Origin of the sequence: Citrobacter sp. Cpo037 (assembly GCF_030332945.1) — a bacterium.
Classification (GTDB): Bacteria; Pseudomonadota; Gammaproteobacteria; order Enterobacterales; family Enterobacteriaceae; genus Citrobacter; species Citrobacter portucalensis.
This window is the reverse complement of sequence record NZ_JAOWGW010000021.1, coordinates 57,672-113,879: the sequence shown is the minus strand read 5'-3', so window position 1 is coordinate 113,879 and position 56,208 is coordinate 57,672. Positions and strand designations below refer to the sequence as shown.

At 52.3% G+C, this 56,208-nt stretch carries 59 protein-coding genes and 1 pseudogene (2 of these 60 running past the window's edge); 27 read left to right on the top strand and 33 right to left on the bottom strand.

Translation table 11 applies throughout. From position 1 onward, the window contains the following. Together polA and spfP are read left to right on the top strand one after the other, a co-directional pair. Positions 1-675: the 3' end of a DNA polymerase I gene (gene polA, locus OGX94_RS01590; RefSeq protein ID WP_257662359.1), read on the top strand. It extends 2,112 nt beyond the left edge of the window; only the last 675 of its 2,787 coding nucleotides appear in the window; its start codon lies beyond the left edge, outside the window; its stop codon occupies positions 673-675. Between the two features lie 166 nt (positions 676-841). Continuing rightward, positions 842-889, top strand: a complete 48-nt coding sequence (gene spfP, locus OGX94_RS24910; protein WP_071892919.1) for a small protein SpfP — start codon at positions 842-844, stop codon at positions 887-889. A gap of 119 nt (positions 890-1,008) precedes the next feature. On the opposite strand, the gene yihA is transcribed toward spfP, so the two are convergent. Next, positions 1,009-1,641: a ribosome biogenesis GTP-binding protein YihA/YsxC gene (yihA, locus tag OGX94_RS01585; RefSeq protein WP_063941722.1), complete on the bottom strand. Its 633-nt coding sequence runs from the start codon at positions 1,639-1,641 to the stop codon at positions 1,009-1,011. Positions 1,642-1,925: 284 nt separating this feature from the next. Between yihA and OGX94_RS01580 the strand changes: the two genes are divergently transcribed. The 3 genes from OGX94_RS01580 to hemN all read left to right on the top strand — a co-directional run bounded on the left by OGX94_RS01580 (position 1,926) and on the right by hemN (position 4,277). After that, positions 1,926-2,099, top strand: coding sequence for a hypothetical protein (locus OGX94_RS01580; RefSeq protein ID WP_122973887.1), 174 nt, complete (start codon positions 1,926-1,928; stop codon positions 2,097-2,099). Between the two features lie 106 nt (positions 2,100-2,205). After that, the gene (gene yihI / locus OGX94_RS01575; protein ID WP_003028627.1) at positions 2,206-2,715 is read left to right on the top strand and encodes a Der GTPase-activating protein YihI; all 510 of its coding nucleotides are present in this window, start codon (positions 2,206-2,208) and stop codon (positions 2,713-2,715) included. A gap of 188 nt (positions 2,716-2,903) precedes the next feature. Further along, a complete protein-coding gene (gene hemN / locus OGX94_RS01570) occupies positions 2,904-4,277 on the top strand; it encodes an oxygen-independent coproporphyrinogen III oxidase (protein WP_257662358.1) in 1,374 nt (457 codons plus the stop codon). Between the two features lie 87 nt (positions 4,278-4,364). On the opposite strand, the gene OGX94_RS01565 is transcribed toward hemN, so the two are convergent. The 4 genes from OGX94_RS01565 to glnA all read right to left on the bottom strand — a co-directional run bounded on the left by OGX94_RS01565 (position 4,365) and on the right by glnA (position 8,750). After that, complete coding sequence (locus OGX94_RS01565; protein WP_020996121.1) at positions 4,365-4,475, bottom strand: YshB family small membrane protein; 111 nt, start codon at positions 4,473-4,475, stop codon at positions 4,365-4,367. Between the two features lie 113 nt (positions 4,476-4,588). Further along, on the bottom strand, positions 4,589-5,998 hold the full coding sequence (glnG, locus tag OGX94_RS01560) for a nitrogen regulation protein NR(I) (protein ID WP_003825317.1): 1,410 nt from the start codon (positions 5,996-5,998) through the stop codon (positions 4,589-4,591). A 10-nt stretch (positions 5,999-6,008) separates the two neighbouring features. Further along, positions 6,009-7,058: a nitrogen regulation protein NR(II) gene (gene glnL / locus OGX94_RS01555; RefSeq protein WP_008786986.1), complete on the bottom strand. Its 1,050-nt coding sequence runs from the start codon at positions 7,056-7,058 to the stop codon at positions 6,009-6,011. A 282-nt stretch (positions 7,059-7,340) separates the two neighbouring features. Then, on the bottom strand, positions 7,341-8,750 hold the full coding sequence (glnA, locus tag OGX94_RS01550; RefSeq protein ID WP_003825314.1) for a glutamate--ammonia ligase: 1,410 nt from the start codon (positions 8,748-8,750) through the stop codon (positions 7,341-7,343). Between the two features lie 379 nt (positions 8,751-9,129). Between glnA and typA the strand changes: the two genes are divergently transcribed. Continuing rightward, complete coding sequence (typA, locus tag OGX94_RS01545) at positions 9,130-10,953, top strand: ribosome-dependent GTPase TypA (RefSeq protein WP_003028641.1); 1,824 nt, start codon at positions 9,130-9,132, stop codon at positions 10,951-10,953. Positions 10,954-11,022: 69 nt separating this feature from the next. Here typA and ompL read toward each other — a convergent pair whose 3' ends face one another. The 8 genes from ompL to yihU all read right to left on the bottom strand — a co-directional run bounded on the left by ompL (position 11,023) and on the right by yihU (position 20,660). Continuing rightward, complete coding sequence (gene ompL / locus OGX94_RS01540; RefSeq protein WP_003825311.1) at positions 11,023-11,715, bottom strand: porin OmpL; 693 nt, start codon at positions 11,713-11,715, stop codon at positions 11,023-11,025. 66 nt (positions 11,716-11,781) lie between these two features. Then, complete coding sequence (locus OGX94_RS01535; protein WP_286568530.1) at positions 11,782-13,203, bottom strand: MFS transporter; 1,422 nt, start codon at positions 13,201-13,203, stop codon at positions 11,782-11,784. A 46-nt stretch (positions 13,204-13,249) separates the two neighbouring features. Continuing rightward, complete coding sequence (locus OGX94_RS01530; protein ID WP_257662357.1) at positions 13,250-14,632, bottom strand: MFS transporter; 1,383 nt, start codon at positions 14,630-14,632, stop codon at positions 13,250-13,252. 45 nt (positions 14,633-14,677) lie between these two features. Continuing rightward, complete coding sequence (locus tag OGX94_RS01525) at positions 14,678-16,714, bottom strand: alpha-glucosidase (RefSeq protein WP_286568528.1); 2,037 nt, start codon at positions 16,712-16,714, stop codon at positions 14,678-14,680. Positions 16,715-16,762: 48 nt separating this feature from the next. Then, entirely contained in the window at positions 16,763-17,605 is an 843-nt protein-coding gene (locus OGX94_RS01520; RefSeq protein ID WP_003825305.1) for an aldose-1-epimerase, read from the bottom strand. A gap of 18 nt (positions 17,606-17,623) precedes the next feature. Next, complete coding sequence (gene yihS, locus OGX94_RS01515; RefSeq protein ID WP_126957459.1) at positions 17,624-18,865, bottom strand: sulfoquinovose isomerase; 1,242 nt, start codon at positions 18,863-18,865, stop codon at positions 17,624-17,626. Between the two features lie 12 nt (positions 18,866-18,877). After that, a complete protein-coding gene (yihT, locus tag OGX94_RS01510) occupies positions 18,878-19,753 on the bottom strand; it encodes a sulfofructosephosphate aldolase (RefSeq protein ID WP_003825301.1) in 876 nt (291 codons plus the stop codon). Between the two features lie 10 nt (positions 19,754-19,763). Then, positions 19,764-20,660 carry a sulfolactaldehyde 3-reductase gene (gene yihU, locus OGX94_RS01505; protein ID WP_048227546.1) on the bottom strand — a complete coding sequence of 299 codons (897 nt, stop codon included), beginning with the start codon at positions 20,658-20,660 and terminating at the stop codon, positions 19,764-19,766. Between the two features lie 166 nt (positions 20,661-20,826). Between yihU and OGX94_RS01500 the strand changes: the two genes are divergently transcribed. The 6 genes from OGX94_RS01500 (at position 20,827) to fabY (ending at position 25,551) form a co-directional block, all read left to right on the top strand. Then, positions 20,827-21,723, top strand: coding sequence for a sugar kinase (locus OGX94_RS01500; protein ID WP_148362611.1), 897 nt, complete (start codon positions 20,827-20,829; stop codon positions 21,721-21,723). 33 nt (positions 21,724-21,756) lie between these two features. Continuing rightward, positions 21,757-22,560, top strand: coding sequence for a DeoR/GlpR family DNA-binding transcription regulator (locus OGX94_RS01495; protein WP_191234387.1), 804 nt, complete (start codon positions 21,757-21,759; stop codon positions 22,558-22,560). A gap of 105 nt (positions 22,561-22,665) precedes the next feature. Then, positions 22,666-23,265: a glucose-1-phosphatase gene (gene yihX / locus OGX94_RS01490; protein ID WP_003825293.1), complete on the top strand. Its 600-nt coding sequence runs from the start codon at positions 22,666-22,668 to the stop codon at positions 23,263-23,265. After that, entirely contained in the window at positions 23,259-24,131 is an 873-nt protein-coding gene (locus OGX94_RS01485) for a virulence factor BrkB family protein (protein WP_008786998.1), read from the top strand. The genes yihX and OGX94_RS01485 overlap by 7 nt, the downstream gene beginning before the upstream one ends. Next, positions 24,128-24,565 carry a D-aminoacyl-tRNA deacylase gene (dtd, locus tag OGX94_RS01480; RefSeq protein WP_003825289.1) on the top strand — a complete coding sequence of 146 codons (438 nt, stop codon included), beginning with the start codon at positions 24,128-24,130 and terminating at the stop codon, positions 24,563-24,565. The genes OGX94_RS01485 and dtd overlap by 4 nt, the downstream gene beginning before the upstream one ends. A 44-nt stretch (positions 24,566-24,609) precedes the next feature. Further along, on the top strand, positions 24,610-25,551 hold the full coding sequence (gene fabY / locus OGX94_RS01475; RefSeq protein ID WP_003825286.1) for a fatty acid biosynthesis protein FabY: 942 nt from the start codon (positions 24,610-24,612) through the stop codon (positions 25,549-25,551). 5 nt (positions 25,552-25,556) lie between these two features. Here the strand turns inward: fabY and OGX94_RS01470 are convergent, their stop codons facing one another. The 3 genes from OGX94_RS01470 to OGX94_RS01460 all read right to left on the bottom strand — a co-directional run bounded on the left by OGX94_RS01470 (position 25,557) and on the right by OGX94_RS01460 (position 27,052). Further along, positions 25,557-25,844: a type II toxin-antitoxin system RelE/ParE family toxin gene (locus tag OGX94_RS01470; RefSeq protein ID WP_003825284.1), complete on the bottom strand. Its 288-nt coding sequence runs from the start codon at positions 25,842-25,844 to the stop codon at positions 25,557-25,559. Next, positions 25,837-26,079, bottom strand: a complete 243-nt coding sequence (locus OGX94_RS01465; protein ID WP_003825282.1) for a type II toxin-antitoxin system ParD family antitoxin — start codon at positions 26,077-26,079, stop codon at positions 25,837-25,839. The genes OGX94_RS01470 and OGX94_RS01465 overlap by 8 nt, the downstream gene beginning before the upstream one ends. A 64-nt stretch (positions 26,080-26,143) precedes the next feature. Then, positions 26,144-27,052, bottom strand: a complete 909-nt coding sequence (locus OGX94_RS01460; protein WP_003825281.1) for an alpha/beta hydrolase — start codon at positions 27,050-27,052, stop codon at positions 26,144-26,146. Positions 27,053-27,240: 188 nt separating this feature from the next. On the opposite strand from OGX94_RS01460, the pseudogene OGX94_RS01455 reads away from it, so the two are divergent. Together OGX94_RS01455 and nadS are read left to right on the top strand one after the other, a co-directional pair. After that, positions 27,241-27,369 (top strand): annotated as a pseudogene (locus OGX94_RS01455) (type II toxin-antitoxin system RelE/ParE family toxin); the annotation flags it as partial. Beyond that, on the top strand, positions 27,370-27,657 hold the full coding sequence (nadS, locus tag OGX94_RS01450; RefSeq protein WP_038635893.1) for a NadS family protein: 288 nt from the start codon (positions 27,370-27,372) through the stop codon (positions 27,655-27,657). Between the two features lie 43 nt (positions 27,658-27,700). Here the strand turns inward: nadS and fdhE are convergent, their stop codons facing one another. Genes fdhE through fdnG form a run of 4 tightly spaced genes read right to left on the bottom strand, consistent with a single transcriptional unit; the run spans position 27,701 to position 33,224 of the window. After that, positions 27,701-28,630: a formate dehydrogenase accessory protein FdhE gene (gene fdhE / locus OGX94_RS01445; RefSeq protein WP_003028685.1), complete on the bottom strand. Its 930-nt coding sequence runs from the start codon at positions 28,628-28,630 to the stop codon at positions 27,701-27,703. Then, positions 28,627-29,262: a formate dehydrogenase cytochrome b556 subunit gene (gene fdoI / locus OGX94_RS01440; protein WP_003028686.1), complete on the bottom strand. Its 636-nt coding sequence runs from the start codon at positions 29,260-29,262 to the stop codon at positions 28,627-28,629. The genes fdhE and fdoI overlap by 4 nt, the downstream gene beginning before the upstream one ends. Then, positions 29,259-30,161: a formate dehydrogenase O subunit beta gene (fdoH, locus tag OGX94_RS01435; RefSeq protein ID WP_003825273.1), complete on the bottom strand. Its 903-nt coding sequence runs from the start codon at positions 30,159-30,161 to the stop codon at positions 29,259-29,261. Before fdoH ends, fdoI begins: the two co-directional genes overlap by 4 nt. Before the next feature lie 12 nt (positions 30,162-30,173). Further along, on the bottom strand, positions 30,174-33,224 hold the full coding sequence (gene fdnG / locus OGX94_RS01430) for a formate dehydrogenase-N subunit alpha (protein ID WP_087052887.1): 3,051 nt from the start codon (positions 33,222-33,224) through the stop codon (positions 30,174-30,176). Positions 33,225-33,418: 194 nt separating this feature from the next. Between fdnG and fdhD the strand changes: the two genes are divergently transcribed. Next, a complete protein-coding gene (gene fdhD, locus OGX94_RS01425) occupies positions 33,419-34,255 on the top strand; it encodes a formate dehydrogenase accessory sulfurtransferase FdhD (RefSeq protein ID WP_257662354.1) in 837 nt (278 codons plus the stop codon). On the opposite strand, the gene OGX94_RS01420 is transcribed toward fdhD, so the two are convergent. Then, positions 34,222-34,728, bottom strand: a complete 507-nt coding sequence (locus OGX94_RS01420) for a YgjV family protein (protein WP_032945569.1) — start codon at positions 34,726-34,728, stop codon at positions 34,222-34,224. The genes fdhD and OGX94_RS01420 overlap by 34 nt on opposite strands. A gap of 58 nt (positions 34,729-34,786) precedes the next feature. Then, a complete protein-coding gene (locus OGX94_RS01415; RefSeq protein ID WP_003825264.1) occupies positions 34,787-35,308 on the bottom strand; it encodes a Crp/Fnr family transcriptional regulator in 522 nt (173 codons plus the stop codon). Positions 35,309-35,437: 129 nt separating this feature from the next. Between OGX94_RS01415 and OGX94_RS01410 the strand changes: the two genes are divergently transcribed. Beyond that, positions 35,438-35,650: a YdgH/BhsA/McbA family protein gene (locus OGX94_RS01410; protein ID WP_003825262.1), complete on the top strand. Its 213-nt coding sequence runs from the start codon at positions 35,438-35,440 to the stop codon at positions 35,648-35,650. Between the two features lie 42 nt (positions 35,651-35,692). Here the strand turns inward: OGX94_RS01410 and OGX94_RS01405 are convergent, their stop codons facing one another. Together OGX94_RS01405 and OGX94_RS01400 are read right to left on the bottom strand one after the other, a co-directional pair. Continuing rightward, the gene (locus tag OGX94_RS01405) at positions 35,693-36,016 is read right to left on the bottom strand and encodes an AzlD domain-containing protein (RefSeq protein ID WP_003825260.1); all 324 of its coding nucleotides are present in this window, start codon (positions 36,014-36,016) and stop codon (positions 35,693-35,695) included. Beyond that, positions 36,016-36,675 (bottom strand): AzlC family ABC transporter permease, encoded by a 660-nt coding sequence (locus OGX94_RS01400; protein WP_003825259.1) that lies wholly within the window; start codon positions 36,673-36,675, stop codon positions 36,016-36,018. The genes OGX94_RS01405 and OGX94_RS01400 overlap by 1 nt, the downstream gene beginning before the upstream one ends. Before the next feature lie 101 nt (positions 36,676-36,776). On the opposite strand from OGX94_RS01400, the gene OGX94_RS01395 reads away from it, so the two are divergent. Beyond that, positions 36,777-37,325, top strand: coding sequence for a helix-turn-helix domain-containing protein (locus OGX94_RS01395; protein WP_003825255.1), 549 nt, complete (start codon positions 36,777-36,779; stop codon positions 37,323-37,325). 83 nt (positions 37,326-37,408) lie between these two features. Here OGX94_RS01395 and rhaM read toward each other — a convergent pair whose 3' ends face one another. The 5 genes from rhaM to rhaB all read right to left on the bottom strand — a co-directional run bounded on the left by rhaM (position 37,409) and on the right by rhaB (position 42,639). Next, positions 37,409-37,723 carry an L-rhamnose mutarotase gene (gene rhaM / locus OGX94_RS01390; protein WP_003825253.1) on the bottom strand — a complete coding sequence of 105 codons (315 nt, stop codon included), beginning with the start codon at positions 37,721-37,723 and terminating at the stop codon, positions 37,409-37,411. After that, positions 37,720-38,868 (bottom strand): lactaldehyde reductase, encoded by a 1,149-nt coding sequence (gene fucO, locus OGX94_RS01385; RefSeq protein ID WP_126319630.1) that lies wholly within the window; start codon positions 38,866-38,868, stop codon positions 37,720-37,722. The genes rhaM and fucO overlap by 4 nt, the downstream gene beginning before the upstream one ends. Before the next feature lie 74 nt (positions 38,869-38,942). Continuing rightward, entirely contained in the window at positions 38,943-39,770 is an 828-nt protein-coding gene (gene rhaD, locus OGX94_RS01380) for a rhamnulose-1-phosphate aldolase (protein ID WP_257662353.1), read from the bottom strand. A gap of 143 nt (positions 39,771-39,913) precedes the next feature. After that, complete coding sequence (gene rhaA, locus OGX94_RS01375; RefSeq protein ID WP_149335644.1) at positions 39,914-41,173, bottom strand: L-rhamnose isomerase; 1,260 nt, start codon at positions 41,171-41,173, stop codon at positions 39,914-39,916. After that, entirely contained in the window at positions 41,170-42,639 is a 1,470-nt protein-coding gene (gene rhaB, locus OGX94_RS01370) for a rhamnulokinase (protein ID WP_257662352.1), read from the bottom strand. Before rhaB ends, rhaA begins: the two co-directional genes overlap by 4 nt. Before the next feature lie 303 nt (positions 42,640-42,942). Between rhaB and rhaS the strand changes: the two genes are divergently transcribed. Together rhaS and rhaR are read left to right on the top strand one after the other, a co-directional pair. Then, the gene (gene rhaS, locus OGX94_RS01365) at positions 42,943-43,791 is read left to right on the top strand and encodes an HTH-type transcriptional activator RhaS (RefSeq protein ID WP_008787013.1); all 849 of its coding nucleotides are present in this window, start codon (positions 42,943-42,945) and stop codon (positions 43,789-43,791) included. A gap of 152 nt (positions 43,792-43,943) precedes the next feature. After that, complete coding sequence (gene rhaR, locus OGX94_RS01360) at positions 43,944-44,792, top strand: HTH-type transcriptional activator RhaR (protein ID WP_126957439.1); 849 nt, start codon at positions 43,944-43,946, stop codon at positions 44,790-44,792. On the opposite strand, the gene rhaT is transcribed toward rhaR, so the two are convergent. Further along, positions 44,789-45,823 (bottom strand): L-rhamnose/proton symporter RhaT, encoded by a 1,035-nt coding sequence (gene rhaT, locus OGX94_RS01355; RefSeq protein WP_003825242.1) that lies wholly within the window; start codon positions 45,821-45,823, stop codon positions 44,789-44,791. The genes rhaR and rhaT overlap by 4 nt on opposite strands. Positions 45,824-46,112: 289 nt before the next feature. Here rhaT and sodA point away from each other — a divergent pair, with 289 nt between their 5' ends. Both sodA and kdgT read left to right on the top strand, forming a co-directional pair. After that, positions 46,113-46,733, top strand: coding sequence for a superoxide dismutase [Mn] (gene sodA, locus OGX94_RS01350; RefSeq protein WP_003825239.1), 621 nt, complete (start codon positions 46,113-46,115; stop codon positions 46,731-46,733). Positions 46,734-46,966: 233 nt separating this feature from the next. Then, on the top strand, positions 46,967-47,950 hold the full coding sequence (gene kdgT / locus OGX94_RS01345; protein WP_003825237.1) for a 2-keto-3-deoxygluconate transporter: 984 nt from the start codon (positions 46,967-46,969) through the stop codon (positions 47,948-47,950). Between the two features lie 41 nt (positions 47,951-47,991). Here kdgT and OGX94_RS01340 read toward each other — a convergent pair whose 3' ends face one another. Continuing rightward, complete coding sequence (locus OGX94_RS01340; RefSeq protein WP_003825235.1) at positions 47,992-48,888, bottom strand: dihydrodipicolinate synthase family protein; 897 nt, start codon at positions 48,886-48,888, stop codon at positions 47,992-47,994. 152 nt (positions 48,889-49,040) lie between these two features. On the opposite strand from OGX94_RS01340, the gene yiiM reads away from it, so the two are divergent. From yiiM to OGX94_RS01320, 4 genes are all read left to right on the top strand, one after another. Then, positions 49,041-49,715: a 6-hydroxyaminopurine reductase gene (gene yiiM, locus OGX94_RS01335; protein ID WP_003825233.1), complete on the top strand. Its 675-nt coding sequence runs from the start codon at positions 49,041-49,043 to the stop codon at positions 49,713-49,715. A gap of 227 nt (positions 49,716-49,942) precedes the next feature. Next, positions 49,943-50,647 (top strand): GntR family transcriptional regulator, encoded by a 705-nt coding sequence (locus OGX94_RS01330; RefSeq protein ID WP_003825231.1) that lies wholly within the window; start codon positions 49,943-49,945, stop codon positions 50,645-50,647. Positions 50,648-50,655: 8 nt separating this feature from the next. Continuing rightward, positions 50,656-51,609 carry a sugar phosphate isomerase/epimerase family protein gene (locus OGX94_RS01325; RefSeq protein WP_003825228.1) on the top strand — a complete coding sequence of 318 codons (954 nt, stop codon included), beginning with the start codon at positions 50,656-50,658 and terminating at the stop codon, positions 51,607-51,609. A gap of 122 nt (positions 51,610-51,731) precedes the next feature. Then, entirely contained in the window at positions 51,732-52,982 is a 1,251-nt protein-coding gene (locus OGX94_RS01320; protein WP_175310260.1) for an MFS transporter, read from the top strand. 40 nt (positions 52,983-53,022) lie between these two features. Here the strand turns inward: OGX94_RS01320 and cpxA are convergent, their stop codons facing one another. Together cpxA and cpxR are read right to left on the bottom strand one after the other, a co-directional pair. Continuing rightward, entirely contained in the window at positions 53,023-54,396 is a 1,374-nt protein-coding gene (cpxA, locus tag OGX94_RS01315; protein WP_003028758.1) for an envelope stress sensor histidine kinase CpxA, read from the bottom strand. Continuing rightward, complete coding sequence (cpxR, locus tag OGX94_RS01310; RefSeq protein WP_003028763.1) at positions 54,393-55,091, bottom strand: envelope stress response regulator transcription factor CpxR; 699 nt, start codon at positions 55,089-55,091, stop codon at positions 54,393-54,395. The genes cpxA and cpxR overlap by 4 nt, the downstream gene beginning before the upstream one ends. A 150-nt stretch (positions 55,092-55,241) precedes the next feature. On the opposite strand from cpxR, the gene cpxP reads away from it, so the two are divergent. Together cpxP and fieF are read left to right on the top strand one after the other, a co-directional pair. Next, entirely contained in the window at positions 55,242-55,742 is a 501-nt protein-coding gene (gene cpxP / locus OGX94_RS01305; RefSeq protein ID WP_008787022.1) for a cell-envelope stress modulator CpxP, read from the top strand. A 147-nt stretch (positions 55,743-55,889) separates the two neighbouring features. Next, positions 55,890-56,208 carry the 5' portion of a CDF family cation-efflux transporter FieF gene (gene fieF / locus OGX94_RS01300; protein ID WP_003825216.1) on the top strand. The gene runs 584 nt beyond the window's last position, so 319 of the gene's 903 nt are visible here — the first part of the coding sequence; the start codon lies at positions 55,890-55,892; the stop codon falls past the right edge of the window.

The window sequence follows — 56,208 nt, the reverse complement described above, 5'->3', positions numbered from 1 at the left end:
GACTACTCACAGATTGAACTGCGTATTATGGCGCACCTTTCACGTGATAAAGGTCTGCTTACCGCGTTTGCCGAAGGGAAAGATATTCACCGCGCAACGGCGGCAGAAGTTTTTGGTTTACCGCTTGATGCTGTGACCAGCGAGCAACGCCGCAGCGCGAAAGCCATCAACTTCGGTTTGATCTACGGGATGAGCGCCTTTGGTTTGGCGCGCCAGTTGAATATTCCGCGCAAAGAAGCACAGAAGTACATGGATCTCTACTTTGAACGCTACCCAGGTGTGTTGGAATACATGGAACGTACCCGCGCGCAGGCGAAAGAGCAAGGCTATGTAGAAACGCTGGAAGGTCGCCGTCTCTATTTACCGGATATTAAATCCAGTAATGGTGCTCGTCGCGCTGGTGCTGAACGTGCGGCCATTAACGCCCCGATGCAGGGAACTGCCGCAGATATTATCAAGCGAGCCATGATTGCTGTGGATGGATGGCTGCAAACCGAGCAACCGCGCGTGCGCATGATCATGCAGGTACACGATGAACTGGTGTTTGAAGTGCACAAAGATGATCTGGAAAGCGTCTCTAAAAAGATCCACCAACTGATGGAAAACGAGACCCAGATTGACGTGCCGTTGCTGGTGGAAGTCGGGAGTGGTGAAAACTGGGATCAGGCGCACTAAGGGTTTACTTAATAACGCCCCTTTTTCGTAACTAAGCAACATAAGAGAGAGCTTTTTGTGATGTCCATTAGAATTCCCTATGTAAGGAATGAAAAAAAATTACAAAAAGTGCTTTCTGAGCTGCTCAAAAAAGAGTAAAGTTATTCTCGTAGGGTACAGAGGTAAGATGTTCTATCTTTCAGACCTTTTACTTCACGTAATCGGATTTGGCTGAATATTTTAGCCGCCCCAGTCAGTAATGACTGGGGCGTTTTTTATTGTGCGAAAGAAAAGTTTTGCACATGCTGTAGGCCGGATAAAACGCGCTACGGCGCCATCCGGCATATCGGTGGGTTATTCCCCGTCCTGCTCCTCTTCAACCGGTGCCAGTTCACTAAACCAGCTATCCAGTTTTTGCCGCAGTTTGTCCACACCCAGTTTTTTCAGCGATGAAAATGCTTCTACCTGCACGTCACCGTTAAATGCCAGTACGGCTTCACGTACCATATTCAGCTGCGCTTTGCGTGCACCGCTGGCCAGCTTATCTGCTTTAGTCAGCAGTACCAGAACCTGAACGTTGCTCTCAACTGCCCACAGGATCATCTGTTGATCGAGATCTTTTAACGGGTGACGAATATCCATCAGCACTACCAGACCTTGCAGGCTCTGACGCTTTTCCAGATATTCAGCCAGCGCGCGCTGCCATTTACGCTTCATCTCTTCCGGAACTTCGGCATAACCGTATCCTGGTAAATCGACCAGGCGTTTGCCGTCAACGACTTCAAACAGGTTGATGAGCTGAGTACGACCCGGCGTTTTAGATGTACGCGCCAGACCTTTTTGATTCGTCAGGGTATTTAGCGCACTGGATTTGCCTGCGTTGGAACGGCCAGCAAAAGCCACTTCGATACCGGTATCGGAAGGTAAGTGGCGAATATCAGGCGCACTCATCACAAAGTGCGTCTGTTGATAATTCAAGTTAGTCAAAGCAGTCCTCTCCATCAATCAGGGCTTTGCAGCGATTATACCTGAACCCCAGCAAAAGGCTGGTTTTTCGACGAGTGGGCTGTGTAAGTAAAAACCCCGCGCTTTGTGAGACATTGCCGACAGTTTCTATACGAGATGACAGAGTAAAAAATGACAGAACTAAAATAAATCATATGGTTACATTTGGGCGCTATTCTTAAAATCAGAAATTGTTACCCAAGTTACTTGTACGTTTAAACCAAAACGGTAAAGTAGCGTCCATAGCGAGGAAGCTGAAAGGATAGATGACTCAGGATGAGGGTCAGGAGCGCCAGGAGGCGAAGACACAGGATTGTCAGGAAGACAAACGTCCGGAGACGTTAGTAAAAGGAAATGGAAACAACACGGAATGTTACAGGCTAAGGGAAAAACAGGGTGTGTTGATAGCCAACAGGGATTGTAGAGCCCGTAAGGGTTGAGAGTCAGGAAAAAAGGCGACAGATTACTCTGTCGCCTTTTTTCTTTATTTCTGCTAGATTCCGGCGCAATTATATACTGAATAAAAACAGCCAAAGACGAATCATGATGAAACCAACTTCTACACCACGCGGTAAAGGTCCTGCAAAAGCGCGTCGTAAAACACGCGAAGAAATTAACCAGGAAGCTCGCGACCGTAAGCGCCAGAAAAAACACCGTGGTCATGCGGCAGGTAGCCGTGCGTCCGGTAGCGAAGGCGCATCTGGTGGCGGAAACCAAAATAAGCAAAAAGATCCTCGTATTGGCAGCAAAACCCCCATTCCATTGGGCGTGACCGAAAAAGTCACCAAACAGCACAAACCGAAGAGTGAGAAACCTATGCTTTCACCACAGGCTGAGTTGGATTTACTGGAAACGGATGAGCGCCTGGATGCGCTGCTGGAGCGTCTTGAAGCAGGAGAAACCCTGAGCGCGGAAGATCAGTCCTGGGTTGATGCCAAGCTGGATCGCATCGATGAGCTGATGCAAAAGCTGGGTCTTTCTTACGATGACGAGGAAGAAGAGGAAGAAGAAGAAAAGCAGGAAGACATGATGCGCCTGCTGAAAGGCGGCAACTAACGGTTTTACACCGTGGGTCTTCCCGTCCTGCTTATAACCCTTCCGGTTATATGTTATCTGGTGTGGTTATTCGTTAAACTACAGCGGTTGTCGCGGCGACAGAAGTGGCTGCGCAACCGACTTATCACCCGTACTGGGGTTAAGTCGGTACGCCGTACCCGCCAGAGACGCCATCGGAAGGAGTAAGCATGTCAGAGCAGTTAATAGACTGGGACCTGGCCCTGATCCAGAAATATAACTATTCCGGGCCACGATATACCTCGTACCCGACCGCGCTGGAGTTTTCTGAAGACTACGGCACTGAGGCATTTCTAAAGGCCGTGGCGCGTTATCCTGAGCGTCCTCTCTCGCTGTACGTTCACATCCCGTTCTGCCACAAGCTGTGCTACTTCTGCGGCTGTAACAAGGTCGTGACTCGCCAGCAGCATAAAGCCGATCAATACCTCGATGTCTTAGAACAAGAAATTATTCATCGCGCACCGCTGTTCGCCGGACGCCATGTCAGTCAGCTGCACTGGGGCGGCGGCACGCCAACGTACCTGAATAAAGCGCAAATCAGCCGTTTGATGTCGCTGCTACGTGGCAACTTTAACTTTAACGACGACGCCGAAATTTCGATCGAAGTGGATCCGCGTGAAATTGAGCTGGATGTGCTCGATCATTTACGCGCTGAAGGTTTTAACCGCCTGAGCATGGGGGTGCAGGACTTCAATAAAGAAGTTCAGCGCCTGGTGAACCGTGAGCAGGATGAGGAGTTTATCTTTGCGCTGCTGAATCATGCGCGTGAGATTGGCTTTACCTCAACGAACATCGATCTGATTTATGGTTTGCCAAAACAGACGCCGGAAAGTTTCGCCTTCACCCTGAAACGCGTTGCTGAGCTGAATCCAGACCGACTGAGCGTCTTTAACTACGCGCACCTGCCGACGCTGTTTGCCGCTCAGCGCAAAATTAAAGATGCCGACCTGCCCAGCGCGCAGCAGAAGCTGGATATCCTGCAGGAAACCATCTCTTCACTGACCGAAACTGGCTATCAGTTCATTGGTATGGATCACTTTGCCCGCCCGGATGATGAGCTGGCGATTGCTCAACGCAAGGGTGTGCTGCATCGTAATTTCCAGGGTTATACCACCCAGGGTGATACCGATCTGCTGGGAATGGGCGTGTCAGCCATCAGTATGATTGGTGACAACTACGCGCAGAACCAGAAAGAGCTGAAGCGCTATTATCAGCAGGTAGACGAGCAGGGTGACGCGCTGTGGCGCGGAATTGCCCTGACCCGCGATGACTGCATTCGTCGTGATGTTATTAAGCTCCTGATCTGCAACTTCCGCCTCGACTATGCCTCTGTGGAACAGCAATGGGATCTGAACTTCGCTGACTATTTTGCCGAAGACCTGAAACTGCTGGCACCGCTGGCGAAGGATGGGCTGGTGGATGTCAATGAGAAGGGGATTCAGGTCACGCCGAAGGGCCGTCTGCTGATCCGTAATATTTGCATGTGCTTCGATGCGTATCTGCGCCAGAAAGCGCGGATGCAGCAATTCTCGCGGGTGATTTAACGCTTTTCCGGGTGGCGCTTCGCTTATCGTGCCTACGAAAATCTCAATACGTAGGTCGGGTAAGCGAAGCGCCACCCGGCGAACCCGCTAGCTGAAAAGCCCAACAAGCGCTGCGCACAATACTGCGGCGACCGCAGTTTGTGGCGTATGGCTTTCGACTGCACCGCTCGACAGCAGATTAATGATTGATTCCAGCATGATGACTTCCCCCCCGTTTTCCGGGCACGATCATACTTAACTCATCGGAACAGTAAAGCGCAAAATAGCAGCTATTTGCGCTCAATTATTAATCTTTACACAGTGACGATATGTCACTCCATTCCGAGTTCTTTTAGCTTACGCGTCAAGGTATTACGACCCCAGCCGAGCAAGCGTGCCGCTTCCTGTTTATGCCCCTGAGTATGACGGAGCGCGGTAGTCAACAGCGTGCGCTCCATCTCCGGTTGGGCCTCGGAAAGCAAGTTTTGATGGCCGGAGCGTAATGCCCGATCTGCCCACTGTGCCAATAGCGTTGCCCAACTATCCGGCTGCATATGGGACGGTGCGTCTGGCACGGAGGTTTCAAACAGCTCGGTTGGTAAGTCCTGAATCAGTACTTCCTGCCCGGCGGCCATTACGGTTAACCAGCGGCAGGTGTTCTCAAGCTGACGCACGTTACCTGGCCAGGCCAGACGGGTGAGCGCAGCCTCAGTTTCCGGGTGTAATTGTTTGGCTTCCACCCCCAGTTCGCGGGCGGCCTCCTGCAGGAAATGACGCGCCAGGCGGGGGATATCCTCCCGACGTTCACGCAGTGGTGGCAGATGTACCCGAATGACGTTCAGCCGATGGAATAAGTCCTCACGGAATTTGCCTTCCTGCACGCGTAGTTCAAGATTCTGGTGCGTGGCGGCGATAATGCGTACATCTACCTTTACGGGCGCGTAACCGCCAACGCGGTAAAACTGTCCATCGGCTAATACGCGCAATAAACGCGTTTGCACGTCCAGCGGCATATCGCCAATTTCATCGAGGAACAGCGTACCGCCGTCTGCCTGTTCAAAGCGCCCCTGACGAATGGTATTCGCCCCGGTAAACGCGCCTTTCTCGTGACCAAACAGCTCAGATTCGATCAAATCTTTCGGAATAGCCGCCATGTTCAGCGCGATAAACGGCGCTTTGACGCGCGGGCTATGACGGTGCAACGCATGGGCGACCAGCTCTTTACCGGTCCCTGACTCTCCGTTTATCAATACGCTGATTGACGATCGGGACAGGCGTCCAATAATGCGAAAGACATCCTGCATTGCCGGCGCTTCGCCGATGATGTCGGTTGTGGGGCCGTTAATCTGAACATTGCGCGGCTGCTGCTGTTCCTGATAATGGCTGATGGCGCGCTCGACCAGCGCCACGGCTTCATCAATATCAAAAGGTTTAGGCAGATAATCAAACGCCCCTTGCTGATAGGCGCTGACGGCGGCATCCAGATCGGAGTGCGCGGTCATTATGATGACCGGAAGCATCGGATGCCGCTGTTTAATCTGTTTTAACAGCGTCAGGCCGTCCATACCCGGCATACGGATATCCGACAACAGCACGTCCGGCGTTTTGCTGGCCAGCGCGTCCAGTACCTCTTTACCGCTTTCAAATGTGGTACAGCTTAGCCCTGCCCCTGCGAGCGCACGTTCAAGCACCCAACGGATGGAACTATCGTCATCAACGACCCAGACTATTCCTCGTTGCATAAACGTCACCTTATTTCCTGATAGGCAGGTAAACCGAGAACTCGGTATGACCCGGCCAACTGGTAAATTCAATTTTGCCGGAATGTTGATCAATCAAATTACGGGCGATAGATAATCCAAGGCCGGTACCACCTTCGCGACCGCTAACCATTGGGTAGAACAGCGTATCCTGCAAATGCGAGGGAATACCTGGACCGTTATCCTCTACATCAATTCGTGCCGCCAGACGGTAACGCATGCCGTGTAGCGTGAGCTGAAACGCGGTGCGGGTGCGCAGAATGATCTCGCCGCCTTCCGGTCCCAGCGCCTGCAAAGCATTGCGTACGATGTTCAGCAAAACCTGCTCGATCTGGTCCGGGTCGTGCAGTAACTCAGGCAGACTTGGGTCGTAATCCCGGATTAGCGTGACGTTTTCCGGCAGCTCCATCGAGACCAGCGCCACCACGCGTTCCGCCACTTTGTGAATACTTTCCGTGATGTGCATTCCCGGCTGTTGTGGCCCCAGCAGACGGTCGACCAGATTACGCAGGCGGTCCGCCTGTTCAATAATGACTTTGGTATATTCGGTCAGCGCCGGGTCCGGAAGTGCTTTGCTGAGAAGTTGCGCCGCGCCGCGTAATCCGCCCAGCGGGTTTTTAATTTCATGTGCCAGACCACGCACCAGATCGCGGGCGGCAATCTGCTGGGCGTGCTGGAGCTGTTCCTGACTCAGACGGCGCTGGTTATCCATAGGGGCCATCTCCAGCAAGATAAGGCCATCAGGCAGCCTCTGAGCGGTCACAGAGAGGATATGTGAGTGGCTGTCTATCACCAGCGTCACTTCGTTATCCGTAAAGCCCTGGCCTGCTTCCAGGCTCTCTCGCATCAGTCCGATGTTTAAGGAGAAATAACTCAACAGATCGGGAAGCGGTGTACCAAATAGTTTGCGGGAGCTTTGGGCGAGCAGCTGTTGCGCCGCAGGGTTGGCGTAATGTACAGCCAGCTCATCGTCGACAAGTAAGATGCTGTTGATTAAAGAATTGAGGATCTGCCCAGCATCGGGCAGCGTGCCGGTTGCCATTCAGCAGTCTCCTGAAAAGTGTTGCACCAATTTAGTGCATTATAGCGTTTTACATCAAAAAAGCGCGAAAAAGCAGGTTGTTAGTGGAGAAAAAAGCCCATCCTGGGATGGGCTACAGATGACTGGCAAACATAGATGCCGGATGGCGGTTTTGCCTTATCCGGCCTACAAGGTAATGTTACCCTCCAGGCCTGGTAAGATTGCGCCATCAGGCGTCCTATCATTCGCCATCGATCTCAAGCCTGCCTGAGCAGGCTAAAAGTTCCACGGCAACTCAAACGATTAAACGCTGTAGTACAGCTCAAACTCTACCGGGTGCGGAGTCATACGCACGCGGTCATCTTCTTCGCGACGCAGCGCAATGTACGCATCGATCGCTTCATTAGTGAACACGCCGCCTGCGGTCAGGAACTCGCGGTCCAGATCCAGTTCTTTCAGTGCTTCTTCCAGAGAACCAGCAACCTGTGGGATCTCTTTCGCTTCTTCCGGCGGCAGGTCGTACAGGTTTTTGTCCATTGCTTCGCCCGGGTGGATCTTGTTCTTAATACCGTCAAGACCAGCCATCAGCAGCGCTGCGAAGCACAGGTACGGGTTAGCAGCCGGGTCCGGGAAACGCACTTCGATACGACGAGCTTTCGGAGAAGCAACTACCGGGATACGGATAGACGCAGAACGGTTACGGGCAGAGTAAGCCAGCATGACCGGCGCTTCGTAACCCGGGACCAGACGCTTGTAGGAGTTGGTGGTCGGGTTAGCCAGGGCGTTGATCGCTTTAGCGTGTTTGATTACGCCACCGATGTAGTACAGCGCCTGCTCAGACAGACCTGCATATTTGTCACCGGAGAACAGGTTTACGCCGTTCTTGGACAGGGACATGTGGCAGTGCATGCCGGAACCGTTATCGCCAAACATTGGTTTTGGCATAAAGGTTGCGGTTTTACCGAAACGGTGAGCGACGTTGTGAACGACATATTTGTAGATCTGAATTTCGTCCGCTTTTTTGGTCATGGTGTTAAAGCGGGTCGCGATTTCGTTCTGACCAGCAGTCGCCACTTCGTGGTGATGCGCTTCAACAACCAGGCCCATCTCTTCCATGATCAGACACATGGTAGAACGGATATCCTGAGAAGAATCTACCGGAGGAACCGGGAAGTAACCGCCTTTCACGCCAGGACGATGACCTTTGTTACCACCTTCGTATTTGGTGGAGGAGTTCCATGCGCCTTCGATATCATCGATAGCCACGTGGGAACCGGAAATAGATGCGCCGAAACGGATGTCGTCAAACAGGAAGAACTCAGGCTCTGGCCCGAACAGAACGGTGTCTGCGATGCCGGTAGAACGCAGATATTCTTCAGCACGTTTAGCGATGGAGCGTGGGTCACGGTCGTAGCCCTGCAGCGTACCTGGTTCCAGGATATCGCAACGGATGATCAGGGTAGACTCTTCAAAGAACGGATCGATGAGAGCAGTAGACGCATCTGGCATCAGAACCATGTCTGATTCGTTAATGCCTTTCCAGCCACCGATTGAGGAGCCGTCAAACATTTTGCCTTCTTCAAAGAATTCGGCATTTACCTGATGAGCAGGAATAGTGACGTGCTGTTCTTTACCTTTGGTATCAGTGAAGCGTAAATCAACAAACTTCACTTCGTGTTCGTTCAGCATCGTCAAAACGTGTTCAGCGGACATACTTACTCTCCCGGATTGGTCATTGTCGTCGTGGTAACGAAGTCTTCAATTCTGCAAAAATTGGCCGTGTCGCCATAAAAAATATAAAGCGAAATCTGTGCCAACTTTTAAATTGCCCCTAAAAGGCGTTATCATGCGCACCATCGTGCAAAGGGGCTGCACCATGAAGGTTGTATTGCACCATTATAGTGCTTTAATGTGAACATTAAGCACCATATTGGTGCAAAGCATGTCAGATTACCCCTTTTAACGCTCCGTGAATGTGATCACAAAGAAACTCTGCAATACTTGTTTGCGGAGGATGTTTGTGATCCTGTTTTGTACTGCGATTAATCCGTGTACAATAACGCGCTATTTCTAAAATGCCTGAGGCAAAGTTGTGATCGAAAATTTGCGTAACATCGCCATCATCGCGCACGTAGACCATGGTAAAACGACCCTGGTAGACAAGCTGCTCCAACAATCCGGTACGTTCGATGCACGTGCTGAAACCCAAGAGCGCGTGATGGACTCCAACGATTTGGAGAAAGAGCGTGGGATTACCATCCTCGCTAAAAACACCGCTATCAAATGGAATGACTACCGTATCAACATCGTTGATACCCCGGGGCACGCCGACTTCGGTGGTGAAGTTGAACGTGTAATGTCCATGGTCGACTCCGTGCTGCTGGTGGTGGATGCAATGGACGGTCCGATGCCGCAGACGCGCTTCGTGACCAAAAAAGCCTTTGCCCATGGCCTGAAGCCAATTGTTGTTATCAACAAAGTTGACCGTCCTGGCGCGCGTCCTGACTGGGTTGTTGATCAGGTATTTGACCTGTTCGTTAACCTCGACGCTACCGACGAGCAGCTGGACTTCCCGATCGTTTACGCTTCTGCGCTGAACGGTATCGCGGGTCTGGATCACGAAGACATGGCTGAAGACATGACTCCGCTGTATCAGACTATCGTTGATCGTGTACCGGCTCCGAATGTAGATCTTGATGGCCCGCTGCAGATGCAAATCTCTCAGCTGGACTACAACAACTACGTTGGCGTAATCGGTATCGGCCGCATCAAACGCGGTAAAGTTAAACCGAACCAGCAGATCACTATCATTGATAGCGAAGGCAAAACCCGTAACGGTAAAGTCGGTAAAGTTCTGACCCATCTGGGTCTGGAACGTATCGAGAGTGATATTGCCGAAGCAGGCGATATCATCGCGATCACCGGTCTGGGCGAACTGAACATCTCCGACACCATCTGCGACCCGCAGAATGTTGAAGCGCTGCCAGCTCTGTCCGTTGATGAACCGACCGTTACCATGTTCTTCTGCGTAAACACCTCTCCGTTCTGCGGTAAAGAAGGTAAATATGTTACCTCTCGTCAGATCCTTGACCGCCTGAACAAAGAGCTGGTGCACAACGTTGCGCTGCGCGTTGAAGAAACCGAAGATGCGGATGCGTTCCGTGTATCCGGTCGTGGTGAGCTTCACCTGTCTGTTCTGATCGAAAACATGCGTCGTGAAGGTTTCGAAATGGCGGTTTCCCGTCCGAAAGTAATCTTCCGCGAAATCGACGGCCGTAAACAAGAGCCGTTCGAAAACGTAACGCTGGACGTTGAAGAGCAGCATCAGGGTTCTGTGATGCAGGCTCTGGGTGAGCGTAAAGGCGACCTGAAAAACATGAATCCAGATGGCAAAGGCCGCGTACGTCTTGACTACGTGATCCCAAGCCGTGGTCTGATCGGCTTCCGTTCAGAATTCATGACCATGACCTCCGGTACCGGTCTGCTGTACTCCACTTTCAGCCACTACGACGATGTTCGTGCGGGTGATGTGGGTCAGCGCCAGAACGGCGTTCTGATCTCCAACGGCCAGGGTAAAGCAGTTGCGTTTGCACTGTTCAGCCTGCAGGACCGCGGTAAGCTGTTCCTGGGTCACGGTGCTGAAGTTTACGAAGGCCAGATCATCGGTATTCACAGCCGCTCTAACGACCTGACTGTAAACTGCCTGACCGGTAAGAAACTGACCAACATGCGTGCGTCTGGTACTGACGAAGCAACGGTTCTGGTTCCGCCGGTTAAGATGACTCTGGAGCAGGCTCTGGAATTCATCGATGACGACGAACTGGTAGAAGTTACCCCAACCTCTATCCGTATCCGTAAGCGTCACCTGACTGAAAACGATCGTCGCCGTGCAATGCGTGGCGCGAAAGAAGAGTAATTAACACTCTTTTTCAGGTAAGCACAAAAAAGCCGCTGATTATCAGCGGCTTTTTTTATCCCGGAAGAATTAGAAGAAATACTTAGCCCCGACACGAATTTGATTTTGTTCGCGGTGATAAGGTTCTACATTGCGGTCTAACCAGCGTAGTTCCAGGTAGGGTAACCAGTGTTCATTGATACGATACTTGAAGGTATTCGTAATCTCCCAGTGATGATCTTTTCCGTTACTGCTATTGAAGTCATTCACTCGAATAAAATAGTGCGGCTCAAAGGTATAGGAAAATTTATCGGTGATAGTAAAATTCCAGTAGTTGCCTATTTCATAGGTATCATTATTGTCCTGGTCACCGTTTAGATCGGTTGAGCTGTAGTTATTATGGTTATATCGGTTACGCACGGTAAGATTAAACCATGGGGTAAATTTATAGTTAACATCCAGATAAGCCGCACCACCGGAACCCGCACTCTTATCATTTATCAACCCACCTGGCTGGATAGTTAATTTATCTGTCGGTTTAAATAACGGATACCAGCCCTCTATTTCATTATAGCCGTGTTTTAACTCATCCTTGCGTTGCATGGTGTAGGTGTTGGTGAGCATGATACCCGCGCCCATATCGGAGTTATAGCCAACGCGCATCATCACTTCTATCTGATCTGACGCCAGATTATATGCCTCGCGGTTCTCGACATAGGCACCCGCAAAAACAGAGGTAGAAGCAACCGAAGATAAGAGAATTATTGTTGTTAACTTTTTCATAATAAATCCATTTTTTAAGCGTAGGGAGGCCGCCATCCATTAAGATGGAATAGGCGGCTATTATTTTTATACGTTTACAGCAGAGGTATTATTTTTAGTGGTAACAGGATTCGATAGAGTATTGTTTTTCTTCCGTTGGCTGATTTCCTCAATAATAAAAGCAAAGCGAGTTTCATTGAGCTTATAAAATAAACCCATTGTGAATGCAGCGATAATGGCCAGCCCACAAGGCCAGAGGAAAATAAGCTGACGCAGGCTGAGCAAAGTTGCATCGCTTTGGGTTATGTTGGGGATATAACCGATTTGCGTCAGCATGATGCCCGGCAGGAACCCAGCGAGCGCAGCGGAAATTTTGCGCGAAAAGGTATAACCCGTATACACTGAGCCTTCAGCGCGGATCCCCGTTTTCCATTCACCATAATCGACTGTATCCGGAACCAGCGCCCAGTTCAGGCTGTTAACAAAAGCGGTTCCGAAGAAGGCCATACAGGAGAATGTCACGAACAAAAATGATGTGCTGCCCCAGAAAAAGTTCAGTACATCGCCGATAGCCCATAATGCCAGACCGCCGAGGTAAACCTGCTTTTTACCGAAGCGTTTCACCGCAGCGGGAACCAGCAGCACCCCAACCAGAATGCATCCCATGCTGAAGAACCCCATCCACGACAGCAGATGAATATCATTGAGCACGTACTGGGTGTAGTACACCTGGATTGCCAGCTTGATGTTGAATGCCGCTAGCGTGCATAAGTTGGCGACACACAGCACCAGCAGGGGAGGGTTACGGAAAATGGCACAGAACGATTTGAGAATGCTGGGCTTATGGTGATCCGGCACGATTTCAATGTAGCGTTCCTTCACTCCGCTGAAACACCACCACATGCTGAACAGCCCGCAGACTGAAAAGATCAGTGCGGCGATCAGATAACCCAGCGAGGATGAACTGACAAATAGCGCTTGAATCGGCATAAAGCCAACGGTGCACAGTAACAGACCAACGGTAGCGCCGCCCTGACGCCAGGCGGCGAGCTGAGCGCGTTCATGCGGGTTTTTAGTGATCGCAGGCACCATCGCGCCGTAGGAGCAGTTCATCAGGCTATAGAACAGACCGAATAGCATAAACAATACTGTCGCCAGCCCAGTTTTTACCGTTAGCGTAAAATCTGTCGCCAAAAACTGCGCGCTGGCAACAACTGCGACAGGAAATGACGCATACAAAATAAAAGGTCTGAATTTACCTTTTGCGCCAATATTACGCCTTGAGTCCAGCAATACACCGGTCAACATATCAGTGAAGGCGGTGAAGAACTTCGCCACCAGAAAGATAATCCCACCGTAATACGCCGGCATCCCTAGTTCATCGGTATAAAATTTAAGCAGATACAGTGTGCCGATACACAGCATCAAATTTGAGCCGAAGTCACCCACTCCGTAGGCGAATTTTTCACGCAGGCTCAGTTTTAGCGTTAGCGGATCATGAAAAGACATAATCGCTCCTCAATAGCGCCCCGTAGAGCGCTATTAATTATTATTATCAAACGGGTTGTTTACGCGCTTCTATCTCTTCAACGATGCGGACATACATCTTCTCGTTAAGGTTGTAGAAACAGCCCATAGCCACAATGGTGATCACCGCTAAAGCGCAGGGATAAATAAAGATCAACTGACGCAAACCTTCGACCGTACTTGCTGATTGCACCACGTTGGGAACGTAGCCGATTTGCGTCAGCATCCAGCCGGGGAAGAATCCCGCCAGCGCTTGTGAAACTTTACGAAAGAAGGTGAAACCGGTGTATACCGTGCCTTCAGAGCGTACGCCGGTTCGCCATTCGCCATATTCCACCGTATCGGAGACCAGCGCCCAGTTCAGGCTGTTAACGAATGCTGAGCCGAAGAACGCCAGGCAGGAGAAGGCGACAAAGCTGACGGAACCGCCACCAAAGAAGTAGTTAAGCAAATCCCCCGCGACCCAAATTAGCAAACCGCCAATGTAGACTTTTTTCTTGCCGAAACGTCTAACCATTCCAGGCATCAAGAAGACGCCGATGAAGATACAGCCCATGCTGAAAAAGCCCATCCAGGAAAGGAGAATTGGGTCATTCAGTACGTACTGGGTGTAATAGACCTGAATTGCCAACTTAACGTTAAATGCGCCAAGCGTACAAAGGTTGGCAACGCACAGAATAAACAAAGGGCGGTTACCGGCGATGGCGCGGAAGGATTGCAATAATCCCGGTTTTTGCGCGGCATCCACGGGTTTCACTTCCACGTAGCGTTCTTTTACCCCGGCATAGCACAGCCACATAAACAGCAGGCCAAACAGCGAGAACAACGTGGCGGCGAAGATATAACCCAGCTGTGAATTGCCTTCGATCAAGTTCATTACCGGTACAAAGCCGACTGTACATAGCAACAAACCCAAGGTTGCGCCCCCTTGTCGCCAGGCTGCCAGTGAAGCGCGCTCGTCCGGATTTTTCGTAATCGCGGGAACCATTGCACCATAGGAGCAGTTCATCATGCTGAAGAACAGTCCGTACAGCATAAACAGCACCGTTGCCATCACCGTTTTACCGGTTACTTCAAACGGTGTACCGACAAAGTTGGCAATCGCCAGCAACGTAACTGGAAATGCGGCGTAAAGAACGAACGGACGGAATTTCCCTTTCGGGCCGATTTTGCGGCGGGAATCGAGCATAATCCCGGTGCTCATATCGGTAAACGCGGTAAAAAATTTGGCGATAAGGAAAATGATGCCGCCATAAGTTCCTGGTAAACCAAGGACATCGGTATAAAACTTGAGTAAATAGAGGGTACCAATGTCCAACAGGATATTGGAGCCTAAATCACCCATCCCATAGGCGAGTTTTTCTTTGAACGGCAAGCGTAGGGTTGCCGGATTAGAGGAAGTCTGACTCATTATTATTCTCCATGTGCCCGCGAGTTTCCCCGCGGGCGAGCCGTGTTAGATATTGCGTAAGGTGGCAAACAGTGACGCCCATTCACTCTTCGCGCGATAAAACACCGGAGGCTTGCCGATAGGCGCATCTACGGTAATTTCACCGCCCTGGTAAGTTTCCCCAGTCCAGACGTTTACCCAGCTATCCTCTGGCAGATACAGCGTCCAGTTTTGCTGGCCCTGTTCGTGAACCGGCGCGACCAGCAAATCTTGTCCCAGCAGGTACTGATATTTCAGGGTATAGGTCCGAGCATCGTCTTCGTAATGCAGGAACAGCGGGCGCATCACCGGCAGACCGGTAGCGCTGTTTTGCGCGACAGCCTGTTTTAGATACGGTTTCAGGGTGGTAAAGACGGTGGTCATACGGGCAAAGTGGGCGATGGTTTCAGCATCACCATCAAACTGCCAGTTATCGCCAGGGCGGTTACCTTCGTGGGTGCGCATCATCGGCGTGAAGGCACTGAAGTCACACCAGCGCAACAGCAGCTCTTTGCTGCGTTTCATGTCAAACAGGGTGGTGTAGCCGCCGATATCGCTGTGGTGCAGACCGTGACCGGTCATCGCCAGCGACAGCGCCGCAGGAACGACGGAAGCCAGACCGTCGTCGAGGCTCCAGTCAACGTTCTGATCGCCTGCCCACATCATGGTGGAGTACTTCTGGCTGCCGGTGTAGCCCGCACGCATAAAGAACAGGATCTCGCCGAGTTTGCCGGTCTCCTGTAACGCTTCGTAGTTGCATTTCGCCCACAGTGCGGGCCAGGCGTTATGCATAATTTCAGCGCTGACGCCGTTATGCAGATACGTATCGGTTGGCAGATATTCGCCAAAGTCGGCCATCCAACCGCCGCAGCCCAGCTCAATCATGTTCTTTTTGATGACTTCTTTGAACCAGTCGTAGGCTTCGGGGTTGGTCAGATCGACCACACCGCCGTAAAACTCGCCGAACTCAACCAAATAGTCAGCGCCTGAGGCATCTTTCGCCAGATAACCGCGAGCGGCAGCTTCGGCACAGAGATCTTTATCGCTGGCGACGTATGGGTTGATGTAGGAGAGAAACTGCACGCCTTCTTCTTTCCACTGCTTAATACGGTTATCCAACTGCGGATAGTTGTCGCTGTTCCACTTCCAGTTCCACATCACGCGCTTGCCAAAGGAGGTCATGCGGATCCCGGACCAATCCTGCGCCCAGATGCCGTTTACTTTCACGCCTGCGTTACGCATGGTGTCCAGTTTGTTCTGGCAAATCTCAGTACCGCCCTGAATACCGAGCGTGACGCCGTCGTAAATCCAGTCCGGCAGCTCCGGCTGGCGACCTAACAGCGCGGTCAGTTTTTCCAGCAGGGAAATATACGTGTCGGCGCACTCAAAGCGCAGGGTGGTTTTGTCTTCCCACAGCGCCAGCTCGTGATACTCCGGTGCGCTGAAGTCGAAATTCATATAGCAACTGTTATCAACGTGGCAGTAGTACTTCTGTGTGCTGACGAAGGTCGGCTGCGGGAAGAAGGTCCAGTAGTAGTCTCCGCCGGCATTTTCTTTGCAGTCAGCCTGCCAGGTGACATAGCTGTTTTTGTTACGGCCCACGCCCTGTTCGCTGGTCCACAGTGGGAAGGGTTTTCCGCGCAAATCGAAGTAAGAGAATTGTTCACCGCAGCCGTAAATATGATCGTCCGGGTTGGCTGCCAGACGCAGCCAGATGCGGTTATGGCTGAGATCATCGTTGTGCAGGTCCAGCTTCAGGCGGCTCTGTTCATCGGTAGAGATGTGCAGCGTGGCGTTGATGGTATTACCGCGGCTGAAATGTACCAGCCAGCCATCAGGTGACTCGCTAACCGTGGTGTCGGTCAGAGCAATCTTCTCATTGAGCTTGTCTTTGATGCTGAAGTTGCCGCGAAACATGTCAATGTCGGCAACGCCAGCGCCGATCCATAGACAAGGGGTTTCTGTGCTGTGACGTAAAATCAGGCGCTGGTGGTACGTTAAAGCAAATCCATCAGGTAGTGATGTGAGTTCTAAGGCGGTTGACCGTTGTTGTAGCGAATTCATTATCGTCTCCGTAAAAATAGGGTAATTCGGTAATTTGTCGGAAATCTGTTATTCACTGCCGATTAAAAAATGCATTTGATGTGTTTCTCCGGGCGCGAGATGAATCAGGCTAATTCCGGAGTTAAAGGCGTCTGGCGGGCAGGTCATCGGTTCAACCGCAAGGCCACGCCGTGCTAATTTTTCGCCGGTGTATACCTGTAGCCAGGGCTGGTGGCTGCGTAAAAAAGTGGACATGTTTTGCGATGGACTGGTTATCCTGACTTCCCACTCAGCGTCAGGTGGCATGGTCCTGAACGTATGATCGATAGTGGTCTGCGCAATACGTCGCTGCGTTGTGAAATCCCGTTCATCGCATGTTTCTTCACTTGCTGGGAGTGTTAATTCACAGTCATCGATAGGGTGCTGATTGCAGGTCAGGTAGGGGTGTGCTCCCGCGCCATAGGGTGCAATTTCGTCACCCACATTCTGTGTCCGAATAATGACGTGCAATCCGCTGTCTGCCTCCAGTCGGTAAATCACCTCTGAAACCAGCGCAAAGGGATAGCCATAAGAGGGCGGAAGAAAAATCGTCAACGACACTTCCGTGTTCGACAGTTGATTAATCTGCCAGTCCCGCCAGGCCAGCAATCCATGGATGGCGGTATGTGAAACAGGGTCGTTAACGGCAAGTTGGAAGGTCTTGCCGTTATGTTGATAGCAGCCATCTGCAACGCGGTTTGGCCAGGGAACCAGCACTTTTCCTAAATGTGCCAGCGGCATCTCTTCCGGCTTATGTGGAATCACAATGTGACGCCCACGGTGCGTCAATTCTGCTAGTCCAGCACCAACCGTGACGATTTTCGCCTGGAAGTTTCCGGCTTGAAGATGAATGGTTTTTCCACCGTTATGCATGGCTGCTCACCTTGTTACTTATTTAGCGTTGATATCCAGCAGACCGGCAGCCACTGCCGGAGCAAGGCCCGGAGCCAGCGGTAGACGCGGGATCACCAGGCAGTGCAGCAGGTGATAAATGTCCTGCTTACCGTCCCAGACTTTGGTCGTCACCTTGTTATCGGTATCCAGTTCCTGCCACCATGAACCGGTCTCGTAGTCCATCAGATATGTGATGCAGTAATCCCACCACTTCTGGTACCAGGCTTCGTACTGGCTGTCGCCGGTGAGGGTATACAAGGCATAGGCGGTACCCATGGCTTCGACTATCGGCCAACGCACTCTTTCGCGAACTATGGGTTTACCATCCCAGTCCACCGAATAGACAAAACCATCTGCACCGTCTGGTGCCCAGGCATCACGGATGGTGGCGTGGAACAAGCCTTTGGCATCTTCCAGCAGCCAGGCGGGAGGCGTTTCGAAGCGGGCTTCCAGTGCGGCATGCAGATGCAGCATCAGGCGACCCCATTCGATCCAGTGGCCCGGCGTGCCGCCGTAAGCGCGGAAACGGTGAGCTGGGTTATCCTTGTTGTAATCGCGGATTGGATTCCACTGTGAATCGAAGTGTTCGTTAACGCGATACTCCCCGCTGCGGGCTACGTCGTGAATAATCACCGATGCAATTCGCAGTGCGCGATCGAGCCATTTACGGTCATGGGTAACGTCATACACGATCAGGAAAGCCTCGACCGCGTGCATGTTGGCGTTACCGCCGCGGTAATCTTCCGTCTGGCTGAAAGCTTCGTCCCAGGATTCCAGGCACATCTGCTCTTCTTCACTCCAGAAGTACTTTTCAATCACGTCGATAGCGTCATCCAACAATTGCCTGGCCTGCGGATGACCGGTGGTGACCGCACTTGCCGCACCGAGCAAAACAAAGAAATGCTGATAGCCCTGTTTGGAGGCGTCCATAACGCCTTCGTCATTTACGCAGGCGTACCAACCGCCGTAGCGAGTGTCGCGCAGCGCGCCATTCAGTGCTTTAATGCCATGATCGACTAGCTGATATGCGCCAGGACGACCCATTGACGCGGCAACGGAGTAGACGTGCAGCATGCGGGCGGTGATCCACAGATGTGTCCCCATATCTGCTCTGACCTGACCACTGTTTCCCAGCCAGCCAAATCCGGTGGGTACCGCCGCATTCTTACCAAAGTTAAAGATGCGGTCGGTTTCTTGCTCCAGCCAACGGTTGTGGCTTAGGGTGTTGAACCATTTCATTCTTAGATCCTCTTAGCGCCGGGCCATCATTTCGTCGACGATATCGCCCAGGCGTTGCAATTTAGGTGCGGAAACATCACGCAGCATCAGTTCGGTATCCGGCAGGCCAACAACCGATGACCAGACCGCACGTCCGGCCAGGAAGCCAGATGCGCCTGCGGTCATTGCTACGCTGACTGCTCGCGGGAACAGTTTTTCATCTACACCAGAGGAGAGAATGACCCACGGCATGTTGATGTTTTCATTCAGGCGCAGAGAGGCGCTAAGCAATTCTTGTTGGGTACCTTTGCCGTACAGCGGCATTTCGACTTTGTAGAGATCGGCACCGCTATCACCCAGTTCTTTTGCGGCATCGATAATGGCCTGTTCGCGATCGAACTTATCGCCACGACGCGGTGGGCGAACAACCGGCTCGATGATGCTCAGCAGGCCATTGGAATGGCATAGCTCATTGAATTCTTTCACCATATCAAGACGCTGTTGGGCATCTTCATCGCTACGCCACAGCACCAGCAGTTTGAGAGCCTTAGCACCATCTTGCTTCACGGCCTGCGGGTTGATTTTTTTATCAATCACCACGCTATCGACCGGAATACCGTTACCCGGAATAAACTCATCAGCGGCCACAATCATGGCGCAACTTTTGGCGACCGCGTTTTGCTCTACAACCTGGCGGTAGCAGAACTGCTGATCGACCAGAATGGCGGAGGCATAGGGGGATAGGATCTTCGCCGCATTGACTTTGAAATCGGTCAGCACGCTGTCATTGACCGGGGATTTTGCACCCGCTGCGGCAAACATTAAGCGCATGGCTTCGCGCTGATCGACCGCCAGCATGGCAAATCCGCCAGAAGCTCGGGTGATATCTTTCAGGGTGTACTTCGTCATTGCTCAGTCCTTACTTATCTGTGTGTTTATTTAGCCCGGCGGATGCGCGAACCTGTTCAAGAATGGCCGTCCAGTCTTCCCGGCCACGGCCAGCGGCACGCGCCTGGTTATAGACTTCGCGGGAGGCAGCACCGAGCGGCATCGGCACATGCAGTTGGTTGGCAACGTCCAGCGCGATGCCAAGATCCTTGTGAGCTAAATCGATCATGAATGCCGGGGAAAGATCGCCTTTCAGCACTTTGTTCGGCCAGGAGGTAGTGAAGTGGCCTTTCCCGGCGGGGGTACCGCTCATAACTTGCAAGGCCACATCAAAGGAGAGGCCAAGTGCCTCGCACAACACGGCTGCTTCGGCAGAAAGAGCGTTCAGTGCGATACTCATGTAGTTGTTGATGAGTTTCACGCGGATCCCCATGCCGGGACCCCCTGCATTGATCAGTTCATTACCCATCGCCATCAGAACCGGTGCGGCGCGTTCTACCTGCTGTGCTGTTCCGCCTGCCAGCAGCAACAGCGTTCCCGCGATAGCGTGATCGGAGGTACGCCCAACCGGGCAATCCATCATGTCGAAGCCTTTGGCACGCATATCGGCGATCAGCTTGTCGGTTTGCAGTGGGTGAATAGTCGACATATCAATCACTAATGCCTGCGGGGAGAGGCTTTCGCAGATACCTTGCTCGCCGAAGAGTACGCTACGCACCAGATCGCCATTTGGCAGCATGGTGATGACAAATTCTGCCCCTTTTGCTGCCTGAGCCGGGTTGCTGGCAGGCTGTGCTCCTTTTTCCACCAGGCGCTGAACGGCATCCGGGTTAACGTCAAAGACGCTGAGTTGGTGACCCTGCTTCAGCAAGTTGCTCGCCATGGGTGAACCCATCTGACCTAATCCGATAAATGCTATAACTGCCATAACGTTCTCCTGAGACGTGGATGTCATTTTTTGTCATTTAAGGTCGTTTGTTTTTGTCTGTTTTTGATCGTATTTGTAATTTATGGTCAAAAAATTGACAGCCGTCACTTTTTAAACATTTTGTGAAATTAAAATGGTCTCATCTTGAAACGCCTAAGGAATGACCATGATTCGTATTGCTTGTGTAGGTATTGCCGTGATGGATCGCATCTATTACGTGGAAGAGTTACCGACTGAAGGAGGTAAGTATGTGGCGAAGCGTTATACGGAAGTGGGCGGTGGGCCTGCTGCAACGGCCGCAGTGGCTGCAGCGAAGCTGGGCGCACAGGTGGACTTTATTGGCCGTGTGGGCGATGACGACACCGGAAATAGCCTGCTGGCGGAGCTGGAATCCCTGGGGGTAAATACCCGTTACACCCGGCGCTACGCAGGGGCGAAGTCTTCGCAATCGGCAATTATGGTTGATACGCAAGGGGAGCGGATTATCGTTAACTATCCCAGCCCGGATTTATTGCCGGATGCTGATTGGCTGAATGAGATCGATTTTTCCCAGTGGGATGTGGTGTTGGCGGATGTTCGCTGGCATGAAGGGGCCAGAAAGGCGTTCACGCTGGCGCGTCAGGCGGGAGTGATGACAGTACTGGATGGTGACGTAACGCCACAAGATATCAGCGAGCTGGTGGCGTTAAGCGATCATGCTGCGTTCTCTGAACCTGGTCTGGTGCGTTTAACCGGGATAAATGATTCTGAAGTTGGACTGAAACAAGCAAAAACGCTCACAAATGGACATGTTTACGTAACGCGGGGAAGTGAAGGCTGTGACTGGATAAAAAATAATACGTTGCAGCATCAATCTGGATTTAAAGTCGACGTTGTGGATACTACGGGAGCTGGAGATGTTTTCCACGGTGCACTCGCATTCAGCCTGGCCGGCGGCGATGCTCCAGAAGAAGCCGTCAGGTTTGCCAGCGGGGTTGCTGCGTTAAAATGCACGCGTCCGGGAGGAAGGGCCGGAATCCCTGACTGTGATCAAACCCGATCTTTTCTGTCACTTTTTGTATAAAATGCCAGGGCAATGGTTTTTCGAGGAAATTTCATGAGTCTTACCGAACTGACCGGTAACCCGCGACACGATCAACTGCTTATGCTGATTAGCGAGCGCGGTTATATGAATATCGACGAGCTGGCCAGCCTGCTGGACGTGTCCACGCAAACCGTGCGTCGTGATATTCGTAAACTCAGTGAGCAGGGATTAATTACGCGTCATCATGGTGGCGCGGGCAGAGCTTCCAGCGTGGTGAATACGGCGTTTGAGCAGCGTGAAGTCTCCTGGACGGAAGAGAAAAAAGCCATCGCGGAAGCGGTGGCTGATTACATTCCCGATGGGTCAACGGTGTTTATTACCATTGGCACCACCGTTGAGCAGGTAGCACGCGCGCTGTTAAACCATAATCATTTGCGCATTATTACCAATAGCCTACGCGTGGCGCACATTCTGTATAACAACCCACGTTTTGAAGTCATGGTGCCGGGGGGAACGTTACGCCCGCATAACAGCGGCATCATTGGCCCTTCTGCCTCGGCATTTGTGGCTAATTTTCGGGCCGACTACCTGGTTACCAGCGTTGGTGCGATCGAAAATGATGGTGCGCTGCTGGAGTTTGATGTCAACGAGGCCAGCGTGGTGAAGACGATGATGGCCCATTCAAGGCATATTCTGTTGGCTGCGGATCATACGAAATATACGGCTTCTGCCGCGGTAGAAATTGGCAACGTGTCTCAGGTAACCGCGCTGTTTACCGATGAATACCCAGGTCCCGCATTGCATAATTTACTCCAGTCACAGCAGGTGGAAATTGTGCAAGTGAGTCCTTCACAGGATGATGCTCTGGCAGTGTAATTCTCCCCAATGATGGTTCGATAAGTTCGTAGCCATCACTCTCGCATAGTCAAACTTCTCCTTTCCCGCTACAGTTATTCATCCACGGCGAATAAGGAGAAGGGCATGCTCTATATCTTTGATTTGGGTAATGTGATTGTCGATATCGACTTCAATCGCGTGTTAGGAACTTGGAGCGATCTGAGCCGTGTACCGCTGGCTTCGTTAAAGCAAAGTTTCACCATGGGAGAGGCTTTTCACCAGCACGAGCGAGGTGAAATAACGGATGAAGCCTTTGCTGAGGCGATATGTCATGACATGGCGCTACCGTTAAGCTATGAGCAGTTCTCCCATGGCTGGCAGGCCGTTTTTGTTGCCTTGCGTCCTGAAGTCATCGACGTCATGCAAAAGCTGCGTGAGCAGGGGCATCGGGTGGTCGTCTTGTCGAATACTAACCGTCTGCACACGACGTTCTGGCCGGACGAATACCCCGAAATCCGCCAGGCTGCTGACCATATTTACCTTTCCCAGGATCTGGGCATGCGTAAACCGGAAGCGCGGATTTACCAGCATGTCCTGCAGTCTGAAGGTTTTTCTGCGCATGAGGCGGTATTTTTCGACGACAACGCCGATAATATTGAAGGGGCTAATCGGTTAGGGATTACCAGCATCCAGGTTGTCGATAAAACGACCATTCCGGACTATTTCGCGAAGTTGCTATGCTAAAAAATGTTCAGCAACAAGCCAGGCACCATACGCGTCCTGTTCGGGCCTGGCTGAAGCTACTATGGCAGCGGATTGATGAGGACAACATGACGACGCTGGCAGGGAATCTTGCCTATGTCTCATTGCTCTCATTAGTGCCGCTTATTGCTGTAGTTTTTGCTCTTTTCGCCGCATTTCCGATGTTTTCTGACGTCAGTGTCCAGCTACGTCATTTCATTTTCGCAAACTTTATCCCGGCGACGGGAGATGTCATTCAGCGTTATATCGAACAGTTCGTCGCCAACTCGAACAAAATGACGGCCGTTGGGGCGTGCGGACTGATTGTGACAGCGTTATTACTGATGTATTCCATTGATAACGCCCTGAATACTATCTGGCGCAGCAAGCGTACTCGGCCTAAAGTTTACTCTTTCGCCGTTTACTGGATGATTTTAACGCTGGGGCCGCTGTTGGCGGGGGCCAGTCTGGCAATCAGCTCTTATCTGTTGTCATTGCGCTGGGCCAGCGATCTCAACACGGTGATTGATAACGTCCTGCGTATTTTCCCGCTGGTGCTTTCCTGGCTCTCGTTCTGGCTGCTTTACAGCATCGTACCGACTACGCGTGTACCCAACCGTGATGCGGTTATTGGCGCCTTTGTGGCCGCTGTGTTGTTCGAAACCGGAAAGAAAGGATTTGCGCTCTATATCACGATGTTCCCGTCTTATCAGCTCATTTACGGTGTCCTGGCGGTGATCCCCATTTTATTCGTCTGGGTATACTGGACCTGGTGTATCGTCTTGCTAGGCGCGGAAATAACTGTCACTCTCGGGGAATACCGCAAACTTAAACAAGCCGCAGAACAAGAAGAAGCAGAGCAACCATGATTGCATTAATTCAGCGCGTAACCCGTGCCAGCGTCACCGTGGAGGGCGAGGTGACGGGTGAAATTGGCCCAGGACTTTTGGTCCTGTTAGGTGTCGAAAGGGATGATGACGAACAGAAAGCGAACCGCCTGTGCGAGCGCGTACTCGGCTATCGAATCTTTAGCGATGCCGAAGGCAAAATGAACCTTAACGTGCAGCAGTCAGGGGGCAGCGTGCTGGTGGTTTCACAGTTCACGCTGGCGGCAGATACCGAACGCGGCATGCGCCCGGGGTTTTCAAAAGGGGCTGCGCCCGATCGTGCAGAGGCGTTGTATGAGTACTTTGTTGAGCGTTGCCGCCAACAGGAAATGAATACGCAAACCGGTCGATTCGCTGCGGATATGCAGGTTTCACTGGTTAATGATGGCCCCGTGACGTTCTGGTTACAAGTATGAACCAGCTACCGGTGTGGCCGCGGACAACAAGAGAGAATACGACTATGTATCACCTTCGAGTACCGCAAACAGAAGAAGAATTGGAGCGTTACTACCAGTTTCGCTGGGAGATGCTGCGTAAACCTTTGCACCAGCCTAAAGGCTCCGAACGGGATGCCTGGGATGCGATGGCGCATCACCAGATGGTGGTGGACGAAGAGGGAAATCTGGTCGCAGTTGGCCGACTGTATATCAATGCGGATAACGAAGCCTCCATACGCTTTATGGCCGTTGACCCTTCCGTGCAGGAGAAAGGGTTGGGCACGCTGATGGCGATGACCCTGGAGTCTGTGGCGCGTCAGGAAGGAGTCAAACGCGTAACCTGTAGCGCCCGTGAAGATGCGGTCGAATTTTTCGCCAAACTGGGATTTGTGAGCCAGGGAGAAATCACCACACCGCAAACCACGCCGGTGCGTCACTTTTTGATGATTAAGCCTATTGCGACGCTGGACGACATTCTCCATCGCGGGGACTGGTGCGGACAGCTACAGCAAGCCTGGTACGAACATATTCCATTGAGTGAGAAAATGGGTGTGCGCATTCAGCAATATACCGGGCAGAAATTTATCACCACGATGCCCGAGACGGGCAATCAGAACCCGCACCATACGCTGTTTGCCGGGAGTCTGTTTTCCCTGGCGACGCTAACGGGCTGGGGACTTATCTGGCTGATGCTGCGTGAGCGTCATCTGGGCGGGACGATAATCCTTGCCGACGCACATATCCGATACAGCAGGCCGATCACCGGGAAACCTACCGCTATCGCCGATCTGGGCTCGCTGAGCGGTGACCTGGACCGTCTGGCAAGAGGTCGCAAGGCGCGCGTTCAGATGCAGGTTGGGGTGTTTGGCGATGACACGCCGGGCGTGGTGTTTGAAGGCACCTACATTGTGCTACCCGCAAAACCGTTTGGCGCATATGAAGAAGGCGGGAACGAGGAAGAGTAGGCCTTCTAGCTGAAATGCAATATTGGGTTCATTTGCTGATGTAAAATGCGGATTATGAAAATGCCATAATCCGCATTTTGATAAAAAATCGCATGCTGTCGATGATTGTATTGACGGGTACCTTCCTTAATCGCAGAACAGTTGTGTCCCATCAAAGCGTTTTTCTCTAACAGTAAAAAAAGCTGTTCCATCTCAGTCGTGTATTTATCCGCCTGCTGATAACCGAATTTTCTCCAGGTGTATTCATAGATAGATTCAAAGTCTTCGACTGCCTGATTAGAGAGTTTATACATTCAGACTGCGCTTTTTCCTGTGCGCGACCTCCTGTAGAGTCAGGTCGCTTGTGCCGCTGTGTATCCCATCCTCCAGCGCGTCGCGTAATGCGTTGTTTCGCAATTCTTGTTCTTCCAGTAAACGTAATGCTGAACGGACAACTTCGCTGGTGGAACCATAGCGCCCACTTTCAATCATTTCGTTAATAAAACGATCGAGATGCTCGCCAATCGTAATGCTGGTAGTTCTGGGCATAGGTTTGTCCTTTGTGTTATCTATTCACACAAGATAGCACCCGTGGACGAAAACATGAACAACCTTACTGACCTAGCCGCCAGGCCACATCCCGCATAACGCCTCGTGCCGCCTGGCTCACCCCAGTCAACTGGAAAAATCCGTGGATAACACCAAGATAGCGTTGGCAAGTGCACTCCACGCCCTGCTCCTGGAACCGTTGATACAGGGCCTCGCCTTCATCTCGCAGTGGGTCGAATTCAGCTGTAATGATGTGCGTGGTCGGTAAGCCGTTGAAGTCTTCGCGCCAGAGCGGGCTGACTTCGGGATGCAATGGATCGGTTTGCGAAATATACATCTCGTAGCCCGACAGCAGCGTGTCGCGGGTGATAATGTAATCCTGTCCATTATGGTCATAGCTCGCAAACCTGGCTGTTGCGTCCAGCATCGGGTAGATCAGCATAAGCTGCGCAGGTTGCCATTGTCCGCTAGCTTTCAGGCGTAGTGCGGTGACCAGCGCCAGATGCCCGCCAGCGCTGTCGCCAGCCAGCGTAATGTTGCTGCGGTCGACACCCAGTTTCTGGGCATACTTCCAGATAATATTGGCCCCGGTTTCAGCATCGTTATGTGCTGCCGGGAAGATGTGCTCAGGTGCGAGGCGATACTGCACCGCAATGACCCGACAGCCGCTGTACCAGGCAAGTTGCCTTAACTGGTTATCATGTGTGGCAAATCCGCCGCTGACAAAGCAGCCACCGTGATAATAGATAACGCAGGGGAGATTTCCCGTGCTGCCCCGCGGCGAAACTACGCGAAACATCATGGCATCGAGTTCAATATCTTCAACTTGTACGCGGGTTTCAGTGTCTCCGGCCAGGACCGTGCTGGCGATATAGCCTGCTCTCCGGTCATCAATATTCTGCTCGCGCGAAGAAGGGCGTCCCGCCACGATAAATGCCTCAACCAGCTGTGCAATCCCGCTTTCCAGTGCCATTTTTACATCCCCTTATCTGTATAGATATACAGGTTTATAACCTGGATAACTAAGAATGAAAATGGGAAAAATGGGGGCAGGTATGATTCTGGAAAGCGGCTCGCAGATTAAATACCGTCATTGGTTTCTGCTGTTTGAATTCGGTATTGTGAGGAAAATGTACTATACGCCATTGACGTATAGTTAAGAGGATTATTTACTTTCATCAAATCAGGAAATCACAAATTCGTTTGTTGCTGATTTATCAGAAAGGGATCAAGGATGATCTGACTCCGCAGGAAAAAGTACTGCTGCGTATGTTGAATGAGGGGTGGTAAATGGATAAGGCACTATTTGAGCGATTAACTCAAAGTATGGTTCAGATGAATGAGATCGCTGAAGGAACGCGACAACCTTCCCGTACCTTTCATATTGACGCCATGAAAATAAAGGAAATTCGCCAGTCTTCAGGATTATCACAGACTCGTTTCGCAGATTTGATATCGGTAAGCGTGGATACGTTGCGAAATTGGGAGCAAGGGCGTCGTTCACCGACCGGTCCAGCAAAAGCGTTGTTACGTGCTATTGCCAATGATCCAAAACATGTCATTCAGGCACTAAGATAATCCCCGGCAGTTTGGTTCAATTGCCGGGGGAAGATCTTAAAACTTACTCCCCTTCACCTGGGAACAGGAACGGGTTGATGGAGCTGCGGGCAAAGCCCTCTTGCTCCATGTGCGCGTCCAGCATCAGTGAAGCGAGATCGTCAGCCACGGCTTCAACTTTAGGGTCTTTTTCCTGATAGAGAATCTTCAGGTAAGTCCCACAGTCGCCGCAGCTTTCAGCTTTAATTGCCGCCTGTTCGTTATCCAGCGACCAGTAGTTCAAATCACGGCTTTGCTCGCAGTTGCTGCACTTCACACGCACCACGTGCCACTCGGTTTCGCAGAGGTTGCAGTGCAGATAGCGCAGCCCCTGAGTGGTGCCGATTTGCACCATGCTGGAGACCGGCATTGAACCACACACCGGGCAGTACTGACGCTGTTCGCCGTATTCCGCACGGGCTTTGCCGGGGATCAGGCTTGCCATCTGCGCCCAGTAGAGCGACAGGGCAGCCCAAATAAACGGTGCTTTATCGCTGCTGACGGAGGCGAAATCAGAGGCAAACAGCGCGCTGGCCATCAGCTCCAGTTCCTGCTCTGAGGCTTTTTCCAGATTTTCGATCACGGCAAGCGCAGGGCCACTCATTTCTGGTTTCAGCTCAGCAATTAACGACTGCAGTAGTTTTTGCCAGTGCTTGTCGCGTGGCAGAACGTGGATATCCAGCGGCGGTTTGCCCTGATCGTTCGCTTCTTTGATGCGAGCGGTCAGATCCATCTGCAGCGGATGGTCGTACAACACCACTTCCTGCGCGTGGGCGATCAGTGCTGCAAAGCGCAGGTAGTCGCCCAGCGGGTTGTTCTCGGCCAGCTCGCGCAGGCGCTCAGCGCGGCGGTTATACAAATTTTTGAGTCTGGGGAATAATAACGGCGGAATCATATCCGCCGTGCGTTTCTCGCTCTTCTCCAGCTCATCTTGCGGGATTATGCGAATACTCATTCAGATGACTTTTCCTGTTTCTGGCGGACTTCACGGTACCAGCGCGGGTGATGTTTCTTCGCCCATGAACTGGTAACCCATCCTTCCACCATCGCGGTAATGGTGCCTTTCACCCAAAGGGCGGCGTAAATGTGCACCATGATAACCACAATTAACGCTACTGCGGCAAATGAATGCAGCATTAACGCGAATCGGATCACCGGGATTGAGAAAGCAGGCGCAAAATACGGACGCCAGATGACCACTCCGCTCACCAGCAACAGGACCAGGAAGATAATCGCCGCCCAGAATACGCATTTCTGGCCGAAGTTATAACGTCCTGTGTCACCTACTTCCTCGTTGACGACAATCTTACGAATATTCTTCGCCCAAAAGATATCATCCCGATTGATTAGATTGTGGTGCCAGTAACGGAAAAACATGATGATAAACGAGGCAAACATGATCACGCCGACAAACGGGTGCACAATTCGCGCCAGTTGTGGAGTGCCCATGATGTGCATCAGCCAGTTAAAAGACGGGAAGAGAAAGCCCATCCCGCTCACCGCCGCAAGAATGAAGCAGAAGGCGGTGATCCAGTGGTTGATGCGTTCCGGCGCCGTGTAGCGCACGATGGTGTCACGTCGTTTCATTTGCGCACCTCGTCGTCTTTTTCATGCAGATTGTCTTCTTCCTCTTCCGCACGGTTCGGGCCTACGCCGACGTAGTGGAAGATGCTGGCCGCAAATGTCGCTGCAAAGCCGACGGCTGCGAGGGGTTTCCAGATGCCTTTCCAGAATTTAACGGTAGCGCTGATCTCCGGGTTCTCTGGCAGGCCGTGATACAGATTCGGTTTGTCCGCATGGTGCAATACGTACATTACGTGCGTACCGCCAACACCCGCCGGATCGTACAGACCCGCGTTTTCGTAACCACGCGTTTTCAGCTCCGCCACGCGTTCGCCTGCCAGGGTTTTCATCGACTCTTTGGTGCCGAAATGAATGGCACCGGTTGGGCAGGTTTTCACGCAGGCCGGTTCTTGCCCGACCACAACACGGTCAACGCACAACGTACATTTGTAGACGCGGTTGTCTTCCGGATTGAGGCGCGGCACGTCGAACGGGCAGCCCGCGATGCAGTAGCCACAGCCGATGCACTGCTCAGACTGGAAGTCGACGATACCGTTGGCATACTGAATGATTGCGCCTTCAGCCGGACACGCCTTCAGGCAGCCCGGATCGGCGCAGTGCATACAGCCATCCTTGCGGATAAGCCATTCCAGTTTGTCGTTTTGTTCCACTTCCGAGAAGCGCATCACCGTCCAGGATTTGGCGGTCAAATCAGCCGGGTTGTCGTACACCCCAACGTTGTTGCCCACTTCATCACGGATGTCGTTCCATTCAGAACACGCCACCTGACACGCTTTACAGCCGATACAGGTGGTGACGTCGATAAGCTTCGCCACTTCTTCCTGATGGTCCCGCGCCTGAGGCGCGGGGGTGAAACCGTTAGTGGCGGAACGACGAATGATGTCTTGCGATTGATAAGCCATAGGTCGTCTCCGTTACACCTTTTCCACGTTCACGAGGAAGGACTTAAATTCCGGCGTCTGCGTGTTCGCATCACCGACGAATGGCGTTAACGTGTTAGCGATAAAGCCTTTTTTCGCCACACCTTCGTAGCCCCAGTGAATCGGAATACCGATAGTGTCGATATCCTTACCGTTAGCCTTCAGCGTGCGAATACGTTTGGTCACCACCGCCTTGGCCTTAATGTAGCCGCGATTAGAGGAGACTTTGACGGTATCGCCGTGGGAGATACCGAGCTTATTCGCCAGCTTCTCGCCAATTTCCACAAACTGTTCCGGCTGAGCGATGGCATTCAGCAGCGCATGCTTGGTCCAGTAGTGGAAGTGCTCGGTCAGACGGTAGGTTGTACCGACGTACGGGAACTTATCTGCTTTACCCAGTGCTTCCGCGTCACCTTTAAAGATACGTGCGGCAGGGTTAGAGATAACGTTCGGGTGCAGCGGGTTAGTTCCCAGCGGCGTTTCAAACGGCTCGTAGTGTTCCGGGAACGGACCTTCCGCCATCTTATCGATAGCAAACAGGCGTCCCATCCCTTCCGGCTGCATGATGAACGGCCCAACGTTGCTGCCCGGTGCGGCGGCGCTGTAGTCCGGAATATCCATCCCGCTCCATTTTGCCCCGTCCCATTTCAGGATCTGACGTTTTGGATCCCACGGATTCCCCTGCGGGTCAGCAGAGGCGCGGTTGTACAGAATACGTCGGTTGAGCGGCCACGCCCATGCCCAGCCCAGCGTATTGCCAAGGCCTGACGGGTCGGCATTATCGCGACGCGCCATCTGGTTGCCTTCCGGCGTCCAGCTACCGGCAAAAATCCAGCAGCCGCTGGAGGTAGTGCCGTCGTCACGTAGTTGGGCGAACGAGCTAAGCTGTTGGCCTTTCTTGACGATAACCGCGCCGGTTGCCGGGTCGGTAATGTCGGCCAGCGCTTTACCGTTACTCTCCATCGCCACTTCTTCCGAAGCCGGTTCGTGTGGGGTGGAGTAGTTCCAGGTCATGCTCAGCACCTGTTCCGGGTTCGCGCCACCCTGCTCGGCATACATCTTACGCAGGCGTAAGAAGATACCAGCGAGGATTTCGCCATCGGTAACGGCAATCCCTGGGGCATCAGCGCCTTTCCAGTGCCACTGCAGCCAGCGACCGGAGTTGACGATAGAACCATTCTCTTCGGCGAAGCAGGTGGATGGCAGACGGAATACTTCGGTCTGGATATTCGACGGGTCAACATCGTTCGACTCACCGTGGTTCTGCCAGAAGGTGGAAGTCTCGGTGTTGAGCGGGTCGATAGTGACCAGGAACTTCAGTTTGGACAGTGAAGCCACAACTTTGTTTTTGTTCGGGAATGACGCGACCGGGTTAAAGCCCTGGCAGATATAGCCATTCACTTTGCCCTGATTCATCATCTCGAAGTACTGCAGGACGTCGTACCCTTTATCCCACTTCGGCAGCCAGTCGAAGCCCCAGCTGTTTTCCGCTGTCGCTTTATCGCCAAAGAAGGCTTTCATCATCGAAACGAAGAATTTCGGGTAGTTGCCCCAGTAGTTCACCTGACCTTCCAGCAACGGTTTTGGCGTGTTGGCGGCAAGGTAGGTTTGCAGGTCAGTCTGTTTCTCGCTTGGCAGCGTCATATAGCCTGGCAGGCTTTGTGACAGCAGGCCTAAGTCGGTCAGGCCCTGAATGTTGGAGTGACCGCGCAGGGCGTTAACACCGCCGCCAGCCATCCCCATGTTGCCAAGCAGCAACTGGATCATCGCCATGGTACGGATGTTCTGCGCACCCACGGAGTGTTGCGTCCAGCCCAGGGCGTACAGGAACGACGCGGTTTTATCTTTGGCACTGGTTTCTGCGATGTACTCACAGACCTTCAGGAAGTCGGCCTTTGGCGTACCGCAGATGTTTTCTACGACGTCCGGCGTGTAGCGGGAGACGTGCTGTTTCAGCAGGTTCCACACGCAGCGCGGATGTTGCAGGGTGACATCGCGTTTGGCGAAGCCTTTTTCATCCAGCTCGTAGTTCCAGCTGGTTTTGTCATACTTGCGTTTGTCCGCGTCGTAGCCGGTGAACAGGCCATCTTCGAAACCGTAATCCTCACGCACGATCAGGCTGGCGTTGGTATAGGCCTCAGTATATTCGCGGTTGAATTTTTCGTTGTTCAGCAGGTACAGCAAAACGCCTGACAGGAAAGCAATGTCAGTACCGGAACGAATTGGCGCATAGAAATCAGCCACCGCAGCGGTTCGCGTAAAGCGTGGATCGATAACAATCAGCTTCGCGCCGTTGTGAATTTTGGCTTCCATCGCCCAGCGGAATCCGACCGGGTGAGCTTCAGCGGCGTTACCGCCCATCACCACAACGAGGTTGGCGTTTTTAATGTCGACCCAGTGGTTGGTCATCGCACCGCGACCAAATGTTGGAGCAAGACTTGCTACCGTTGGTCCGTGTCAGACGCGTGCCTGGTTGTCGACCGCGAGCATACCGAGCGCGCGGGAGAATTTTTGCGTTAAATAACCGGTTTCGTTACTGGAAGCGGAAGCACACAGCATTCCGGTGGAAAGCCAGCGGTTAACGGTTACGCCTTCAGCGTTTTGTGCAACGTAGTTAGCGTCGCGGTCTTCTTTCATCAGCTTAGCGATGCGGTCAAATGCCTCATCCCAGCTAATCTGTTGCCACTTATCTGAGCCTGGTGCGCGATATTCCGGGAATTTCAGGCGGCTTTCGGAGTGGATGAAGTCCACAAGTCCTGCCCCTTTCGGGCACAGCGCGCCACGGTTCACCGGGTGATCCGGGTCTCCTTCGATATGGAAGATGGATGCTTTGGCGTTTTTTGCGCCGTCACCGAGGCTGTACATTAACAGTCCACAGCCAACGGAACAGTAAGTGCAGGTGTTACGGGTTTCGCGGGTGCGCAGCAGTTTATATTGCCGTGTTTCCGCGAGCGCTACGCCGGGTGCAAAACCCAGTGCCGCTGCCGTGGTGCCTGCCATACCGCCAGCGCAGATCTTAAAGAACTGCCTTCTGCTGACCTGCATGGTTCGCTCCTTGTTTCGACATTGTCACGTTCCCTTCGCTTTTCTGTAACGCGAACGCGAGGGAAGTGGTTGTTATTTTTCTTTGCGGACGGGACCGCAAAGGTCCAGAATTGGGTGAATTTCCCTCCGTCCAGGAGGGATTTGTAAAGAATACCACAATGTTGGTATGCGTGTTCCAATATGGTTAAAAGAAAGTGAATAAGATTATTCAAGAAAACATCAAGAATGTGACATCTTCGACAGGATCTCGCCAGCTGACCCTCTGGAAACGCGAGGATTTGCAACATCCTCAGCCTGATGAAGTAGCTGAAGAAGTGCCTGTTGCGCTGGTATACAACGGGATTTCGCACGTGGTGATGATGGCATCCCCGAAAGATCTTGCGCACTTCGCGATGGGTTTTTCACTTTCTGAAGGCATTATTGAGTCCCCGCAGGATATCTACGGAATGGACGTAGTGCCTTCCTGCAACGGATTGGAAGTGCAGGTTGAACTGTCCAGCCGTCGCTTTATGGGGCTGAAGGAGCGTCGTCGCGCGCTGGCCGGTCGCACCGGTTGCGGCGTTTGTGGCGTGGAGCAGCTCAATGATATTGGCAAGCCGGTCCAGCCGCTGCCGTTTACCCAGACATTCGATCTGGCGAATCTTGATAACGCTTTACGACATCTCAAGGATTTTCAACCCGTGGGGCAACTGACAGGCTGCACGCACGCGGCTGCCTGGGTACAACCGTCAGGTCATCTGGCGGGCGGGCATGAAGATGTTGGACGTCATGTTGCGTTGGATAAACTGCTGGGACGACGTGCAATCGAAGGGGAAACCTGGCAACAGGGCGCGGTATTAGTCTCCAGCCGCGCCAGTTATGAGATGGTGCAGAAGTCGGCGATGTGCGGTGTGGAGATCCTGTTTGCTGTTTCTGCGGCGACAACGCTCGCCGTGGAAGTTGCCGAACGTTGTAACCTGACGCTGGTGGGTTTTTGCAAACCGGGCAGGGCGACGATCTATACGCATCCGCAACGTCTGGTCGCGCTGTGACGCCACCAGGCGGCCAGAATACTGCCGGAAAATGCCAGTTCCATGATTACGGCAACTGGCGAGCCAACAATCACATTGTTCAGCAGCCAACACAGGCTGCCACACAAGGTGTATCCCCGTAATTTTCCGCTGCGTTTTTGAAATGACGCAAATGTCATCAGCAGGCTTCCCATCAGCGGCAATATACTCGACAGATTTTGCCAAAGATAAATGCTACACAGCAGCGACCCCAGCATAAATCCCCACATCACCCAGCGGTGAAAGGTGACGATGGCTGTCGCGTAGCGGCATGCGGCAATGATCATTAACCCAGCCGCAGCGTGTTGATCCAAAAGATAGAAATGGATAGCTAACAGAGAAGTGGAGCTGGTGAGCAGCGTTAAAGTGATAGCCCGGCGTTGAAAATGAAAAGCGGAAATATCCAGTAAGAAGCTGATGCCAGCCAGCATCTGAGAAAGAAGAAATGCGTTCATTGTGGTCGCCATCTATTAAAGAGTGACGGGACAATAATCGACGCATCACCGTAAGGCGTTAACCTTTGTTAAGACGCTGGCGAATACGGGACAGGCTAACGGGGGTAATGCCGATATAGCTGGCAAGATCGCGCTGGGTGAGCTGTGACTCCCAGTCCGGGAAGTGTGTTTGTACGTACTGGTAGCGTTGCTCTGGGGTATTGAGCAGCAGCATTTGCTCTTTTTTCTCTTTGTAGATCAATTGCTGGACCAGTAGCTGAGTCTTAATATCCTGATTTTCCGGCGCATCAAGCAAAGCCAAGGGGAATTCAGTGGTTTCTCCTGCGGAGATCATTTGCAGGCTGTAATCGGCAGGTGTGTTAATTAGCCAGTTCAGGTACAGAAAGCAGTATTCCCCGGCAAAGTAGAACTCTTTAACCCTTTCAACGCCGTTGTCTGCGTGATAAACCGCACGAGCCACACCATGATGTAAAAGATGAATTTTACTTTGTGGTTCACCCTGACGAAGTAACCAACTACCCGCCGGTTGCGTTTTTCTACGGCTGCCAGCAAGCCATTGTGATTCCTGATTACGTAACATCTTATCTCTCAAATAATTTGAATAAGACTGGCAAATCCTTCCGCTTTCAGTTGTTCGAGTATCAGCCTATTATTTATCACATCAAGGCACAGTGCCTTACTCAAACAACTAAGTTAAAGGGTTTATATCATGAAAAGCATCAAAACTTTTGTCGCAGTTATCGCTCTGGCTACTTCATTCGGTTCTTTCGCTGCTCAGACAGTGACCGCAACCGGTTCTACGCTGGAAAGCGCTGAAGCAAAAATCGCCGCTCAGGCTGAACGCGCAGGTGCCAGCGATTACAAAATCACTCAGGCCTATACCGGTAACCGCGTGCACATGACCGCCGAACTGCTGAAATAAGATACCTTAGTACTGTCGAAAGAGCGCCCTTGAGGCGCTTTTTTAGTTTATGCCCGCCATTCGCAGCAGCGCCGTCACCACTGCCGCAGCGACGATCACCACGATTAGCGGCATCTTGCGCCAGGCGAGAAATACCGCAAAAGCCACGCCCAGCACGCGGGCCATGCCAGCGAAGTGTTCACCTTCGTAAAAGGTGGTCGCCAGCGCAACGGAGAACAGTAATACCGTTGCGGCGTCGGAAAGCAGCGCCTGCGAGCGTTCCGAGAACGCTAAACGGCTCCCAAGCTTCGCTCCTCCTAAACGCATTAAATACGTTCCCAGAGATAACATGGCGATACCGACGATAAACAGCGTCATGTTGCCCATTATTTTTTCCTCGTCAGTAAGCCAAACAGTGAGAGCAGAACCGGTAAACCGACCGGCGCAAAGGGGATGGCGGCAAGCGACAACCCGGCACCGCTACAGGCGCGAATCAGCGTGGTGCGGTTTTTAAAGGCCGGGACCACTAAGGCTAATAAAATTGCAGGGAAGACGGCATCCAGACCGATGGTTTCCGGGGCGGGGAGCAGTTTGCCGACGCCCGCGCCGATCAGTGTGCCAACAGGCCAGAAAATCGCGACGCCCAGACCGCACAGCCAGAAGGCGGCTTTACGTTGTTCGGGCGTTTTTTGCGACAGGCCAAAGACTACGCTTTCGTCGTTCATGATATGACAGCCGAGGAAACTCGCAGCCCGGGAGCCCACCAGGTCGCGAACCGTGACGCCAAACGGCACGTGTCGGGCGTTGACCAGTAAACCGGCCGCCGCCGCCGCCAGTGGGTTACCGCCGCTGGCGACGATGCCGATAAACATAAATTCGGACGCACCCGCCAGTACCGTAATCGAAAGCACAAACGGTACCCACAGCGGGAAGCCGTAGGCCATCGCCAGCGAGCCGTATGACATGCCGACTACGCCGACGGCCAGACAGACTAAAAATATTGCTTTTATCGTGTCGCCTTTGAGACTGGAAAAATAATGTTTCATACCGTTTTAGCCATATCGAACGAATTTCCATTATAATGAACGCGACCAGTTAATATTACAAGTCGAACGATTCGTTCGATATAAAGAACATGGAGTCGTGAATGACCCAGCCCATCAGTATGATCGCGAAAAGCCTTGTGCGTGAACGCCAGCGCACCGGTTTGTCATTGGCAGAGATTGCCCGTCGCGCAGGGATTGCAAAATCGACACTCTCGCAATTGGAAGCGGGCAATGGCAATCCTAGCCTGGAAACGCTCTGGTCGCTGTGTGTGGCGTTGGATATTCCCTTTGCTCGCCTGCTGGAGCCGCAGGAACAAAAAACGCAGGTGATTCGTCGCGGAGAAGGGACAAAGGTGGTAGCCGAGCAGGCGCACTATCAGGCCATTTTACTGGCCGCCTGCCCGCCGGGGGCGCGGCGGGATATCTATCTGCTGCTGACGCAACCGGGCGCGGATCGTATTTCACAGCCGCATCCACCGGGATCGGTTGAACACATCATCGTGACGCAGGGTAAGGCGATGGTAGGATTGACTGAAGCGCCGGAGGAGTTAGGCGAGGGGGACTATATTTGTTACCCCGCCGATCGGGCGCATATTTTTAAAGCGCTGGAGCCTGACACCCAGGCGATTCTGGTCTCTGAGCAAAATTGAATTGTCGGATGGCGCTATCGCTTATCCGACCTACAAAAAATAAAACCGTAGGCCCGGTAAGCTTGCGCCACCGGGCATATAACTTACTGCAAATAAAACACTTCTTTTAGCTCTGCGCTAACCGGGCTGTTGTCCGGGTTTGCTGGCATTACGTCACGCATATGCTTCCACCAACGTTGGCAAACGTCGGTGCTGGCAACGGCATTCCAGCGTTCTTCGGACTCAATCTCAACGGTGGCGAACAGCAGATTGCGCGCCTGATCGAGATAAATCGCGTAGTGATGGGCGCCGTGCTCTTTCAGCACCGCTTCCAGCTCTGGCCAGATGGGGTTATGACGACGCTGGTACTCAACGTGCGCGTCGGCATTCACCTGCATCACAAAGGCCTTGCGGATCATAACGCCTCCAGATACAGCTCGCGGACCTCGTCGCGGCTGGCGGTGCGCGGGTTGCACGGCGCACACGGATCGGCCAACGCTTTATCCAGCCAGCCTTCAATATCCTCTTTCGTCACGCCAAGGGAGCTAAAGCCCGCAGGAATACCGACACGCTTGCTGAGTGCACGAATCGCGTTGATGGCCTCCATACTTGCCGCTTCATCGCTCATGTTACGGATATCGACGCCCATTGCCTGCGCCACGCGGGCAAAGCGCGCCACGGCGTTCGGACGGTTAAAGTTTTCGATTACCGGCAGCAGGATGGCGTTGCAGACGCCGTGTGGCAGATTATGGGTTGCGCCCGGCTGGTGCGCCAGCGCATGCACCAGACCCAGACCAGCGCTGTTAAATGCCATCCCCGCCAGATACTGACCAAACGCCATTTGCTCACGGGCTTCGAGGTTATGACCGTCGTCGACCGCTTTTGGTAGCCACAGGTTGATCAGGCGAATCGCTTCCAGTGCGTTAGCGTCGGTAAGCGGATGAGCACCAACGGAAACATAGGCTTCCACCGCGTGGGTCAGGGCGTCCATACCGGTTGCGGCGGTGACGGAGGCCGGGATTTCCAGCATCACGCTGGCATCATCCACGGCGATATCCGGGATGATATTCGGGTCGATGATCACCTCTTTAACCTTACGGGCAGAGTCGATAATGACTGCGTTGCTGGTCATCTCTGCTGCCGTACCGGCGGTAGTGTTGATGGCGACCAGCGGGACGCCCGCATTTTTCACTTTGCCCACGCCGGAGTAAGCGGTAGAAGGGCCAGGGTTGGCTGTCAGGATTTTTACCGCTTTGGCGGTATCGATCGGGCTGCCACCACCGAAGGCGATGATGTAGTCACATTCTGCGTTCTGATAGGCCGCAAAACCTTTCTGTACCAGCTCTTCTGTCGGGTTCGGGAATACTTCATCAAACAGGTGGTAAGACATTTGATGTTTATCCAGCGCGGCAAACAGGCTATCCAGCAGGCCCAGTTTTACCAGTTGACCATCGGTGACGATCAGCGCTTTGCCCCATTGTTTATTCGCCACGAGATTCACCATATCGGCAATCGCGCCGGCGCCATGCAGGCTAATTTTTGGCAGTGCCAACATAAAGCTCATCACTATTCTCCTTAATAATAAAATCCTGTAGGCCGGATAAGGCGAAGCCGCATCCGGCGTTGAGTTGGGAGGTATCAGTACAGCTCTATGGCGCTTGCCAGCGGCGTAACACCAAAGCGTTTGCCAAGTGCGACCAGCTCTTCACGCGAGATGGTCTGCTTCATACCGCCCATCGAAAAGATTTTGACCAGAACTTCGGCGGATTTCTCTGCGGTATCTATCAAACCGAACGCTTCGTCTAGGGTAGGTCCGCTTCCGAACACGCCGTGGAACGGCCAAAGTACCAGCGAGTGTTTCTGCATTTCCTCGGCGGTAGCCTGACCAATTTCATCTGTACCCGGCACCATCCACGGCAGAATGCCAACGCCATCCGGGAACACCACCAGGCACTCGGTGCTGCCTTCCCACAGCTTGCGGGTAATCAGCGCTGTGTTGTTTTCCAGTACGTAGGTCAGAGCGATCAGGTTGGTGGCATGGCAGTGCATGATCACGCGGTCTTTACCGTTCGTCGCTTTAATGCGTTCGCAGTGGGAGAGGAAGTGAGCCGGCAGTTCAGAGGTCGGCACGGCCTCGTGGGTCAGGCCCCAGAGGATGTGGTAGCCCGCACCGTCGCTGTCTACTTGTACCACGCCCAAATTTGCCGCGGGATCGAGCTGAACGTTACGGAAAAATTTACCGGAACCAGTGACGATAAACGGCGTGTTTGCCAGCAGCGGCATCGGCTGACTTAGCGCAATATAGCGTGGTTTTTCGTAGAAATCGGCGCTAAACGACGCGATATCTGCTTCATCAAGACGCAGCGTCAGGTTGCCGCCGTTACGCTCGTCCCAGCCTTTCAGCCACGCATCAGAAGTGGCTTTGATCATCCCCTGGACGAACCAGGAAGTCGTAATATTTTGCATGTTCGGTGTTCCTGTTTATTGCCCGAACGTTATCGGGTCTTACGAAGGCCGGATAAGCGAAGCGGTATCCGGCAATCGTGTTTCATTCATTGCCAGATGGCGACGCGGGGCGTCTTATCTGGCCTACAAGCCTGGCGTCACGGTTAGCTACGTTTGCTCAAAATCTCTTTTTCATAAGCGCGCACGCTGTCCAGCCACTGGCTGCCCGCAGGCGTGTCGTGGCGCTGGCAATACATCTCCCAGACGGCCTGCCACGGCAGCGATTTTTGCTCTTCCAGCAGGGCCAGGCGTGCGGTGTAGTCGCCGTTGGCTTCGAGCTGACGCAGTTGTTCGGTGGGTTCTAACAGCGCGCGCAGCAGGGCTTTTTTCATATTGCGGGTGCCGATCACCCACGCGGCAATGCGGTTAATGGAGGCGTCGAAGAAGTCGAGGCCAATGTGTACGCGGTCAAACAGGTTGTGGCGGACGATCTCGCTGGCAATCGCCTGAGTTTCATCATCCAGCAGCACCACGTGGTCGCTGTCCCAGCGCACCGGACGGCTGACGTGCAGCAGCAGGCGCGGTACATACAGCATGGCGGCAGAAATTTTGTCGGAGATCACTTCAGTCGGATGGAAGTGGCCCGCATCCAGACACAGTGCGGTCTGGCGGCTGGTGGCGTAACCCATGTAGAACTCGTTAGAGCCCACGGTGTAGCTTTCCGCACCGATGCCAAACAGCTTGCTTTCGACGGCATCGATATGGTGCGCCGGGTCAAGTTTCTCGCTGATCACTTCGTCCAGTGCGTCCAGCAGACGCTGGCGCGGCGCTAAACGGTCAATGGTGATGTCTTTCATGCCATCCGGGATCCAGATGTTCATCACCGATGGTGTACCCAACTGCTCGCCAAAATACGCCGAGACGCGACGGCTGGCTTTGCAGTGATCGATCCAGAACTGGCGAATGGTGTCGTCGGCGTGCGCCAGCGTGAAACCGTCGGCGCTCAGCGGGTGTGAGAAGCAGGATGGGTTGAAATCCAGCCCTAACTGGTTCGCTTTCGCCCACTCAACCCAGTTTTTGAAGTGTTCGGGTTTGATTTGGTCGCGGGGAACCGGTGTATCCGATTCCAGATAGATCGCGTGCAAATTCAGACGTTTTGGACCAGGAATCAGGCTTAGCGCTTGCTCCAGATCGGCCCGCAGTTCGGTGGCGTTACGCGCTTTACCCGGATAGTTACCGGTAGCCTGAATACCGCCAGTAAGCGAGCCTTCCGGGTTTTCGAAACCGGCGACATCATCGCCCTGCCAGCAGTGCATGGAGACCGGCAAACGATCGAGCTGGCGTAAGGCCGCCTCGACATCAATGCCTACCGCGGCGAAACGCAGTTTTGCCAGTTCCCAGGCTTGTTCAAGTTGAGTGGTCATGCGCAAAGCTCCTTTGTCTGTCGTAGTGATTGAAACTGCGCCTGGTAGCGGGCAATTTCACTTTCAGGATTGGGAATAAAGGTGGTCAGGTCATAGTTGGCGCGTACCACCTGACGGAAATCATCGACGTTGTTCAGCTCGTCCAGCGTCATCAGCTGGATGCCAATATTGCCGAGCGTGGAAGCCTCAATCGGCCCGGACATCACGCGAATACCGCAGGCATCCGCACATAGCTGGTTCAGTAAGGTGTTCTGGCAGCCACCACCGACAATGTGCAGTTGGCTAAATGCTGCACCACGCAGTTGAGCCAGTTCTTGCAGGATATCGGCGTACAGCAACGCTAGGCTGTCGAAGATACAGCGCGCCAGTTCGGCGTTTTGCAGGGGAACGGGTTGGCCTGATTCACGGCATGCCGCCTGAATTTCTGCACTCATATCGTCGGGGTTGATAAAGCGATCGTCGTTCGGGTTTATCAGGAACTGGCAGGCCGGCAGCGCTTGCGTTTGGCAGATAAGCGTTGGCAGGTCGGTAATCTGGCGCTCTTTTAATACGCGCTGGAGCAGCCATAGCCCCATAATATTTTTCAGGACACGGTAACGTCCTTCCGCGCCGCCTTCATTGGTGATATTCGCCGCCAGCGCCGCATCGTTGGTATACGGTGTTCTGCTCTCAAAGCCCATCAGCGACCAGGTTCCGGAAGAGAGATAGGCGCTGTTTTTGTCGGCCAGCGGAGAAGCAATGACCGCACTGGCCGTGTCGTGACTGGCGACGGCGACAACCGGAATTTGGTTTTTCTGCGGGCAAATCCAGTGGCCGATCACGTTCCCTGGATGCGTCGGGCGACCAAACCAGGCTTTGTCTGCCCCGGTCCACGCCAGCAGTGTGTCATCCCAGTCGTCGGTATTGATATTGACTAGCTGGGTGGTGGTGGCGTTGGTGTATTCCCAGTTCATTTTGCCGGTCAGGCGAAAGCTGAAGTAGTCGGGGATCAGCAGGGCATGGGCCACCTGCGGGAGCAGTTCTGGCTGCTGTTCAACCAGCGCACGCAGTTGATACAGGGTGTTAAAGGGCAGAAACTGAATGCCGCTACGGCGGTAAATTTCACCTTTACCCGGCTGCTTCATCGCCTGCGCCAGAATGCCGGTCGTGCGGCTGTCACGGTAAGAGACCGGCAGACCGACACGTTGACCGACGTGATCGATCAGAACGTAATCCACGCCCCAGGTATCAATGCCGATGCTGTCTATCCGAATACCTTCATCGCAGACTTTTTTCAGGCCAAGACGAATATCGTGTTCCAGGCTGTCGATGTCCCAGGTGTCAAAACCGTCTGTTTTTTGCAGGCAGTTCATGAAGCGGTGGATTTCACGTAGCGTCAGGGAGCGGTGTTCACTGTCGTAACGCGCCAGCATTACGCGCCCACTGGATGCGCCGAGATCGACTGCGACACAATGGCGAAAAGTCATAGCGAGGTCCTTCTGAGTTTTATTGCACTCAGTCTAAGAACCCCAGATAAAGCGTACCTTCTTGACAGTGACAGCCACAATTAGCGGCTGGCAACATGGCAAAGGTGAACGTGACGCTGTTCACAATTTCTATTAATAGGACCTGTTTTAGCGGATGTGACGCCTTCCGCAATTCCCGATCTTTCCCGTCATTTCTTGAAGAATTGACCGTGTTTACGCACTTTGGCGTCAAAAATTTAAGGTGAGGGTGATAACCCTTAATTACTATTCAGCCATGTTCATTTGATCGGGAAGGATGTCATCATGACGGTATTGCATTGCGTGGATTTTTTTCCGACAGGTAAAGCGCCAGTGGCTATTGAACCGCGGCTTCCTCAACCTGCGTTTCCAGAGCATCATCATGATTTTCATGAAATTGTGGTGGTCGAACATGGAACGGGGATCCATGTGTTCAACGGGCAGCCTTACACCATCAGCGGCGGTACGGTGTGTTTCGTTCGCGATCATGACCGGCATTTATATGAACATACTGACAATCTGTGCCTGACCAATGTGTTGTATCGCTCTCCGGATGCGTTTCAATTTCTGGCTGGGCTGAATCAGCTTTTACCTCAGGAACAGAATGGGCAGTATCCCTCCCACTGGCGGGTGAATCAGGGGGTGTTGCAGCAGGTTCGACAACTGGTGGGGCAGATGGAAGCGCTCGGTGAGGGGATGGATACACCAACGGCGGCAAATCGCGAGATCCTGTTTATGCAACTGCTGGTGCTGCTGCGTAAAAGCAGCCTGATGGAAGCAGCGACCGATAACGACGCGCGGCTTAACCTCCTGATGGCGTGGCTGGAAGATAACTTTGCCGACGAGGTGTGTTGGGAGGCGCTGGCCGAGAAGTTTTCCCTCTCTTTGCGCACTCTGCATCGCCAGCTCAAACAGCAAACCGGATTGACGCCGCAGCGCTACCTTAACCGCTTGCGGCTGATCAAGGCCCGACATCTGCTTCGCCACAGTGATGACAGTGTGACAGACATCGCTTATCTCTGCGGATTCGGCGACAGTAACCACTTTTCGACGCTTTTTCGTCGTGAGTTCAAGTGGTCACCACGCGATATTCGTCAGGGGCGCGATCTCGTTGTGGCAAGCCGCCTCCAGTAACGCGAAAGCTATCAACGTTTTTTACCGCCGAATCTCAGATAATCATGTCCCTTAACGCCGGATGGTGGCTACGCCTTATCCGGCCTACGTGGATGCCCTGTAGGCCGGATAAGCGCAGCGCATCCGGCAAGCATTCAGGTTGAGGTCATGTGATGGCGAATCAGCTAATCCTTCTGAAATCAGACTTCTTTGCGCATGAGCAGCAGGCTGTGGCCGTGGCTGACCGTTATCCGCAGGATGTCTTTGCTGAGCATACCCACGAGTTTTGCGAGCTGGTTATGGTCTGGCGCGGTAATGGTCTGCATGTCCTTAACGATCGTCCGTACCGGATAACCCGTGGCGACCTGTTTTACATTCGCGCCGAAGATAAACACTCCTACACCTCCGTGAACGACCTGGTGTTGCAAAATATCATCTACTGCCCGGAGCGGTTGACGCTGAATGTTGACTGGCAAGGGGCGATCCCCGGATTTGACGGTACGCCGAGGCAGCCGCATTGGCGACTCGGCAGCGTTGGCATGAGTCAGGTCCGACAGGTGATAAGCCAGCTTGAGCATGAAAGCAATCAGCGTGATGCACAGGCTTTTACCATGGCTGAGCTGCTGTTCGGGCAGTTGGTGACACACCTTAAGCGGCATCGTTATGCCACGGATACGCTCCCGGCGACCTCCAGTGAAACGCTGCTGGATAAACTGATCACCGCGTTAGCCGGTAGCCATGAGCATGCGTTTGAACTGGATACGTTTTGCGAGCGCGAACAGTGCAGCGAGCGCGTTTTGCGCCAGCAGTTTCGCAGCCAGACCGGGATGACCATCAACCAGTATCTCCGCCAGGTGCGGGTTTGCCATGCGCAGTATCTGCTCAAACATAGTCGGTTGATGATTAGCGAGATTTCCATGCGCTGCGGTTTTGAGGACAGTAACTACTTTTCAGTGGTATTTACGCGGGAAACCGGGATGACGCCGAGCCAGTGGCGTCATCTCAGTACTCAGCATGCTTAGCTGGCCATTCCCAGACCGACAATGTTTGCCGCGACAATGATCACCACGCAGCCGAGGCTTAGCACGCTGACCGGACGACGACCCGCGTTTTTCCACTCTTTCAATACCAGACCGACAATCCCGCCGCACAGAACATAGAAGCTCATGTGCAGCATCCAGCTTACATAGTCATACTGCGCCGGAATACGTGCGTGGCCCCAGGCGTAGAAGAAGAATTGCAGATACCACATCAAGCCACCAAGCGCAGAGAGCAGCACGTTGGTGATAATCAGCGGCTTGGCTAACGAGAAGTCGGCTTTTATCGACAAGTTCTTCACTTTTGCCAGACGAATGAAGCAGAAGCCCAGGTTAACAAGCGCGCCACCGCCCATAATGACCACATAGCTAGGCAGGGCGACATACAGCGGATCGACGCCCAACGCGGCGGCGGCATCGTGCATCGGTTTCGCCGCGTTCATCGCAAAGGACATCCCGGCGGAGAAAATACCGCACATGACGGCCAGAACCAGACCTTTTTTCAGGTTGAAATCTTCCGCTTTGATGCCCATTTTGCGTTCTTTTAACTGACCGGCACGGGTAACAATGCCTACGCCAATCAGCGCGACCAGTACGCCAAGCAGCGTCATGCGGCCACCAGAGGTATTGATCAGTACATCAAAATTGCCGTTGATAATCGGGGTCATCAGCGTGCCGACAATCAGCGTAATACCTATCGCAATCCCGATACCCATCGACATACCGAGATAGCGCATGGTCAGGCCATAGTTGATATTGCCAATCCCCCACATTGCACCAAACAGAAATACCGGAGCCAGTGTGGAGAGGCTGAAGGAGCTGAAGTAGGCCCAGAAATCGGGAAGTAACATGGCGCTGATGGTCCACGGCAGGATTATCCAGGAGACGATCCCGCCAACCGACCACATCGTTTCCCATGACCAATGTTTGACTTGCTTGAACGGGGCATAGAAACAGGCGGCACTGGCTGCCCCTATCAAATGCCAAAAGATACCCATCGTAATCGCGTTACTCATGACTTAATCCTCGTTATTTTTTATCGTCGGTAATGACCCCTCCGACCTAACGAGTTTAAAAATTACGCAGGTGGTTAACCTTTTGACGATTGCCGCCCTTTTGCGCATGTTGGCAATTATCACGTTAAGTGGGTGATTCGGCTCACATCTTTAACAATGGGTTTGATTCATTAAGACCCTGTAAAAAGTACGGCATTGATAATCATTTTCAATATCATTTAATTAACTATAATGACCCAACTGCTTACGCGGCGTTAACACTGGCCGCCCGACAATACTGGAGATGATTATGAGTTATACACTGCCATCCCTGCCGTACGCTTATGATGCCCTTGAACCGCACTTCGATAAGCAGACGATGGAAATCCACCACACCAAACACCACCAGGCTTACGTAAATAACGCCAACGCTGCTCTGGAAAGCCTGCCTGAATTCGCCAGCCTGTCCGTTGAAGAGCTGATCACCAAACTGGATCAACTGCCAGCAGACAAGAAAACCGTACTGCGTAACAACGCGGGCGGTCACGCTAACCACAGCCTGTTCTGGAAAGGCCTGAAAACCGGTACTACGCTGCAGGGCGACCTGAAAGCGGCTATCGAACGTGATTTCGGCTCCGTTGACAACTTCAAAGCTGAATTTGAAAAAGCAGCGGCAACCCGCTTTGGCTCCGGCTGGGCGTGGCTGGTTCTGAAAGGTGACAAACTGGCTGTTGTCTCCACCGCCAACCAGGATTCCCCGCTGATGGGTGAAGCTATCTCTGGCGCTTCCGGTTTCCCAATCGTGGGCCTGGACGTTTGGGAACACGCTTACTACCTGAAATTCCAGAACCGTCGCCCGGACTACATCAAAGAGTTCTGGAACGTTGTGAACTGGGACGAAGCTGCCGCACGTTTCGCAGCAAAAAAATAAGTTCTACGCTTTAACAAAGCCCTGCAAGCGATGCTTGTGGGGTTTTTTTGTGATCAAACTCAATATAAAAACAATGATCCACTTAAATTGAAACAAGGTTTTATTATGCGAGTGAGATCACTTTTATAGTCTCTATGAATGTCTATCTTCTTTTCATCAAGACGGGCGCATCTCAAAGCAAGATGCAATCGCCCATAAAAATTGCCCCATTTTTATGTCTACAGGTGATGGAAATGCAGATCAAACGTACGATAGAGAAAATCCCAGGCGGTATGATGCTGGTGCCGCTTTTCCTGGGCGCGTTGTGTCACACCTTTTCCCCCGGCGCCGGGAAATATTTCGGCTCCTTTACCAACGGTATGATCACCGGTACGGTACCTATCCTGGCAGTCTGGTTCTTTTGCATGGGGGCGTCGATCAAGCTAAGCGCCACCGGCACCGTGCTGCGTAAATCAGGTACGTTAGTCATAACCAAGATTCTGGTGGCGTGGGTGGTTGCAGCGATTGCTTCACGCATTCTGCCGGAACATGGTGTAGAGGTCGGATTCTTCGCTGGGTTGTCTACGCTGGCGCTGGTGGCCGCGATGGATATGACCAACGGCGGGCTGTATGCCTCGATTATGCAGCAGTACGGCACCAAAGAAGAGGCCGGAGCGTTTGTCCTGATGTCGCTGGAGTCTGGCCCGCTGATGACCATGGTGATTCTGGGAACCGCCGGGATCGCGTCGTTTGAACCGCACGTATTTGTTGGTGCAGTATTGCCGTTCCTGATTGGCTTTGCGCTGGGGAATCTGGACCCTGAACTGCGGGAGTTCTTCAGCAAAGCGGTGCAGACGCTGATCCCGTTCTTTGCCTTCGCATTAGGTAACACCATTGATTTGAGCGTGATTGCGCAGACCGGCGTGCTGGGTATTCTGCTGGGCGTGGCGGTGATTATCATCACTGGTATTCCATTGATTATCGCCGATAAACTGATTGGTGGTGGCGATGGTACGGCGGGGATTGCCGCTTCCAGTTCCGCGGGGGCGGCGGTTGCTACGCCTGTGCTGATTGCTGAAATGGTTCCGGCATTTAAACCGATGGCACCGGCAGCAACTTCCCTGGTCGCCACGTCGGTGATTGTGACCTCCATTCTGGTGCCGATTATCACGTCTATCTGGTCGAAAAAGGTCAAAGCAAGGGCGGCAGAAATTGATATTCGTGGTACCGTGAAGTAAGTCTCTTAAGCCGGATGGTCTGCTCCATCCGGCTTAATTATTTACCCTTTGACGACAAACACCTCATCGATTGTTCGGCACTCACTCTCGTTCAACTCTCCACCGGCATTACGTGACACGCCGGTACAATAGCCAAATTTACGCGATACCACGGTTTTGATGGTGGTGACAAAATCTTCGCCGATGGCATAGATGGACATGTAGGTGCCAATCTGGTCCTGAATATCGCGAAGCGCTGCCAGGTCGCCCTGTTTAAACGCTTCCCGCGCGCTGACAAACAGTTCCGGCATGACGTTGTTCAACCCTGAAATAATCCCCGCGCCACCTGCCAACAGGTTGGGAATGTAGTATTCGTCATAGCCGGACAGCACGGCAAAATCCTCCCGCACGGCGCGGGTGGTCTGAATCATGCTGCGGGTATGGGACTGACAGTCGACGGTGTCTTTAATGCCAGCAAAATTCGGGAATTCGGCGGCGAGGGTGGCTACCAGTTCGGGGGTTAAATCGCAGCCGGTGCGTGCCGGGAAGTTATAAGCAAACCATTTACCGCTGAGTTTCTGCCCCAACTGACGGAAGTAGCTCAGCAGCTGTTTCGCCGTTTGTCCGTAGTAATAGGGCGGCAGGATCATCACGGCATCGTAACCTGAGCGATACGCTTCCTGTGCCATCAATAAAACATCATTCTGGCAGGTGGATGAGACGTTGGCGACCATCTTTAGCGAGCTCATGGCGCGGGCCTCACGGATCAGCAGCAGCCTTTCTTCGAGCGTAAAGGAAGCAAATTCCCCGATGCTGCCCATCAGCAAAATCACGTCGATTTTGGCCTCGGTAAGGCGTTTGAGATGCTGGCTCAGACCGTTGAGATCGATCTTGCCATCATTGTCCATTGGCGTAATGGAAGGACACCAGACGCCAGCAAATTGCGATTGACCAGTCACGTTGTCGACTCCTTATTTGAAATGATGTTTCAAAACCAGATTACATTGATAGCATGTGTCCCTAAGTTTCATGTGAACCGTGCTCTCATTTTGAGCGACTGGGGTAAAATAAATGTGGTGTAATGGGGGAAATTTATCGGGAGAGGGAACAGATGCGATATCCGGTCGATGTTTTTACGGGCAAAGTTCGGGACTACACGGGAAGCCGTCCCAGCGCGATTGCTAAAGTCCAGATTGACGGTGAGTTGATGCTGACCGAACTGGGGCTGACGGGGGATGAACAAGCGGAAACGAAAATTCACGGCGGGCCGGATCGCGCGCTGTGTCACTATCCGCGTGAACACTATCAGCACTGGAGACAAGCGTTTCCGGAGCAGGCGGAGCTATTTGTCGCCCCCGCGTTTGGTGAGAACCTCTCTACTGAGGGGCTGACTGAAGAGAATGTGTATATTGGCGACATTTTCCAGTGGGGAGAGGCGCTGATTCAGGTCACGCAGCCGCGCTCGCCGTGCTTTAAGCTGAATTTCCATTTTGGCATCAGCGATATGGCCAGCCAGATGCAGGATGTGGGTAAGACAGGCTGGCTGTGCAGCGTCATCGCGCCTGGTCAGGTGTCAGCAGACGCGCCATTGATCCTGGCGTCACGCGTGAGCGACGTCAGCGTACAGGAGGCAATTGCTATCGCCTGGCATATGCCGTTTGATGATTCGCAATATCACCGTTTACTGTCGGCTGCCGGGTTATCAAAAAGCTGGACCAGAACGATGCAAAAGCGCCGTCTAAGCGGCAAGATCGAAGACAATTCCCGCCGTTTGTGGGGAAAATAAACCTACCTTCATCTGGCAATTAAATCAGGTGGCGACACCTGATTTACCTCTCCCCCGTGGTTCATCTCCTGCGTACCAAACCGGGCAAAAACCTGACGGTCACGGTTTGCTTAAAAGCCATTCTTGATACCTGGTCCACAAAAAGAAACTCTGCGTTGAAAAAAAACTTGAGTATTTCCTGCACTCAAATATCTTAGCTTCAAATTGGTTTAAACCAGATGAGCGAAATGAAAAAGAAAAACAATGTTGATGTGCTCAGAGAGCGCTTTGAAAGCTGGTTAAACGAGAATAATTTACCAGCGGGCTCCAAATTGCCCTCGGAGAGAGAGTTATGTGAGCTGCTGGATGCAAAGCGTATGACCTTACGTCAGGTTCTGATTGAGCTTGAGATCGATGCGCGTATTTTCCGCAAGAACCGCAGTGGTTGGTTTATTTCATCGAAGCGATTTATTTATAACCCTAAATCACTTTCCAGCTTCAATGCTGAAGCTTGTGCTCAGGGACGTAAGCCTTTTTGGGATTATTTAACCAAAGAAACCATTGATACAGTTCCGCATCATGTTGATGATGTTTTTCTCTCCTCCGGCGATCGCTATTTAGTTACCGGCTGGTGCGGCCTTGATTCACATAAAGTGTTTTACCATGAATCCTATATTGATGCCGATGTTGCGCCAGGATTCATTAATAAATTGGGCAATCAGTCTTTTGCCAGCGTCTGGGAAGATGCGTTTGGCCATGTTTTAAATATCAAAGAAATGATTTTTAAACCGGTCAATATGCCAGAAGTGGCCTGCAAAGAGCTGGGTGTTGCGCCTAATACGTATGGAATTTTAGTAGAAAAACATCGGGCTACCCGAGATAAAAAAGTGGTTCAGGTTGATTTCGAATACTGGCGACTTGAATCAGTGGAACTTGTTATTCGCGATGAATGAGAAAAATAATGGGAAAATGTAACCAAGAACTTCTTGCGGAACGCGCGAGAAATATACCGCTGTACCTACATGCTTATGCTTTTCATCTGAATATGCGCTACGAGAGAGTCCTGCCGGGGGATCTTCTGGATATTGCGCATCAGCAAAAATTGAAGGGTGTAAAAATACATGTTGAGGATGGTGAGTCCCAATCACTGCAGAAACTGAACGATCAGCAGCTACACGATTTTAAAGAAAAGGCCAAAAAATATAATCTGGATGTGCATATCGAAACGAGCGCATCGGATAAGGCAACATTGACGGATGCAATCCGTATTGCTGTTGCTACTGGTGCAACTTCAGTGCGTTTCTACCCGCGTTATGAAGGGTATCTGAACGATGTTATGGCGAAGATTGCCAATGATATTGCGTGGCTGTCTCAGTATGACGATTGCGGACTAAGCTTTACTATCGAACAGCATGAAGATCTGCAAGGCCATGAGCTGGTGACGCTGGTTAATAATAGCGGGATGAAAAATCTCTCTATTCTGTTTGATTTTGGCAACATGATTAATGCCAATGAGCAGCCGCTTTCTGCGTTAGAGGTTATGTCTCCTCTGATCACTCAGGTGCATATCAAAGACGCAAAAATTATTAAAGAAGGTAAAGGCTGGGGGCATGAGGCTTGTCGTTCAGGACACGGCGATTTACCCATGGAAGAGATGCTTAAGGCATTATTACTTTTAGGTGAAGATAAACCGCAAGTACATGCTTTTGGCCTGGAAGAAGAAGTTGAATATTATGCCCCTGCATTTCGCTTCGACGATGAGGGTGATAATCCATGGATCCCATGGCGCGATGCAAGTTATACGCCGCTGCCTGACAGCAACATGATTGATACGCGACTGGCGCAGGAAAAAGAACATGCTCTTGCCCAAATAAAATATATCCGTGATATATGTGACAAGTTTATAGGCAATTAATTAGTTTTCTTAAAATATTATTAAATGCGGAAAGGATTATGAAAATAATCCCCTGGCGTTATTAATTATACAATTTAATTTAGATATTTCTCTCAACAAGCAATGAGGGTTTAATCATGTTCATGAATAAATGGGCAAGACTCTGTTTTTTGATTTTAGGCGGCGGCACGATATTCAAGCTTTCGAGTATGAAAGATGTTTTCTATGTGCCAATGCAGAATGACTGGGGTTTAACTAATACGCAAATTGGGTTGAGCTTTACGGTTTATACGATTGTTCAGACAACCGGACTTTTTCTTTCTCTCTATATCGCAGACCGTTACTCCAAGAAAATATTATTACCGTTCGGTCTGATTGGCGTTGGGTTATGTGGCTTATATCTGGCAACGTTACCGTCATTTACCGGTTATCTCATTTGCTTTGCCGCGATGGCTTTCTTTGCCGATGTGGTTTATTGGCCGGTATTGCTGAAAGCCGTTCGTTTGCTGGGAACGAAAGAAGAACAAGGACGCATGTTCGGCTTTTTAGAAGCCGGACGTGGCGTGGTGGATGTTATCGTTGCATCTGGCGCTCTGTTTGTCTTCGTCCAGTTTGGTGAAGGTAAAGCGGGGATGCAGGCGGGCCTGTTGTTCTATACGGTAATTACGCTTGTGGCAGGTATTGTGACGTACTTTATTGTCGATGATGACAAAGTGAAAGGCGGCGAGAAAACCAGTGCCAACATGGAAGTGTTAAAGGGTATCAAACATGTTTTGTCCTGCCCTAATGTTTGGCTGGCTTCTTTAGGTATTTTCTTCGTTTATGCCGCGTACTGTGGACTGACTTACTTTATTCCATTCTTAAAAGATATCTATATGCTGCCGGTAGCGCTCGTCGGTGCGTACGGCATCATCAACCAGTATGCGCTAAAAATGGTAGGTGGGCCGATTGGTGGAATGTTGGCAGATAAAGTTGCTAAATCACCGACAGTGTATCTGAAGTGGACGTTCCTGATCTCTGCTGTAGCGATGCTTGTGTTCATGCAGTTACCGCATCAAACAATGAACGTGTATATCGGTATGGCGGCGACATTAGGGTTCGGAGCGATTATCTTCTCACAGCGCGCCATTTTCTTCGCGCCAATGGATGAGATCGGTACCCCACGTGAGTATGCGGGCTCGGCAATGGCATTTGGTTGCATCATCGGTTATATGCCAGCGATGTTTGCGTACACGTTGTACGGCTATTTGCTGGATACCAATAGCGGCATCACTGGCTACAACTATGTCTTTAGCGTGATGATTGCGTTCAGCTTAATGGGCTTTATCTGTTCGACCATTCTGGTGAAGCGGATTAAAAAGCTAAAGCTAGCGGCGGCAGAAGTGACAGCATAAAGCGAGAGCTTCCCCGGCACGAGGCTACCGGGGAAGCCTGTTAAGCGCGTTTATACAGCGGTAACCAAATCACCAGCCGTAAACCACCCAGCGGGCTGTCTTCGGCCTTCACCCAGCCACGATGCTGCTGAATTGCGGTTTCAACAATCGCCAGACCCAGACCTGTTCCGCCAGACTCGCGATCGCGCGCCTCATCGGTACGATAGAACGGACGGAAAATCTGTTCTCTGTCTTCAGGGCTAACGCCTGGGCCATCGTCGTCCACGGTGATGGTAATCCCGTCGATATCCACCGCGAAGCCAACTTCAATCTTCGTATGTGAATAGCGCAGGGCATTGCGCACAATGTTTTCCAGCGCACTTTCCAACGCATTTGGGTTACCGTACAGCGGCCACGGACCCGGCGGGAAATTCACCGTGAGTGATTTACCCATCTGCTCAGCTTCAAAGGCGGCGTTATCCAGCACTTCGCCCCACAGCTGATTAGCTTTCACTGTTTCACTGACCAGCGCGTTTTTCTGCTGATTACGTGACATCACCAGCAGGTCGTTGATCATGCTGTCCAGTCGGTGTGCTTCTGTTTCAATGCGCTCCAGCTCTTTGCTCTCACCGCTACGACGGCGCAGCAGAGCGGTGCCCAGTTGCAGACGCGTTAGCGGTGTTCTCAGCTCGTGAGAGATGTCCGACAGCAGGCGTTGCTGTGTGGTCATCATCCGTTCCAGCGCTGTCACCATCTGGTTAAAGCTGGCGCCTGCCGCCAGAAACTCCTGCGGACCGGCTTCCAGTTCCGGATGCTGACGCAGGTTGCCCTGGGCCACTTCATCCGCCGCGTTTTTCAACTTACGCGCAGGTTTCGCCAGACTCCAGGCAAGCCAAAGCAATAGCGGTGAGCTGACTAACATGGTGACGATCAGCAACAGCAGCGGTCGGTCGAACAGCAGGTTGATAAAGTCAGATTGTGAGCTGCTGGCAGGTCGTATGAGATACAGCTGGTAGTTATCTTCACCGTCTCTGACGGAGAAAGGCCCGACCATCTCAACGCGACCGTATTTTTTCTTTTGCGGATGGTCGGCGTTATCGGCCTGACCAATAAAGTTACGAATGATCTGCATTTCGTTGCGTTCTGCGCCGATCACGCGTCCTTCCGTCGTAACAAGTAATAACCGCTGTCCTGGCGGCGCCCACTTGTCTATCGCCCGAAACAAGCGACGCCACCACATCAAATCGTTGGGTGGATCGTTCGCCAGTTCAGCTTCAACGTGTTGCTCAATCATTAACCCCTGGCGCTGCTCGCTGTCCAGTAGCTCGGTCATCTGGCGTGAATCGAGCTTGGGTAACATCAGTACTAACATTAACACCAGTGCCAGCGTCAACCAGAAGATGGCAAAGATGCGTGCGGTTAAGCTCCCTATCATGAAGCGGAGACCATCAGGTAGCCGCGACCACGCAGGGTTTTAAACCACGGGTGTCCGTCTTTACGCTCTGGCAGCTTACGACGCAGGTTCGAGATATGCATATCGATCGCGCGATCGAAAGGCGTCAGGCGTTTGCCCAGCACTTCCTGGCTCAGGTGCTCACGCGAAACCACCTGACCGAGATGCTGAGCCAGCAAATAGAGCAGGGTGAATTCGGTGCCGGTTAACTCCAAAATTTGCCCGTCAAAGCTGGCTTCCTGGCGACCCGGATTAAGGCTTAACGCATCTACTTCCAGCGTCGGCGAGCCGTTATCGCTGTTCTGCTGCTGTTCGCTCCAGTGTGAGCGACGCAGAATAGCGCGGATGCGCGCGACCAGTTCACGGTCGTTAAACGGTTTAGGTAAATAGTCGTCCGCGCCCAGCTCAAGGCCAAGTACGCGATCCAATTCGCTGCCGCGAGCGGTCAGCATGATTACAGGTGTCTGGTGTGTCTGACGAAGTGCTTTCAGCGTATCAATGCCGTTTTTCTTCGGCATCATGACGTCGAGCAAAAGTAAATCGATGCTGTCATCCAGAAGCTCAAGCGCCTGTTCCCCATCATAGGCAACCAGCACATCGAAACCTTCCATTTCGAGCAACTCCTTTAACAGGGAAGTCAGCTCTCGGTCATCATCAACTAACAGGATTTTATTCATTGTTTACGTACCTCCGAGGCAGAAATTACGTCATCAGGCGTCGCTAATCTATGACTTTACGTTGTTTTACACCCCCTGACGCATGTTTGCAGCCCGAATCGTAAACTGTCTCTCGTTGAATCGCGACAGAAAAGATTTTGGGAGCAAGTGATGGGCAAAGTTACCGCTGCCGTCATGGCCTCAACGCTGGCACTCAGTACATTTAGCCATGCAGCTGAAGTCGTCACAGGCGATCACTGGCACCTGGGTGAAGGCTCATCGCAACGCAGCGTTCAGAGCCACATGTTTGACGGTATCAGTTTAACCGAACATCAACGTCAACAGATGCGAGATTTAATGCAGCAGGCAAGACACGAACAGCCTCCTGTTAATGTTAGCGAAATGGAGACAATGCATCGCCTTGTCACCGCAGAGAAATTTGATGAAAGCGCAGTGCGCGCTCAGGCAGAAAGAATGGCGCAAGAACAGGTTGCCCGCCAGGTTGAAATAGCCAGGATCCGCAACCAGATGTATCGCCTGTTAACGCCCGAGCAGCAAGCGGTTTTAAATGAGAAACATGAACAACGAATGGAGCAACTGCGCGATGTAGCGCACTGGAAAAAAAGCTCATCGTTGAATTTATTGAGTAGTAGCAACTCACGTTCCCAGTAGTAACCCTGTTTTCCTTGCCATAGACACCATCCCTGTCTTCCCCCACATGATGTGGGGTTTTTTTTTGCCCAAAATTTGTCCCTCGGTTATTGCCTGACTGTTTTACTTCATCCGTTATACTAGCGGCATATCCTGGCAGGAGTGTTTATGAATCAAACCTATGGGCGGCTGGTGAGCCGGGCGGCAATCGCGGCGACCGTGATGGCATCGCTGTTACTTTTGATCAAAATTTTCGCGTGGTGGTACACCGGATCGGTCAGTATTCTGGCAGCGCTGGTGGATTCTCTGGTGGACATCGCGGCGTCATTAACCAACCTGTTGGTGGTGCGCTATTCGCTGCAGCCCGCCGATGATGAACATACGTTCGGACACGGAAAAGCGGAATCGCTGGCGGCGCTGGCGCAAAGCATGTTTATTTCCGGTTCGGCGCTGTTTTTATTCCTGACCGGGATTCAGCATCTCATTC

Bases quoted from the DNA above. Each gene is read 5' to 3' on its own strand.
- OGX94_RS01580 (WP_122973887.1), top strand. From the start codon at position 1,926: ATGACTCAGGATGAGGGTCAGGAGCGCCAGGAGGCGAAGACACAGGAT.
- yihI (WP_003028627.1), top strand. From the start codon at position 2,206: ATGAAACCAACTTCTACACCACGCGGTAAAGGTCCTGCAAAAGCGCGT.
- hemN (WP_257662358.1), top strand. From the start codon at position 2,904: ATGTCAGAGCAGTTAATAGACTGGGACCTGGCCCTGATCCAGAAATAT.
- OGX94_RS01565 (WP_020996121.1), bottom strand. From the start codon at position 4,475: ATGCTGGAATCAATCATTAATCTGCTGTCGAGCGGTGCAGTCGAAAGC.
- glnG (WP_003825317.1), bottom strand. From the start codon at position 5,998: ATGCAACGAGGAATAGTCTGGGTCGTTGATGACGATAGTTCCATCCGT.
- glnL (WP_008786986.1), bottom strand. From the start codon at position 7,058: ATGGCAACCGGCACGCTGCCCGATGCTGGGCAGATCCTCAATTCTTTA.
- glnA (WP_003825314.1), bottom strand. From the start codon at position 8,750: ATGTCCGCTGAACACGTTTTGACGATGCTGAACGAACACGAAGTGAAG.
- ompL (WP_003825311.1), bottom strand. From the start codon at position 11,715: ATGAAAAAGTTAACAACAATAATTCTCTTATCTTCGGTTGCTTCTACC.
- OGX94_RS01535 (WP_286568530.1), bottom strand. From the start codon at position 13,203: ATGTCTTTTCATGATCCGCTAACGCTAAAACTGAGCCTGCGTGAAAAA.
- OGX94_RS01530 (WP_257662357.1), bottom strand. From the start codon at position 14,632: ATGAGTCAGACTTCCTCTAATCCGGCAACCCTACGCTTGCCGTTCAAA.
- OGX94_RS01525 (WP_286568528.1), bottom strand. From the start codon at position 16,714: ATGAATTCGCTACAACAACGGTCAACCGCCTTAGAACTCACATCACTA.
- OGX94_RS01520 (WP_003825305.1), bottom strand. From the start codon at position 17,605: ATGCATAACGGTGGAAAAACCATTCATCTTCAAGCCGGAAACTTCCAG.
- yihS (WP_126957459.1), bottom strand. From the start codon at position 18,865: ATGAAATGGTTCAACACCCTAAGCCACAACCGTTGGCTGGAGCAAGAA.
- yihT (WP_003825301.1), bottom strand. From the start codon at position 19,753: ATGACGAAGTACACCCTGAAAGATATCACCCGAGCTTCTGGCGGATTT.
- yihU (WP_048227546.1), bottom strand. From the start codon at position 20,660: ATGGCAGTTATAGCATTTATCGGATTAGGTCAGATGGGTTCACCCATG.
- OGX94_RS01500 (WP_148362611.1), top strand. From the start codon at position 20,827: ATGATTCGTATTGCTTGTGTAGGTATTGCCGTGATGGATCGCATCTAT.
- OGX94_RS01495 (WP_191234387.1), top strand. From the start codon at position 21,757: ATGAGTCTTACCGAACTGACCGGTAACCCGCGACACGATCAACTGCTT.
- yihX (WP_003825293.1), top strand. From the start codon at position 22,666: ATGCTCTATATCTTTGATTTGGGTAATGTGATTGTCGATATCGACTTC.
- OGX94_RS01485 (WP_008786998.1), top strand. From the start codon at position 23,259: ATGCTAAAAAATGTTCAGCAACAAGCCAGGCACCATACGCGTCCTGTT.
- dtd (WP_003825289.1), top strand. From the start codon at position 24,128: ATGATTGCATTAATTCAGCGCGTAACCCGTGCCAGCGTCACCGTGGAG.
- fabY (WP_003825286.1), top strand. From the start codon at position 24,610: ATGTATCACCTTCGAGTACCGCAAACAGAAGAAGAATTGGAGCGTTAC.
- OGX94_RS01470 (WP_003825284.1), bottom strand. From the start codon at position 25,844: ATGTATAAACTCTCTAATCAGGCAGTCGAAGACTTTGAATCTATCTAT.
- OGX94_RS01465 (WP_003825282.1), bottom strand. From the start codon at position 26,079: ATGCCCAGAACTACCAGCATTACGATTGGCGAGCATCTCGATCGTTTT.
- OGX94_RS01460 (WP_003825281.1), bottom strand. From the start codon at position 27,052: ATGGCACTGGAAAGCGGGATTGCACAGCTGGTTGAGGCATTTATCGTG.
- nadS (WP_038635893.1), top strand. From the start codon at position 27,370: ATGGATAAGGCACTATTTGAGCGATTAACTCAAAGTATGGTTCAGATG.
- fdhE (WP_003028685.1), bottom strand. From the start codon at position 28,630: ATGAGTATTCGCATAATCCCGCAAGATGAGCTGGAGAAGAGCGAGAAA.
- fdoI (WP_003028686.1), bottom strand. From the start codon at position 29,262: ATGAAACGACGTGACACCATCGTGCGCTACACGGCGCCGGAACGCATC.
- fdoH (WP_003825273.1), bottom strand. From the start codon at position 30,161: ATGGCTTATCAATCGCAAGACATCATTCGTCGTTCCGCCACTAACGGT.
- OGX94_RS01420 (WP_032945569.1), bottom strand. From the start codon at position 34,728: ATGAACGCATTTCTTCTTTCTCAGATGCTGGCTGGCATCAGCTTCTTA.
- OGX94_RS01415 (WP_003825264.1), bottom strand. From the start codon at position 35,308: ATGTTACGTAATCAGGAATCACAATGGCTTGCTGGCAGCCGTAGAAAA.
- OGX94_RS01410 (WP_003825262.1), top strand. From the start codon at position 35,438: ATGAAAAGCATCAAAACTTTTGTCGCAGTTATCGCTCTGGCTACTTCA.
- OGX94_RS01405 (WP_003825260.1), bottom strand. From the start codon at position 36,016: ATGGGCAACATGACGCTGTTTATCGTCGGTATCGCCATGTTATCTCTG.
- OGX94_RS01400 (WP_003825259.1), bottom strand. From the start codon at position 36,675: ATGAAACATTATTTTTCCAGTCTCAAAGGCGACACGATAAAAGCAATA.
- OGX94_RS01395 (WP_003825255.1), top strand. From the start codon at position 36,777: ATGACCCAGCCCATCAGTATGATCGCGAAAAGCCTTGTGCGTGAACGC.
- rhaM (WP_003825253.1), bottom strand. From the start codon at position 37,723: ATGATCCGCAAGGCCTTTGTGATGCAGGTGAATGCCGACGCGCACGTT.
- fucO (WP_126319630.1), bottom strand. From the start codon at position 38,868: ATGAGCTTTATGTTGGCACTGCCAAAAATTAGCCTGCATGGCGCCGGC.
- rhaD (WP_257662353.1), bottom strand. From the start codon at position 39,770: ATGCAAAATATTACGACTTCCTGGTTCGTCCAGGGGATGATCAAAGCC.
- rhaA (WP_149335644.1), bottom strand. From the start codon at position 41,173: ATGACCACTCAACTTGAACAAGCCTGGGAACTGGCAAAACTGCGTTTC.
- rhaB (WP_257662352.1), bottom strand. From the start codon at position 42,639: ATGACTTTTCGCCATTGTGTCGCAGTCGATCTCGGCGCATCCAGTGGG.
- rhaS (WP_008787013.1), top strand. From the start codon at position 42,943: ATGACGGTATTGCATTGCGTGGATTTTTTTCCGACAGGTAAAGCGCCA.
- rhaR (WP_126957439.1), top strand. From the start codon at position 43,944: ATGGCGAATCAGCTAATCCTTCTGAAATCAGACTTCTTTGCGCATGAG.
- rhaT (WP_003825242.1), bottom strand. From the start codon at position 45,823: ATGAGTAACGCGATTACGATGGGTATCTTTTGGCATTTGATAGGGGCA.
- sodA (WP_003825239.1), top strand. From the start codon at position 46,113: ATGAGTTATACACTGCCATCCCTGCCGTACGCTTATGATGCCCTTGAA.
- kdgT (WP_003825237.1), top strand. From the start codon at position 46,967: ATGCAGATCAAACGTACGATAGAGAAAATCCCAGGCGGTATGATGCTG.
- yiiM (WP_003825233.1), top strand. From the start codon at position 49,041: ATGCGATATCCGGTCGATGTTTTTACGGGCAAAGTTCGGGACTACACG.
- OGX94_RS01330 (WP_003825231.1), top strand. From the start codon at position 49,943: ATGAAAAAGAAAAACAATGTTGATGTGCTCAGAGAGCGCTTTGAAAGC.
- OGX94_RS01325 (WP_003825228.1), top strand. From the start codon at position 50,656: ATGGGAAAATGTAACCAAGAACTTCTTGCGGAACGCGCGAGAAATATA.
- OGX94_RS01320 (WP_175310260.1), top strand. From the start codon at position 51,732: ATGAATAAATGGGCAAGACTCTGTTTTTTGATTTTAGGCGGCGGCACG.
- cpxA (WP_003028758.1), bottom strand. From the start codon at position 54,396: ATGATAGGGAGCTTAACCGCACGCATCTTTGCCATCTTCTGGTTGACG.
- cpxR (WP_003028763.1), bottom strand. From the start codon at position 55,091: ATGAATAAAATCCTGTTAGTTGATGATGACCGAGAGCTGACTTCCCTG.
- cpxP (WP_008787022.1), top strand. From the start codon at position 55,242: ATGGGCAAAGTTACCGCTGCCGTCATGGCCTCAACGCTGGCACTCAGT.